The organism is Paenibacillus sp. FSL K6-2393, from assembly GCF_038002545.1.
GTDB lineage: Bacteria > Bacillota > Bacilli > Paenibacillales > Paenibacillaceae > Paenibacillus.
Map to the genome: position 1 here is coordinate 5075091 of NZ_JBBOCU010000001.1, position 57671 is coordinate 5132761.

Here is a 57671-nt window from a genome sequence, read left to right on the forward strand (position 1 = left end):
TTTATGACCACTGATCCGATCTTATTGCTAATATTGTTGCCTGTGGCCCTTATTGTCGGATTCTCTCGAATTTATCTGGGATTACACTATCCTTCCGATGTTCTGGCGGGTGCCACAATAGGTACTTTAGTCGCACTTGCAACAGTTGCATTCTGGTCTTAAAGCCGATATGTTAGACTCAGAAAAACCTAGCAGGAACAGGTGAAGCAAGCGTGGAGAAAAAAAGAGTATTACTATTATCTGAAGGCTTTGGTACGGGTCATACTCAAGCCGCTTATGCACTGTCCAGCAATTTGCGAAAGCTCTCGCCAGACGTGCAGACAAAAGTGCTTGAACTGGGAAGTTTCTTAAATCCCAAGGTTGCACCTCTGATTATAACAGCATACAAAAAAACGGTTACCAACCAACCCAAACTTGTCGGATACGTATACAGACACCAATATAAAAAATCATTGAACAGGCTGACAACACTGGCGCTTCATAAACTGTTCTATACACATACACGCAGCGTTGTGCGCCAGTTACGTCCCGATGCGATCGTCTGTACACATCCGATTCCAAGTGCTGTCATATCCAGACTGAAACGTCTGGGTGTACAGGTTCCCCTATGCACAGTCATCACCGACTATGATGCACATGGGACGTGGATTAACCGTGAAGTAGACCTTTATCTGGTTTCTTCAGATGAGGTTAAGTCCAAACTAATGCTACGCGGCGTACCTACAGACAACATTCGAGTCACGGGCATTCCGGTGCATCCAAATTTCTGGGAGCATCCCGGGCGAGAAGAGATTCGAAGCAGATTCAACCTCAAGAACATGCCTACTGTACTGGTGATGGGTGGCGGCTGGGGAATGCTCAGCGACAAGCTGGTCCATCCGCTGCTGACACGCTGGCATGAAGATATTCAGATCATTTTTTGTCTGGGTCGCAATGATAAAGCACGGATCAGCATGGAACAGAACCCCATGTATCGCAAAGAAAACATTCATATTATGGGGTACACCAACGAAGTAGACAAATTGATGGAAGTATCCGACCTGCTGATCACCAAACCTGGGGGAATGACATGCAGCGAAGGTTTGGCCAAAGGAATTCCAATGTTGTTCCACAACCCTATACCTGGTCAGGAAGAAGAAAACGTCCATTATTTTACGGCAAGAGGGTTGGGAGAACCCATAACTTCGCTCGACGTAGTGGTAAAATGGATGAACAAGCTGTTGCATCACTACCCGGATGTTGTACGTAAACGCAAACGTCATCTGGCGGAAATCGCCAAGGTTCATCCGATGCAGAGCGCTCAAAGTATTATCGATCTGCTGGAGGACGTCCGTCCTTCATCCGCAGAAGAGGCCCGTTTATGAATTTATCCAAATAAGGTGCTGCTTCCCGCATTCATCGTCAATCATGCCTCTAACCAACGGCTTCAAACAAGCCTGCAACCACATTGAAAAGGTGCCTTCGGATTTGAAGGCACCTTTTCTTTATGAAGGAAAGTACAAACTATTGAATGCCTGTTGACTTCAAGTACTCCTGCCACTGCTTGGTGTATTCTGCCTGAATTTTTTCCAATCCTGCTTGTTTAGCCTTCTCCATAAATGTGTTCAATCCAGCTTCTACGTCTGCCACCAAACCTACATTAAGCGGATACAAATATTGCTTTTCCACTTGCTCCAATGCAGCCTTCTCGGCTTGGTACGGAGTCCAATCTTCAGCAAATCCTGTAAAGATATCCGGCTTTTTGATTTTGTCTAGATCTTCAAACATGGTCAGGACATCATCAAAGGTTTTATCATAGAGCATGAATTCCGGATTACGCCAAGCCCAGCCATTCATGCCCTCACGTGGGAAGCCGTTTGTTTGTGCATCTCCCACCATTTTGTAGTATCCATTATCTACCTCAAAGTTTTTACCTTCAACGCCGTATTCAGTCAACCAGTTATATCGTTTGTCTGTAACCAGTTTCTCATAAAATGCCAAGGCTTTTTCCGGGTTTTTACTGCTACGCGGAATCGCAAATCCGTTGTGGATCGGGTGAACCGGTTGTGCAAACCCTTTTGCATTTGGGTAAGGGAAATAAGCCAGTTTCCAATCTGGATGCGTAGACTGCACCTTGATTACATCTGCATTAAATTTGTTAGGGTTTTCCCCGGACAGAACAACAGCTGCTTTTCCATTTTGCAACAACGAGTTGGATGTATCTTTTACATTCAGTACGTTTTTCGGGAAAAATCCTTTGTCCATCCAACGTTTGTATGTTTTCAGGTCTTCCAGGTGTTGCGCGGATCCCCAGTAGGACGTCACGCTTGATGGTGTGTCATACATAATATCCAGTCCATATGGAAGTTGACCTGCTGTATTAACCAGCTTGGATGTCAATTGACGAATACCATGGGTATGGTTGGCATTGCTATCCGCAATCGGAATCATATTGGGTTCGTTGGCTTTGATGCCCTCCAGATACGCTTCGAGCGTCTCCAAGGATTCCGGTTTTGGAAGATTGTACTTCTCGCGCAAGTCCTCGCGGTACGCAATTCCCTCGGTTACATACTCAATCCAAGTTGATGGAACAGTATAGATTTTGTCATTGATTTTGACAGCATTCCACATGTCATCAGGTACATGTGCTTTCAGTGCTGGCGCTGCTGTAGGCAGCATTTCATCCAGTGGCAGGAACGCGCCCTTCTTGGCATAGGACTGGTAGAATGTCCAATCCGCTGTGAAGATCAGATCGATCGGCTGTCCGGAAGACAGCAGCAGTTTATATTTTTGATCCCAGTCGGTCCATGAGGTGTAGTTGAATTTCACATTGACGTTCAGATCAGCCTCAGCCAACTTATTGATCTCGGATTCAATAACAGGCAGATCTTTTGGAGCATCCCCAAGCATGTAAAATTGAAGCGTGACTTTCTCGCCTTTGTTCCCGGATGTTCCTCCCTGCCCGCTTCCTTGCGTCGATCCCCCCGAACCGTTATTACATGCGGCAAGCACCCCGGCGAACAACATCAGGGCAAGTACCAGAGACAGGTGCCGAATTGTTTTGTTACGCATACGCATCCTCCCTTTTTGTGGTGAACCTTTATATGTTAGCGCAGACTCGCCATGTTTCAGACCGGAAATGATGTCAATGGCCTGACACCCACAGCGTGTTCACGTTCTAACCTTTCACTGCACCAATGGTGAGTCCTTTGACAAAATAACGTTGTACAAACGGATATAGAAACAAAATCGGTCCCGTTACAACGATCGCCATTGCCATCTTGGTTGATTCGGTAGGCACATCCTGACTGAGCGTGATCCCTGTGCCAATCGCCATCTGGTCAATGAATGTAATCGTGTTCATCGTGTTGTAGAGATAAAATTGCAGTTGGTACATATCCGGGTTGTTAATGAAGAGGGATGAGGTAAACCAGTCATTCCAGTAACCGAGTGCCAGGAACAGACCTACGGTGGCGATACCAGGCATCGCCAGTTTCAACACAATGCTGAAATAGATGCGAAAGTCATTCGCTCCATCAATTTTGGCGGACTCAATCAATTCATCCGGCACTGCCGAGCGAATGAAGTTTTTCATCAGGATAATGAGGAATGGCGTCATCAACCCCGGAAAAATAAGCACGGTGTACGTATCTGTGAGATTGAAGTAGTTCGCCAGCATAATGTACCAAGGCACAAGTCCCCCACCAAACAGGGTTGTGAAGTAGATAAAAAACGAGAACGTGTTCCGATATTTAAAATCCTTACGCTGGAGCACAAATCCGGCCATCGTGATGAGGAACAGCCCTAGCGTAGTCCCCACCACCGTTGTAAAAACCGTTACCCCATAAGCCTTAAGTACCTGAGTCGGGAATTTGAACACCATTTTGTAACCTTCCAGGGAAAAGTCCGTTGGAAAGAGGTGATAACCATCCCTCACAATGGACTCGTTGCTGCTGAATGAACCGGATAGAATCAGCAGAAAAGGTAGCAAGCACATGATTGATAAAATGATGATGAAGCTGTAGGAAATCAGTTGAAACATAAAAGTGAATTCCGAATCTCTGAGACGAGTATTCGTACGCGTGTGAGTATTCATTGGCGTGTTCATGATCGTTCTCCCTCCTGCCCTGCGGGCGTTCTAGAACAAGGCGTAGTCCTCATTTACTTTGCGGATAATATAGTTGACAGTCATGATCAAAATGAATCCGAATAACGACTGATACAAACCAGCTGCCGTTGCCATCCCGATATCAAACGTTACTTTCAGTGAACGATACACATACGTATCAATAATATCTGTAGCGTTGTACAGCACCCCGTTGTTACCTATCAGTTGATAGAACAGATCAAACTGCCCCTTCATAATGCTGCCGAGCGAGAACAACAACAATATGACAAAGGTTGGCTTCAGCATCGGTACCGTAATGTACCAGATCCGCTGAAATATATTGGCCCCGTCGATTCGGGCAGCTTCATAATACTCGTCACTGATACCCGTTATGGCGGCCAGATAAATGACCATGCTGTATCCAAGATTTTTCCACAGATAAAAGATGATGATCAGGAACACCCAGATCCAGGGTGTGTTATAAATGTCGACCGGGCCTGCCTCAAAACGTTTGAGCACCGTGTTCACAAAACCCGACTCGTAGTTAAACATGTTGTAAGCGATTACACTTAATAGTACAAATGAGATGAAATACGGCAAGAACATGACGGATTGCGTGATTTTTTTGAATAACCTGCCCCGGATTTCGCTAAGCATGATCGCACAGAAGATCGCCAGACCGTTTCCTAATATAATGAAGGCGAGATTGTAACCCACGGTATTGGTTGTGAGCTTCAACAGCATTCCGGATTGCCATAGGAACTTAAAGTTCTCCAGACCGACAAATGGACTACCAAATAATCCGCCTTCAAAATCATACCGGGTGAACGCATAATAGATGCCGACCATCGGAAAATACGAGTTAATGAGAAAAAAGATCAGCGTGGGCAACAGCATCAGAAACATGATTTTGTTTTTGTTCAATTCTTTGAGCATGGCTCGATCCCTCCCGAATTTCTTGCGGTGCTGCGTGGTGGAGCTCTCTTTTTATTGTAGATGCTCTCTTCACTCACGAATACTGAAGCTTCCCATCAGAAAATGAACGATTCTGCGAAATGAACTATGAACAAAATGAACGAACCATGAAATGAACAGACATCCACACACATCCGTTCACAAATGTTGATATCGTGCATAGGCTACACCTAGTGAACAATCCAGCGAAAGTTGAACTTTATGTAGAGAAACAGGCAAAATGGCCTGTCCAGCATTGATGTAAACGCATACATAATATATAATTCAAGTTACTCTTGCTCTTCTGCTCATCCATATATGAAGCCTCACTTATGTATATGAAATTCTATGCTGCTCACCCAAAACAGGAGGTTCGAGGGGGAAGAAGAATGCGTAAACGTTCAGAGGACAGTCAGAAGGTCTTCACACGGATTCTGATCGGCATTATTATCAGTACCGTCGCTACCTTACTTGTGGCTTCTACTATTTTGTACGTCAACTATAATCGGATTGCTCTTCGCCAGGTGTATCGTACAGATATGAACAGTCTTACACAAACCAGCCGTGAAGTGGCGAAAATGACCGAGACTGCGAAATCATTGTCATATCAGATCTATCAGGACTACACCATCTCTTCATTACTGCTTTATTCCAAACCAAATATCTATGAGATCACATCGGCGATGGAGCAGCTAGACAACTACCGTATGTCCCTTCCCTTTATCGAATCCATCTATGTATATAACTCCAAAAGTAATGAATTCTTCATCAGTTCCAACGTGCGCAATGGGCAGCAGTCCATCTCGGAGATCGATGATCAGGGGATTACAAGCATCCTCCAACGCTTCCATGACTATAAACCTTTTGTGCCCATCCCGCGTACATATCAGGTCGGGTCTACCGAAGCAACAGAGGTTAACAGCTACACCTATCTCTGTTATGACACGATTAATGATAACGCGAAGCTAAACTATGCTGTCATCGTTAATATCAAGGATGATTGGCTCAGTCCGAATATGAATGCTGTGGATCAACCAGGCAAAACCTTTATCGTGAATGAGAATGGAGACCTTTTATCTGACTTTGGCGACCGTGCATTGATGAAAAATCTCTCCAGCGAAGCTTTTATGAAGCCAATTATGCAGGATACGGAGCAGTCAGCTTACTTTACCGAGAAGGTCGACGGAGAAAAATCTCTCATCACCTATACCGCTCCCGATGACTTGGGTTGGCGTTATGTGAGAATAACACCTTATGATCTGATTACCTCAGATATACGGAGTATGCGCACACATACCGTTCTGTTTTGTGTTGGACTTCTCTTGGCAGGGTTACTGCTCTCTTACCTTGTGTCCCGAAAACTATATCACCCTATTGATAAGGTGCTTGTTCGTTTACGTGTGATGGAAGCAGAGCGACGTGGCAGTCTTCACTTGTTGCGGCAGGATTTTCTGCGGGGGGCGCTGCAGGGCCGTGAAACAGTAACTGGAGGTATGCTGGAAGAACGGATGAAGTTCTACGGCTCCTCCATTGATGTTCACCGTGCATCCAGACTGGTATTGCTGCGTATTGACCATTTTACCGAATTCTGCGAAACGTACCGTGATGAGACCCAGCTTGTAAAATACGCCATGATGAACATATGCACTGAGACAGCCGATCTCCACTACAACGCAGAAGCTGTGGACATGGGCGGTGATCTGATCACACTCATCTTCAATGAAAAAGCGGAAAGCCATGAACTTGAGCAACCTGCTCATAACCGGATCGAAGAGCTGCTACGAATGATGCAGGCAGCTGTAATGACCCATCTGAGATGCTCCATCTCCTGTACGATCGGCACGGAAGAAGATTCATTGGAAGACAGTATTGCATCCTACACCAGATCAGCCGAAGCCTCACTGCATCGTTTGTTCATGGGACCAGGCTGTCTGATCTATACCGCTGACATCATGGCTTATCACGCCAAGGAGTACGCATTTCCAGCAGGTAAGGAAAGACAACTTGTCGATCACTTAATGACAGGTAAGACACGAGAAGCAAAACAAGTCTATGCAGATATCGTCGGCGAAACAGCTGCATATCCGTTTACCGTCTTCCAGCTAGCCTTATCCCATCTGACGATGACACTGAACCATGTACGAAATACCCTCAAGAAGAATAATCAACTCACGCTTGATTCAGTCTCGGATGGTCTAATGCTGCCTGTCAAAGACGCGGAAGACATCAGTGAAGTACATGAACACTTCTATCGGATGTTTGATGAGCTTGGTTCCAAAGTTGAGGAGAAACGTACACTTAAGCACGAAGAGTTGATTCGTAAAATCAATGGCATTATTGAACGGGACTATGCGGACCCCAATCTATGTCTAACTTCTATCGCAGATGAGTTGGGCATGTCGCCCATTTATGTAAGCAGGCTCTACAAACAGCTCACCCTGAAAGGGCTCACGGACGTGATTAACGAAACCCGCATAGCCAAGGCTCAGCATCTGCTGGTGGAGACAGAAAACTCCGTTGCCGATATTGCCGAGAGAACCGGATTCTCCAACAGTTCATATTTCTATCGCATGTTCAAAAAGTTCAACGGTGTTACACCAAACGATTATCGCCGCAAAGAGTTTCATTCAGAGAACTTTTGAAATCAAATCAGACTTGAGTTTATGGAGTATTGCACATCGATTGTTAATGCAAAAAAAAGAGCGACCTATGAGAATGAATCATTCACCTCATGTGTCGCTCTTCTGTAATGAGTTTAAGTTAAATTTCGATTTATTCCTGTTCCTGATCTTCGCCGGACTCATCAGAAGCTTCACGAACTTTATACTTGTCCAGTCGTGTCTGCTGATACTCACGCAGGGCCTCTTCGCCCACGATCACTTCAACCCGGTGAATGTTCATACCTTTACCCATGAATTTCTGCTCGTACTCCGTCATCACATGTTCTTCATTCAAACCATCACGATGCAGATTCAAAGAAATATTGGTCATTTGCAGGCCGAAGTCGGCAATGGCATTGAGCGAGAAATCAAACAGCGTCTCCGAATCGGTTTTGAAATGAATCTGACCTTTGGGATTAAGCAATTCCGTGTATTTCTTCAGGAAGCGCGGGTGCGTCAACCGACGACGTGCATGCTTTGCTTTTGGCCAAGGGTCACTGAAGTTCAAATAAATGCGCTCCAGTTCTTCCGGTTCAAAAACTTCTTCGATCTGTTCGATATTTGCCAGCGCAAGCTTCAGGTTAGGGGGTGTCTCCACATCAGCCTGACTCCACGCATTACGAGCTTTCTCACTGGCACGACGCACCAGTTCATCATACATATCAATACCGATGAAATTAAATTCCGGATATTTAAAACTCATTTGGCTGATAAATTGACCTTTACCCATACCAAATTCCACGAAGATCGGGTGATCATTGCCAAACAGTTCAGACCATTTTCCTTTATGTTGCTTGGGGTCCAGTACAACAAGATCAACTTGTTGCTCCAGATTTTCTCTTATCCCTTTTCTGCCACGTAAACGCATTTTATTCCTCCGTTTGTCCCATACTTGTCTCAGACTTATTTTGCCGAAGAACTGGCAAATTGTAAAGAGCAATGAAAAGGGAATCTTCGGATCTGCCACTTTGGGCAAATCTCAAAGATTCCCTCTTCGATTTATTTGGAATTGGGGTCCAACTACTTTAGTAGTTCATAGTCTACCTTATCTTGGTGTGAAAAATCAAATGTCTTTTCGAAAGCATCGCGAACTTTTTGTCTTGCAGCCGCTTTCACTTTCGGATTTCCATTAAAACGAACACCTGTTAAAGCCAGTGCTTCTTCTGCTGTCAATTCAACAGACACATGATTCAATTCATTGTTTTTAACTTGGGAATTCATTCATATCACCTCACGGTATAGTATGGTCCATGACGTCAATCTTGATTCAAATGCTATGATGAATAATACCCACTAGATGGTGTCTGACGCTGATTTAAATATAACATAAGGTGTAAACTATAGCAAGGAGAAAACCTTGATTTTACGGCCTATTTTTGCGTTTCGATTCCCTTTTTTTTTAGTTTTTTGATACAATGATAAAAGTTCATGAAGACATCTATAATCGCTATCAATCGTCTATGACGGAAATCGCATAGCGCTTCTTCTTTTGTTCACGTATGATTACTGTAATTCGACAGCCAAAGGAGTACCCTGAAGATGAATGCACCTGCATTACAGTCCCCTCTGTTGTGGGGAGATAAACGATTCCATACTTGGAATTATGAGATGCGCGATCAATTTAACAATAAGGTTTTCAAAGTGATGCTGGATGCTGGATTCACCTGTCCCAACCGTGACGGTTCCATTGCCAAAGGTGGTTGCACCTTCTGCAGTGCGCGTGGATCAGGCGATTTTGCTGGCAGCAGACGTGAAGATCTGGTCACCCAATTCAATACAATTCGAGATAAACAGCACCTCAAGTGGCCTACAGCCCATTATATTGGCTACTTCCAAGCCTATACGAATACGTATGCTCCGGTTGAGGAGCTGCGCGAATATTTTGAAGAAATTCTTGAGCAACCCGGTGTTGTTGGTTTATCCATCGCCACTCGCCCGGACTGTTTGCCAGATGACGTTGTTGATTATTTGGCTGAACTGAACGAGCGCACCTACCTGTGGGTTGAGATGGGGCTTCAAACCATCCATGATTCCACATCAACATTGATCAATCGCGCGCACGACACGAAGTGTTACGAAGAAGCCGTTGAGAAACTGCGCAAACGGAATATACGTGTGTGCACACATATCATATATGGTCTGCCTCAAGAGACACATGAGATGATGCTGGACACTGGACGGGCAGTTGCCAATATGGATGTACAGGGAATCAAGATTCACCTGCTGCATCTGATGCGCAAAACGCCGATGGTGAAGCAATACGAAGCTGGTCTTTTACGTTTTCTGGATCAGGACGAGTATATCAAACTAATCGTAGATACACTGGAGATGCTTCCACCGGAAATGATCGTACACCGCCTTACAGGCGACGCACCGCGTGATCTGTTGATTGGACCGATGTGGTCCATGAACAAATGGGAAGTGTTGAACTCCATTGATCGTGAGCTGCGAGAGCGGGATTCATGGCAAGGTAAGTATTGGAGGCGAGCATAGATGGGCTTTCTTTCGGTTCTCAGCTGTGCACATCAGTGGATTGCTTCCCGTCTGCAGCCAGGTGATTTAGCCATAGATGCAACGGTTGGTACAGGAGCAGACACACTATTTTTGGCACAACAAGTAGGCAGGCGTGGTCAAGTCATTGGATTCGATATTCAAAGTGAAGCCCTCATGCTGGCACAGGCCCGGATTCGAAAACAAAACGACGAAGCCAAGCTTGGCTCCATCTCCATGCTTCAACTAAGCCATGATCGAATGGCAGAAGCCGTGCCTGAGTCATGGCTTGGTGCGGTTGGTGCAGTTATGTTCAATCTGGGGTACCTGCCTTCAGAAAGTGCAGATTCCTCCATCATCACCGAGACAGACAGCACGATCGCTGCACTTGAGGCTGCACTCGCTTTATTACGCCCTCGCGGAATTATTACGGTTGTGCTCTACCCCGGTCATGACGGAGGGGAACAGGAAGCAGCAGCCGTATTGGAATGGTCTTCTGCCCTTCCGGTGGAACAGGCACAGGTTGTGATGTATCGCCAATTGCAGCGAGAAACTTCTCCTTTTCTGATCGGAATCGAGAAAAAATAATTTCCTTTGTTCACCAAATACAATAAACTAGACACAATCGCAAGGCGAGCTTTTAACGGCTTTTTCTTACTGCGATCTGTGTTCTACATCTACATATGCAAACGTATTCACTTGTTTGCTCATGGCGACTACATGCCCATGACTGATTAAAGCGATCCACCATTTCATATACTAGAGGAGAGATTACTGATGTCTACGCCATACCCATTACAATTCCAACCTGAATTCAAAGAACGTGTATGGGGCGGTCGTGCGCTGGAGCAATTCGGCCTTACGCCCCCTGAAGGACATATCGGAGAAGGATGGATGATTGCGGATCATCCAAACGGTACAACCAAGGTATTAAATGGAGCACTTGCTGGCAAGGGTCTGGATGAAGTTCGTGAACAACTGGGCACCGAATGGCTTGGAACCAAAGGCGTTTCCGAAAAAGGCGGCCGTTTCCCCCTTCTGATTAAGCTGCTTGACTGCAACGATGACCTGTCCGTTCAGGTTCATCCAACAGACGAGTATGAGGCACTTCCTCCTGGCGAGCTTGGCAAAACAGAAATGTGGTATGTACTCGACGCAAAACCGGGCGCACATATCATCTATGGCTTGAATGAAGGCGTTGATCGGGCAACATTAAAAGAAGCATTGGAAAACGGCACGGTGATGGATACCCTTCGTCAGGTACCTGTTGAAGCTGGTGATACGTTCTTTATCCCTGCCGGAACAGTACATGCGCTCTGTGCAGGTGTCGTTGTTGCTGAGATTCAGCAAAACTCGGATACGACGTACCGGATATACGATTACAATCGTCCAGGGCTGGATGGAAAACCACGCGAGTTGCATGTTGAAGACTCCTTAAATGTCACCGCCTATGAGGGCGCAGGTGCCTCAACGATGAAAACAAATAACGCTACTCCTGGTGAATGGCTCAAGCTTGCGGAATGCCCTTATTTTGTGGTGGAAAAAGGGATTGTGACTGAACGGTGGGAACTCTCCACCAATCCTGACAGCTTCACGATTCTCGTTGTCTGTGAAGGAGAAGGAACTTTGGAGTGGGCACATGCTGAATCAGACAGTATTGAATTGAAAGCTGGACAATGTTATCTCTTGCCAGCCAATCTGGGTTCTTATACATTAGATGGAAATACCACTGTTCTTCGCTCTTATCTGCCATAAATCAAGCTTATATGTAACCTGTGAAGGAGGAATTACACGAGATGCAGGAATCTACCTTTGCCTTGGTCGCTAGTGAAGGTACCCGTATTCATGTGTACCGCTGGCTTCCCGATCCGGAATGCAACGTTAAAGGTGTAGTGCAAATTGCACATGGCATGGGCGAGACGGCAGCCCGATACGCAGAATTTGCCGGCATTCTTACCCAAAATGGCTATGCGGTTTATGCCAATGACCATCGGGGTCATGGCAAAACTGTGGAGAATGCCAAGTTGCTTGGTAATGCTGGTATCGATGCCTTCCGCTGGATGGCGAGTGATATGATTAATCTGGGCGAAGTAGCCGCCAAGGAGAATCCTGGGGTGCCTCTGTTTCTAATGGGACATAGCATGGGCTCATTCTTGGTACAACATCTCATGTACGCTGGTCATGAGCAGTACCATGCCTTTATTTTATCCGGGACAAACGGCAGACGTGGTCTGCTCCGGTTTGGAGAGAAGCTCGCCTTTTTGCAATGCGGCATTCAGGGGGCTACTCATCCCAGCATGTTGCTCAACGCGATTGTATTTGGTGGATTTAATCGCTCTTTCCGCCCTGCGGCGACACCGTTTGATTGGTTGTCCCGGGACTCACAAGAGGTTCAGCGATTCATTGATGATCCCCTGTGCGGAGCAGTCTGTACAGCAGGCTTTTTCCGCGACTTCTTCAAATTGCTGCTTGAAGTCCATCTTCCACACAATATGGAGCGCATACCCAAACACAAACCCGTATACCTGTTCTCAGGTGAGAAGGACCCTGTCGGACTTCATGGCAAAGGCGTTCTTAATCTGGTCTCCCAGTATAAGAAGCTTCAACTGGAGAATATTGAGTATCGCCTGTATCCGGATGGACGCCATGAAATGCTGCATGAGATCAACCGAACAGAAGTGGCTCAGCACGTTGTGAACTGGCTAGAGCGGAATACCCCTGACTCGAATACACCCCCTAGTCCGTTGAACCCTACTGAGACGGCTGACTCTATATAATAGAGTCGGAGGCAACATACCAAGAGCAACAGCAAAAGAAACCCCTGAATCGGATGTGCAGCTCACGCTGCGCTCCAGTTCAGGGGTATTCTTGTTATGCGATATGAATAATAGCTATAAACAAGCTTTATGGATTAACCTTCAATTAACAGGGATTCCGGGTCTTCAAGCAGTTCTTTCACGGTCACAAGGAAACGTACAGCTTCACTACCGTCGATAATCCGGTGATCGTAGGACAACGCGATGTACATCATTGGACGGTTCTCCATCCGCTCTGCATCAATCGCCACTGGACGAAGCTGGATCTTATGCATCCCCAGAATACCCACTTGAGGTGTATTCAGAATTGGCGTAGACAACAAGGAACCAAATGTTCCACCATTGGTGATGGTGAACGTTCCACCTTGCAGATCAGATAACGCCAGCGTGTTGGAACGAGCTTTGGATGCCAGGTCCGCAATGCTCTTCTCGATCTCGGCAAAGCCCAGACGATCGGCATCACGCACAACCGGTACAACCAGTCCTTCCTTCGCAGATACGGCAATGCCGATATCATAATACTTTTTGAGCACAACATCTTCGCCATCAATCTCTGCGTTAATTGTAGGGAATTTTTTCAAAGCTCCCACAACCGCCTTGGTGAAGAAGGACATGAAGCCCAGGTTGATCTCATGTTTCTCTTTGAACTTGTCCTTACGGCGTTTACGCACATCCATGATCGCAGTCATATCAACTTCATTAAACGTAGTCAACATGGCTGCTGTCTGCTGAGCCTCTACCAGACGTTTGGCAATGGTCGCACGGCGGCGAGACATCCGCTGACGCTCCACTGGTTTGGTATAGGTAGAACTTCCAGCTGCCGGAGCACTTGGTGCTGCTGGAGCTTTACTCGCAGGTGGAGCAGCAGGAGCAGACGCCTGATTGTTATGGCTCTTCACATCATCCTGGTATACCCGTCCAATCGGATCTTTGCTCTGAACCTGATCCAACTCGATACCACGTTCACGTGCAAGCTTACGAGCAGACGGTGAAGCCGTCTTGGCACTATCGGATGACTCCGGTGCTGCCGCAACAGGTGCTGGTGGTGGTGTTGGAGCTTCAGGTGCAGGAGTAACGGCCTTTTTCTCTTCAGCTGCTGGTTCGGAAGCGGGTGCACCGCTTCCTCCTCCTCCAGAACCAGCTGAGAGTGTACCGATCGTTTCACCGATCTCGACCGTCTCTCCTTCCTGACGAATGATCTTCTCCAGCACGCCACTTTCTTCTGCGCTGATCTCAATATTTACTTTATCCGTTTCCAGTTCGAGAAGCACATCACCCTGATTAACGGTATCCCCTTCTTTAACCATCCATCTGGATACAGTTCCCTCAGTTATTGACTCACCCATTGCAGGTACTTTAATTTCACTCACAGCTGTTACCTCCCCAGTGGAATATTATTCTTCGTCGTTTGTTTCAACGCAGATGTAATAATCTGTTGCTGTTCCATACTATGCACAAGCTGATAACCGCTGGAAGGACTTGCGTGTTCCGGGCGACCTTCGTATCTAACGGTTGTGCCTTCCGGGGCAACTTCACGAAGACGAGGCTCCATGTATGTCCAGGCACCCATGTTTTTGTTTTCTTCCTGTACCCATACCAGTTCTTTTACATTGCTGAAACGTGCGAGTATACGTTTGATCTCTTCTGCCGGGAACGGATATAGCTGTTCCACTCGAATGATGTGAAGCCATGACCAATCTGCTTTATCTTTTTCAAAAGCATCTTCCAGGTCAATGGCAATCTTGCCACTGCACAAAATAATGCGCTCTACGCGATCCGGCTGTGTACCCAGTCCAGCTTGCTCCAGCACAAGCTCAAACTTGCCTTCGCTGAATTCGACTGCCGGTGAAGCAACACGCGGATTCCGAATGAGACTTTTCGGTGACATCATCACAAGTGGACGAGCATCTTCGGTTTCAGTCAACGAAGCTTGTCGACGCAACAAGTGGAAGTACTGAGATGCACTCGACAAGTTGGCAACCGTCATGTTGTCTTCTGCACAAAGCTGCAGGAAGCGTTCAAGGCGAGCACTTGTATGCTCAGGTCCCTGACCCTCATTCGCATGTGGAAGCAACATGACCAGACTGGATTTTTGAGACCATTTGGCACGCCCCGCTGATACAAACTGGTCAAAGATAACTTGTGCACAGTTGGCAAAGTCACCGAATTGAGCTTCCCAGATGACCAATGTATCGGGTGAATATACGTTATATCCGTATTCGAATCCAACAACGGATTCTTCAGACAACGGACTGTTATAGATTGCAAAGGATGCTCTTGCCTGTGGCAAGTGATGTAATGGGCAGAACTTTGCTCCATTCTCCGAATCATGCAACACCAGATTCCGATGAGCGAATGTTGCACGCTCTGCATCCTGTCCACTAATCCGAATTGGCTTGCCATCTGCCAGAATGGTTGCAAATGCGAGTGTCTCCGCAAGGCTCCAATCCACTTTTTCCCCTTGGTTCAGGGAAGTGCTCCGGCGTTGCAAAATCCGCTGTAACTTCGGATACACGTTGAAGTTCTCAGGCCATTTCAGCAGATCGGCATTAATGCTGCGCAGATTCTCCAGTGGTACCGCAGTCGGAGTAATCGTAACAGCCTCCGGCTCACTGATTTTCCGTTGGTAATATTCATGTACTTCGTTTTTCTTCATCTGGTCATAAGCTTCTTTTAATTTGTTCGTTACTCCATCGCGAATGCTCGTAATGGACGCATCATCGATAACCGATTCCTGTTTCAACTGATCCTGATACAAGTGACTTACCGTTGGATGGTTTTTCACCTTGTCATACACGATAGGTTGAGTTGTTTCGGGATCATCGGTTTCATTATGGCCGTAACGACGGTAACCAATCAAGTCGATCAGGAAATCCTTTTTGAAACGATTGCGATACTCTGCTGCCATACGAATGGCTGCAATACAAGCCTCCGGATTGTCCGCATTCACGTGTACAATCGGAATTTCGTACCCTTTAGCAAGGTCACTTGCGTAGTACGTTGAACGGGAATCACCGCTATCTGTAGTGAAGCCCAGACGATTGTTGACGATAATATGGATGGTTCCGCCATTCTGATATCCTGGCAGAGCTTTGAAGTTAAGTGTCTCTGCAACGATCCCTTCTCCAGGGAATGCTGCATCACCGTGCATCAAAATGGTAGCTGCCTTCGTCACGTCCTGCTTCGGGTATCCAGGGTCACGACGGTCATCCTGAGCCGCACGAGCAAACCCTTGTACAACCGGATTGACGTATTCCAAATGGCTCGGGTTATTCGCCAGAGTAAGGCGTGCCTGTACAGTTTCCCCGTCTTTCACAAAACGGTTGGCACCCATATGATATTTGACATCCCCCGTCCAACCGTAGTTGATTCCAGTCGAACCTTCCGATGGAACCAAATCTTTGTTCGGAGCATGATGAAATTCAGAGAAAATTTTGCTGTACGGTTTGCCCAAAACATGAGCCAGTACATTTAACCGTCCACGGTGGGCCATACCCATCAGAATGTGGCTTGATCCGGCTTCTGCCATGATGCGAACAGCTTCATCCAGCATCGGTACAAGCACATCGTTACCTTCGATGGAGAAACGTTTCTGCCCAACAAATGTTTTGTGAAGATAATCTTCAAATTGCTCAACTTCAACCAAACGTTCCAGCAAAGCCTTACGTTCTTTCGGCGTAAGTGGAGCCGGTGATGTCCGAGATTCCGCACGACGATTCAGCCACTCACGCTCTTGAACTTCGTGCACATGACTGAATTCGTAGGCCATGGGTCCAGTGTAAATTTGACGCAAGCGTTGGATTGCATCCCATCCGGTTGCTGTCTGCCCATCTGCACCTTCCCAGATCAGGGAAGCAGGTAAAGCTTTCAGATCTTCTTCGTTTAATTCAAAATGCTGAGGTTCCAGCAAAGATGTGTCTGTATCTTCACTGATTCCAAGCGGATCTATATCTGCAGCAAGATGACCATAGGTACGGATGTTCCATACCAGTTTACCCGCTGTAACCGCTTTCTGTAATAGTTGAATATCTACGCTTCCGGAAGCCGATTGGGCGTTGCCGGAATTCAAGGTTGTGCGTGCATCCCTGCCAGACATCGGCGGTGCACCCCATTGTTCAAATAGTTCACGATAGGCTGGTGTAACCGAACCAGGGTCTTGAGTGAATAATTCATATTGTTCCTGTACGTATCCCATATTGGGGCCATAGTAACTTTCCCAGGGCTTCTTGTTGCCTTCCACGATCGTCATCGACGTTCCCTCCGTCTTGATTTAGTCATAAGTTTTTGACGGAAATCATTGACTAAGCCGTAATTTGCGTTCGTTCAACATTTTAAGCGAAATTTTTCATGAAGTCCAATAATCGTGCTGTTGGTGGTAGTAACGTTAGTCCGACGCTCCCGTCAAGGTTTGTCTGCGTTTTCAAAATCAAAGTAAAACAATGATTGTATATACCGTCGCACAGATGTCGAATACTGTCCTGATCCGTTCGAAGGTTACACTTTCTCCTCTTCTTCAAGTGAAGTCCATGTTCTAATATCTATTCTATAAACTTTTACGCTCAGGAGCATTTCCTATTTTTAGTTCAATTGATGCATAAATTAGATGAATCGAATAAATCGATCAATTTGAGCAGAACAACGAACGCTTAATTACAACAAAATAGGCATACGATCTCCCATTTTACCTCCTTAATTGAATTGTGGTCCATTATGTTCAAAAACAAACCGTCAAGTTAAACATTAACCATTTGACGTCACATTCAACAAATAATTGGGGTTTTCTTCAGGAGACCAACTGAAAAAGCTGGCCCAGACATAAATTATCCGAGCAGCTTCTTTGGATTCAGCAAATTTAAGTTAACAATAAAGTTGAGGATGCGCATCAAGATGTACTTTGGTTAATCATATACTCTGCAAACGGCGTTAAGGAAAGATCTCTAACCTGCTCCAGTGTAAACCAGTCCGCGCCCAGCGAATCTTCACCATCGGGTTCTTTTTTGATATGATCCGGCTGACTGGCTGTGGTCAAAACAACATCATACAACATCCCGATATGGTGCAGCTCTTCCGGCTCACCTTGATACACCCATTCCAGTACCGTAGACTCCGCAGAACGAATCATCACTTGTAGATGGGTCAGGCCCGTCTCTTCTTCAATCTCACGATGAAGAGCAGTCTCTGGCTGCTCGCCAAATTCCAGCCTTCCGCCTGGTAAATCCCATTGCCCCTGATATGCTCCGCGAGCCTTATGAATCAACAGGAATTGGTCCTCCCAAGCGACCAAGCCATATACCCCAATATGTGTATGCCGATTCACTTAAGGGCTCTTCCTTTCGTTTTCATCCTCTGTAACAGCATCCAGATCTATGGCCATACGGATCATATCCACACAGCGGATACCATCCTCTATAATCTCTTCCTCATAATGCCTCACAAAGAAGTCACGATCAACTCCGATAATGCGGAAACCGCAACGTTGGTATAACTTCAATTGATGAAAGCTGGAGTTGCCTGTCCCAATCTCTAGAATTCGACATCCCAGTCTACGTGCAGCTTCCATCGCTTCCTTAATCATGTGTTTGCCTACACCTTGACCCTGCAGTTCTTCCTGTACGGCAATATTAACAATCTCCGCAGTCTCCGGACGAGTCTTCAACAATACGAACTCCCCAACCATCTCTCCTTCATACTCGGCAATAAAACAAACACCCCGACTCAGGTACTCATCTACAATTGCTTTTGAAGGATCAGCCAACAATAAAAGTTCGTAGGGTCTCTCTTCTTCCCAGTCCAAAATCCGGAACGACAATTTCATGCCAATCTCCACCTTTTCATCGTACAATATTCATTTACGTCCTGTTTGCAGAAGCCTATGTATGGCAAATCCACAAATATATCATTCTTCATTTCGCCAAACTAGTTTACTCAATCTATTAATCACACACTATTACCCACAGACTAGTCATCTCCTATAAAAATAGTAAACTTCATTATATCATAATATTTGGATATAAATATATAGATATGGATGATACATTATGAGGCATTATTTTATATCCTAACCCAAACTTAAATGCTCATGGATTAATTTCCATTCCCCATCAAGCCCAGCAACAAATACATTCGTGGCCCGCCCCTTGCCATAAGCCGGCTCTCCCTGATAAATCCCCTTCCAGTGGTAGGTATAAATACAAACGGCCTGCTCTTTGCTAGTTGTAATCCACTTAACATCTTCTGCACGATACACTTCTTCCTTGACTGTCTCCCAAGCGTTCTCAAAATAAGCCCGAATTTCGTTAGGGGTAGTACAGGACGTTCCCGTAAACCAATATACGGCTTGTGGCGATAACCATTTACTGACTTCATCAAACTGATGTGTATTTGTCGCCGCAATGTATCCTTGCAGGGCATGCTGGTATCCCATGATTTTTCCTCCTTCTGACGTTTTAACTTATCGGGTCCCACTCTGTTCAAGTACCGAATCGCTATACACCATAAATGTCTCTTGCAACGTACGTCCGGATGACTTCTCCCAGATCACGCTCCGCTCAAAAGTGCCTTTTTGGAAAAAACGCGGGAAACGTTCAGCAAACCAATCCTGCATAGGCAGCTCAAAAACCCGCTTCATAGGCACCCATAACAGTTCGCCTTCGGGCGGATCTTGCAATAACTGACCCTCGAATGAAGTCGCCAAATAGTTAAATACCATGTACCGCAATCCTTGTTCGGGATCACAGAACTCATCAAGCCCTTTATACGTAATTTCATTAACTACTAGCCCCGTCTCCTCCAGAACCTCCCGCACGGCGCCATCCACGATACTCTCCGGAAAGTCTACCTTCCCCCCAGGAGCGATGTATCCCGGAAATCCTTTGCGATCCGGCCGATTCATTAGCAACACTTGATCATTCATTTTGTCCCATACCATACACATCGTTAATATCTCTATTCTAGTATCCATATTCGTCCTCCTGCTAACATGCGCTTCTCTGCTGTACACTAACATTTCTGGGAATAACCTGTGTTTTCCTTCTTTATTCCCACTCTGATTCATTGGTATTTTCACAGGTCTCACAGTATAGTCTATGATGATATATATGCATACGAAAGGCGGACGCCCTGTACACCTGTACATAGAAGCCCGCCTGTTTTGTGATATTCTATGCTGCTCTGTACTCAAGCTTGGAGTTTCCAGTTCTCAGTTCAATTCCGTAATCAACACCCGGCGTTCCTTCCATTCAGCCCGGCGATAAGCCTGTTGCATACCAAATTTGCGGATACTTGCCTTTGGCACCGATTTATAAGGCAAAACGACCGTAAAGTCCTCATCAAACGGGAAAAAAGACAGGCCTACTTTTTCATTGGATAACCACTCTGCCTGAATTGGTTGTCTGGAACAGGCATCAAACGTACAACTGAGCCCTTCTGCAAAAAAATCATAACGCGCAGCAGGTGTTCCAGGTTCCTCCATACAGAGAAACAAACTGAGCTGATCACAGAAAAGCATGATCTCCACATCACTTTGCAACCTCTGTTTCAGTGCTTCAGCATCACCACCAAGCTGTTTCTCCCAATCCAGCTGACGTTCGTGTTCTTGTTGCAGATAATCTCGGATGTCATCATCATCCTGAGCATTGGCCCCCAGATTTTTCTGAAACAGTTCCGTATACATCAAGCTACACAATAATCCGGCGTAGAGGTTTTTCTGACGGACTTCTTCAATCCCTTTATGGTAGAATACAAAACGCGGACGCAATGGAAAATCACGAAACGAATACGGCGATTGACTGTAATCATTCCAGAATGGAGATGAATCCAGTTCAATCCAGCCACGGTCATGTTCCTTGGCCGCTAGAATCAATTCATCCCGATGCGCAGCATCGGCTAATAATTCATTTTTCCAGTGGGAAGCCATCTCTCCGGCTACTAATCCATGCTCATGCTGTGCGGTCAAAACAAAATCATGCTCTCTCTCATATACGATCATGTGCTGTCACCCTTCCGCATGGTATACGTTGACTTTAACATAAATTGGGTTAAACTTTCCTATAAGTTGGTTTTCGCTCCATTTTGACGAAAGGCATTATGAAATGCACAATGTAAAGGTGTTGTCAGTTTCCTGAAATTTGATACACTAAAGGTTGTGTCCACAATTATATTACATACAGAAAGCGGGATCTCATGAATTTATACTCTCCTTACATCGAGTTTAACCGCAAGGAATGGGCTGAACTTAAAGAACATCAGACCACTCTTCCACTGACGGAAGCCGAATTAGAACAGTTAAAGGGATTGAATGAAGAGGTATCGATTCAAGAAGTCGAAGATATATATTTGCCTCTTACCCACTTTATTGACCTATATGCAAGAGTTTCACGAGAGCTGAATCGACTGACGGCCTCCTTTATGAAAAAAGAAGCTCTCCCCACCCCCTACATCATTGGAATCGGGGGAAGTGTTGCCGTGGGCAAAAGTACAGCGGCCCGCTTGCTCCAGGCACTGCTCGCCAGAGGTAAGAACAGCCCGAAGGTTGACCTTGTCACAACCGACGGTTTCTTATATCCCAATGCGGTGCTGCAAGAGAAGGGCATCATGAACCGCAAGGGATTCCCGGAAAGTTATGATATCAAATCCCTGATTCAGTTCATGGGTGATGTAAAATCAGGCAAACCCGAAGTGAAAGCACCCGTATACTCTCACCTCGCCTACGATGTCATTCAAGGGGAAGAGAAGCAGATCTGTCAACCGGATATTCTCATTATTGAAGGCATCAATGTACTTCAGATCAAAAAGGAAACGCCTTTGCTGGTTAGTGATTTCTTCGATTTTTCCATCTACATAGATGCAGAAGAAGAGCATATACGACACTGGTACGTTGAGCGTTTCAAGCTGCTCCGCAATACAGCGTTCCAGAACACGGATTCCTTTTTCCATCAACGATTCGCCAATATCGATGAAGAGGAAACCGTGCGTACGGCCAACCAGATCTGGCAGGATATCAATGCCAAAAACCTGCATGAAAACATTTTGCCAACCAAAGGGCGTGCCAGACTGATTCTGAAAAAGGAAGCCGATCACTCCATTGGACAGATTCAATTGCGCAAACTGTAGACAACACTCGTGCAGTACACTCTTATGTTATATCTAATTACCCTTAAAAGGAGAGAAAAACACATTGCAAACCCTGATTATACTCGGCAGTATTATGATGTTCCTGGCTGTTGCTTTGGGTGCTTTTGGCGCACACGCGCTCAAGCGCAAACTATCCGCTGACATGATCAAAATCTATGAAACCGGTGTTCAATATCACCTCATCCATGGACTTGGCATCATCCTGATCGGACTGCTGGCAGACCGTCTTGAATCCTCTTCACTTGTCATGCTTGCCGGGTGGCTGATGTTCGCCGGAATTATCCTGTTCTCTGGGAGCCTGTACGTTTTAAGTGTAACGGGGGTTCGCAAATTGGGAGCCATTACCCCACTTGGCGGAGTCGCATTTTTGGCTGGATGGGTTATGATCATGATTGCCGCATTGTAAATATGCCCCGTGGATAAACGAAAAGAGTGTTCTGGCTGATGTAATATCGCTGGAGCACTCTTTTGCTGTTTAATCTGTCCAGATTCTGCGAATGGTGGATAGCCCTGCATCTGGCCGTTGTCGCTCCAGCACATACACATCCGGGTTAGAAAGTTTCGACCACTCTTCATAGCCAAAGGATGGTTCATACTCACGAATAAGCAGTGATAACAAGTTCCCATGTGTAACCACGGCCCCGTGCTGTTCCGGTCTGCTCCACAACTCTTCCAGAAGTGCCAACCCCCTTGCAGCCGCGTTTCTCGAAGATTCCCCGCCCTCTTCCACCCAATCCACATCATCGTATGTACGTTTCAGTACATCCATCCAGTTAGGCAGATCAAGAGAGCTAAGTACCCTCTCCTGGAGACGTTCATCCGTATGTATATGTTGCAACGTTGCTATGCCCAGTGGCATAGCCGTCTGAACGGCCCTTTTCCATGGACTGGAGACAATATACGTTATGGAATGATGAGCCAAGATATCTGCAAGTTTTTCAGCCTGCCTGATCCCTTCATCTGTAAGCTCTGCATGGGGTTCCTGCCCTGTGGCCTTGGCGTGACGGATAAGATAAATGGACTGCATAGCTATCACCTCCTATGGTGTAACCTACTTGGAGTTCATCTCAAGATATTGAAGTGCACTGTACATCTTCTCCTGCTCTTCCGGTCGGCCTGATGAACTGAGGAAAGTGACCTGTTCCCCTGTTCTGTCTCCATGTTGAGCCACCAGTCCAAGCCGCTGCTTCAGATGGTTCACCGTACCTGTACTGCCATCAATAATCTGTATATGATCGGGCAAAACCGTGCGCAGAATGGACGTATAGTAAGGATAATGCGTGCAACCAAGCACCACTGTGCCATACATATGAAGATCGAGATCTGCCAGCTTGAACCGGAAATAATCAGCGATTTTGCCCGGATCAAAATCCAGCTGTTCACACCACTCCACTAGTTCCGGCAGCGCAATGGAATCCACACTGTGGTGATCATCAACACGCGATACCAGTTCGTTATACTTGGTTTGGCTCAAGGTGAGGGCCGTGGCAAATACAAGCACTCTCTTACCACTATCACGATTCATCTCCACGGCTGGTTTCACCGCAGGCTCCATGCCAATGATCGGGATATCGTACTTGGCGCGCAGATCCTTCACAGCCAGACTTGTTGCTGTATTACAAGCAATCACGATTGCCTGGACATCCTCCTGAACGATGGCTTCCACACAATCAAAAATATGTCCTCTAACCTCATCCGCAGACTTGGTTCCATACGGGACATGTAAAGTATCCGCATAATACAGAAATTTTTCTTCAGGAAACTGTTGTAATGCCTGATGCAAAACGGTTAAACCACCGATGCCTGAATCAAAAAAAGCAATTTTTTTAGTCAAGGATTTCACCTCTATAATGTATTCTTTCGGGTTCCAAGAACCTCTCAATGCTGCTCATGCTGACTGGAGGTGAGGTTTGTACTTCCGGCTCATCACACACTATGGATGATGAACCATTATTCTATGTTCATTTTATACTGCCTGAGCCAGTCCTTGCCACTATGCCACGTCTCTACGGGGTTATGCTCTCCAAGCAGTTCAGTACTTGCCTGAGCCATGATCCATTCCTTGAGACCGTTATCCGGACTGGATTCGAGCTGCCGTAACAGGAGAAGCCGTCCCGCCTCACCCGTATTCAGGATGTCCTCGTAAGCCTCCCGGTTGCCAGCAATATAATCATTGGGATTACTGCTGGTCAGGAGGACAGGGTCGCTAACCATCTGCTGCAACTTGCTTTCAATGGTTGCTGATAATACTTGTTCTTCCGTCTGAGTCGAACACGCGGCTACCGTCAGTGCAGTGCATACGGATAACAAACCCAGAATCAGTCTTCTGCGATTCACTGTACCACTCCTTTCAACAACGAGTTAACACTACAGATTCGGCTTTCATGCTCAAGCCCTCGGCCAACTACAGAACAAGTTCCCATTGTTCTTCGGTAAGCTCCTGACCGGACAACATCTGCTTGCGGACTTCCTTCACTTCAAAGCCCACAGATTGATATAATCTACGCGCGCCGATCAAAGATTCATTGGTCCACAGTATTACGGATGTGTAGCCTTTTTCTTTTGCAAAAAAAACTGCCTGTTCGATAAGCTTCCTGCCCCATCCTGCACCACGCGCTTCCGGTTCGATCAGAAACCAGCGCAGTTGAGCCGTATTTTCATTCACCTGAGTAAGACCTATGGAGCCGGAAGCTGACTGATTCAACTCAACAATCCATAACATCTCCCTCGGGTGATTGCCTGTAAGTCCAAATGAATTCACCTCATGGGTGATAAATTCAGCAAAGCTATGATCATAATTATACTCATTTCGATAGATTAGGATATGCGCTTCAATGACATACTGCAGATCCTTTTGTACGAAAGTGCGGATCATTAGACATCACAACCCTTCCTCAAATCCACAGTTGTGATACTGAAATCCACACCAAACTGAATTAATCCCAGTTTATGGGCAACTTGCTGTGAAGCGAGATTATCCCAAGATGTACTATAGATTGGCATGCGTCCACGCTCCTTGACATAATACTGCCAGCATTTTACCGTCTCTGCTGCATATCCATGTCCTCTAAAACCGGGTGCCGTATACAGACTCGCTTCCGCCCCATAATCGGAGAGCCTTGCGGAGCAGCACACTGCCACAGCAGAATCACCAATAACATAAGCGGCAACAGGCCATTTTTCATGCAAGTGGTCTGTTAATTCAGGGAAATGCTCTGCCAGCAAATAACGCTGCTCCTGACCAATCAACTGAACCTTCTGATTCCACTCGTGAGATAACTCAGGAAAAGCATAGGCGGGTCCCATCCACACACGGTTAACTGGCTCAAAGGTTTCCACCTTGCGAATCAGTTTCTGAATATCCAACGGAAGCTCGCAATCCTTATCCAACTCATTCATTAGATCCGGCGGTAACTGCTCATGGTAATAGATCAGTGAACCAGCAGAAGTCATGCCGATAAAAATGGATGGAGCTTGCCCACCACCTGGCTCGTTAATGCTTAATAAACGCTGCTGCTCATTGATTGTATACAACGTGCTCACCTGTATTTTCAACATTTCCATAGACGACAGGTTGGATTTTAGAACCATAACTATGAAGTTAACCTTTGCAATAATCGTTTGCCTTCACTGCCTTTACCTGCTTCCTGCTGCTCCAGAAAATCGGATAATTCACGTAAATCAGCTGGGCGATATCCAGCCCCGCAACCGCAATTATGAAAGGTATACCCATGGCGATACAGAATCATCACTTTGGTCCATTGTTTGGTATCGTTATGCTTGGGTGCCTGGAAATCCTGTCCCATGCTAACCATGGACGTGGCACATTGCGGGCATTTATATTCAAGTTGTGCCACCACTTCAGGGCTCAGGTCGTATCTGGAAACTTGTTTAAATGATTTGCGACAATTGAAGCATGCATAGATGTCTTTGTATGGTCCCGACATGGCATATCTGCACATCATCTGCACCCCCTTAATAATTTCCATTATACGGTATTTCTCACACACATACGAATGGATTTTGCGTATTTGCGAATATCCTCTTCACTCCACTCATTGATCTTGCATCGCAGCTTGTTTCCAAACCTCACCAAGTTCCGCAATCGATGCGTACCGCTGGGACCGCTCAGCCCTCACGGCGCGTATCACAACTTGATACAATGCTTCTCCAGCATCCCATCTGGCATAGGAACGATCTTTCTCCCCGCCCAGCAACCCAAACGCCATTGCCCCCATATTGAATACATTGGTAACCGCATCTATGGGTGCACCCAGCTCAAATTCCTCCGGAGACATAAAACGGGAAGATCCCCACATACGCCCCATGGTATTGGTAAAAGAGCCCTTCCGATACAAATCGATATCACAAATTTTCATAAAGTTTCTGTCAAAATCATAGATCAGACTGCCATCATACAGATCAACAGCCACATAACCTCTTCGTTCCACCTCGATATGAAAATCCAGAATCTGTTCCATCGCCCGAATGCGTGTCTCCACTGGAAGCTGTCTGAACCGATAATAGGGCGAACGCGGATCTTCATACTTGGCAGGAGGCGGAAAATACCAGTGGGAGTGCAGACACTCCCCATCCACCCAATCGAATACACAGGCATAACCCTCATCCGTTGCAAAATGATCCGTTAGTCGAATCAACGTGTCATGCGCCAAATCTTCGTAAACGGAAACAGATGATTTCAGATTACTAATGGCTTCCGGGGGACTTCCCGTATGATTCGCATGAATTGTATGTGCTCCCGCATACTTTACAAACAATCTCTTTCCATCCTTTTGCACAATACCGAAGGAGAGATTCCCTGAATCTTGCTGATCGAATACGCGAAAGACCGTACCCAAGGGCCGTAACCAATCGAAAGAATGAGACTCTTTTAAGACAAAGGAAACACCATCAATCTCAAGTTCAACATGATCTGTCATAGGACCCCTCCTGTGGTGATATCTTCATTCAATGTTGAATGCTCCGTATAAAAGTAATTCATATGCGCCTCATCATATCCCTGACCGTAGACTTCCAATGCGTTACGCTCGATTCCATAAACTTCAAATCCATATCGCTCATATAAACTTCGGGCTGATTCATTTGTTGTCACTACACTCAGATTAATCTGCTTGATACCTTCCAGATGTCTTCCCCGATCCAGCACCTCGCGGAGCAAGCGCGAAGCCAGCCCACTTCCCCGATATGGCGGAGCAACATAGACGCCCCAGATCATGCCTTTGTGCCTGAGTTTCAGGCCGTGTTCCCTTTTGAAACCCATCATTCCCGCCAAAGTTCCTTCTTCTGTATATGCGCCCAGAATATAATCATCCGGTTCATTATGTATGCGCTCCTGCACTTCACTCATGGGGAGTTGAATGGACAACTCGAACGAAGCCCCGAAGGCTTCAGGGTGTGTTTTCAGTGCTTCCAGTCGCAAAGTCCAGTAGATGTCTGCTTCATCCCGCTGAATATTGCGAATGATATATGTCTCTTGCTTTCGATCTTCGTTCATTCTTCGACCACTCCCTGCATTTCATAAGGATAATCGATCTGAAGTTTTACATTCGCTGCCGCTTCCTGTCCTGCAAGCAACCCAACAACATAAATCCCCAGATCAATGGACGTGGCTACTCCACCAGCCGTAATTACATTTCCATCTTTTACAATCCGCTTCTGAATCACCTCATCGACATACGGCTGAAGCAAATCATATGCATAGGGATGTGTTGTTGCTTTTTTACCGGATAAAAAACCAGCTGCACCCAGCAGCAGAGATCCTGTGCACACCGAAACCTTCAAAGGTACAGACGCAGCCTGTCTCAGCCAACCTACAAATGCCTCGTCATATCGAAGCTTGCGCGTTCCCATGCCCCCGGGGATAAACACGAGATCATATTCCGACAGGTCTGGCTTCACTCGATCCACTTTCAACGTTAGACCAGACTCATCCGTGACCTGATCTGTCATTGCACAGGTTTCCCACGTCGTTCCTTTGGTAGGTTCAAAGAAATTCAACCGATTGATCACATCATAAAACCCTGCAAAATCAAGGAAAGTCAGTCCATCAAACAAAACGAATGCAATTTTCATTGGTAACCTCCGCTTTTTAATTTGGAGCATCCTGATTATGTTTCTGATTCCGATCACGTTCCATTGCTTCCTTCACCCGGTCACGCGCTGGCAGCTTGCTATTGATATGAAAGAGCAGACCCACAATCGCAAGAAGTAAAATAATGACGATGAATTCGAATATGGCTAACCCCTCCCATTCGCAAACTGTACAATTTTGGCTCCTGCCTAATCTCTATTTTAAACCACGGGCGATAATCCGCTCCAGCCACTTCCACGGTAGCAGTGCTTTACCTATGATGAGCACACGCGAACCTTTTCCGAGCGCATATCGAAGTCTTGGTGCACGCATCTGCGCAATTCGGCCAATCAGATCTGCCACTTCCTGTGGATCAGGTGCCGTCTCGCTCGCATGTTTGGAATAACGAAGAACCGCATCCAGCTTATGCTTATATGGGGAGTTCTCGCTCCGGTGAATCTCACCCAAACCTTTATTCCAGATCGGCGTGCGATAAGCACCTGGTTCAACCAATACCACCCGAACGCCAAACGAAGACATCTCATGCCGCAGACTTTCCGTGAATCCCTCCACAGCGAATTTGGAGGCAGCATAGGGCGCATACCCTGGAAAACCGGACAACCCACTTACACTGGACAAGTTAATAATCAGCCCCTGCTTCTGTTCACGCATCACAGGCAGGACCGCACGTGTCACGGCGATTAATCCAAACAGATTCGTATCCATCTGGCGCCGCCAATCCTCCATTGACACTTCCTCAATGAACCCGCCAACCGCAAATCCTGCATTGTTCACCAGTATGTCGATTCGGCCACTATTAAGAAGTACGGACCCCACAGCTTTCTGCACGGATTCAGCATCGGTTACGTCCAGTTGCACATATTGCAAACGTTCGGATATCCCTGCCTGTTCAGCCAACCTCACCAATTCTTCTCTTCGACTCAGATCACGCATTGTAGCAACAACAAGATATCCCTGCTTGGCAAGGGTGATTGCCGTAAGCATACCAAAACCACTGGAGGTACCCGTAATTAAGGCCACCGGAGCGTTCGCTCTCTCCTTTGTCTTCTTCACTGCACCAAGACCCATGTTAATTCGTCCCTGCCCGTCCTTTGTTAAGTGTTCCTCTGCTGTCACGGTGTGTCCTTCTTTCCTCGGTAAATTACTTACTTCCGTTTCTACCTATACCGCACGGCCCCTGCTGCTTAATCCGCCACTCCGTTATCTTTTCTCTCCACCCTGCGCAGCTTCGTGATTCCCGGTTCGAACGTATACGGAATAAATCTGATCTCAGGTAAGGTGCATTCCAGACGCTCTCCCAGCTTCATCAGCTCACTCCGTACATCCGTCTCGACCTGCTCCAGCACTGCGCTCCCGCCAAGCCGAAGGGATACTTCCATTGTTCCGTCTCCTTGCTGCACCACACGATAATGTTCAATATCCGGCGAAGCCGCAATGACCGAACGGGTAACGAAATCCGGAAAGATCGGTACAGCCTCACCCGTATGTAGTTGTGTAAAATAAAGCGTGTCATCACAGCGGCCTTCAATCCGCTCAATGGCGGTAAACGGGGAACCACAGGCACATGGCAGCGCCGCCTCGGTCAGAATATCATTCAACCGATACCGGATGATCGGCTGTGATGTTCTGGAGAAGTCCGTAATAATGGGCACGAACCGCCGGGTGGCGGGATCAATGAACTCTTTTTCAATATGCACGATGTCTTCATTCAAATGCAGTGTGCCATAACGACAGGTCGCACCCAAGAACCCTTCTGTACACTGATAGACTTGATGAACGGTCTGTCCGAAGACCTGCTCCAGCACCTTGCGATCCAGGGGGTCCAGCACCTCGGCAACAGAGATGATTTTATCCGGTACAGCGGTCAGATGGCCTGCCACATAGGCGTCCGCCAACAGACGCAGCATGGATGGAGGAGCCACCCACACGGTAGGTTGGTAGGTTTCCAGCCGCTTCACCAAAGTCTCCACACGTTCCAACAGATCAAAGTACTGAAACTGCAATTTGCCACGTTGCACCGATTCATACAGATTACTGTTGGCCCGCAGGAAAAACGCAATCTTGGCAGGTTTCCACAGTCCACCAGGCAGCAACTTAGCCAGCACCGTGCCCGTCCACGCATCCTGCTCCCGATCACTCACCAGAAATATACCCCGGTTTCCTGACGTGCCAGAAGACAATCCAACGGTCACGCCTTGAATGGAAGGTTTGAAATCACGTGTTTCTTCACTTTCGCCTGCTAGAGCCAGCGCTTCGTCCTTGGTAATGCCCACCGTGTTCAGTGTATCGAAATGTTCCATCATGATCGATTTGTCAATCAACGGAAATCTTCTCCAGTCGGATGCGTTCACGCCGTCCCACCACTTCCGGTAAAAGGGGGATCGGGCACGGATCTGATGGACATGCCGAATAATCCGGCGCTCTTGCCAGCGCTCCAGTTGTTCTCGCGTTTTCCATGTTCGCAGCCCACGTGCGAGTGCATAATGAACCACAATACGAAAGGTATTACTCATCGTGCTGGCCCTCCTTCACCCCAAGCGTCCAGTGCATCTCGACAATGACTCGGCACAATCCGAATGTGGGGAAACTGCTGATGCAGCTGAACCAGTCGGTCAAAGTTCCGTCCATACTGCTGTCGATCCGACATAATGATTCCAGCAAGAATGTTCGGTCTGCGCTGTTCACGAAAAGCCCGACTCGACCATACCGCGTCCGCGCACAGGAAATAGTCATGTTCTTCCGTACGAAAAAGTAGTCCCATCATGCCTTCTGCATGACCGGATACATCCACCCCCAGCAGACTGCCATCACCAAAGATGTCGTAGACCTCATCAAAAGGGAACTCTTTCCCCGCTCTCGTCCATCGCTCAGGCTGACACATAACAGGCCATGATCTGGCCATAAAATCCTCGGGCAACAACCCGGCAAGAAAACCTGCCTTTACAGCCGCAATTGGACCGAGTGAGCGCACAGCATCATAGGCTCTTGGCAGATAGACGAATTGTGCCTCCGGGAAATCACGTACACCCGCGATGTGATCGCCGTGAAAATGCGAGAGGATAATATACCGAATATCCGAAGCTTTCAGTCCAATTTGAGCCAAAAAATGAACGGCACTATTCTCTTCACGATAGACCACAGGTGTAATATGACGATACAGTGCGTTAGGCAGATGAGCCGTTTCCTCAAAAAAGCGGGAACTATATCCCGTATCCAGCAGGATCGGTCCATGTACGGGATGAATGATGCAGGCAAATCCTGCCGGGAAAGGCACCGGGCTCAACCGACCACCGCGCAACGTCAGAAACTCTGGATGTGTACAGTAACCCGCCGCACCCAAATATAGTTTCACCGGAGTTGTTGTCAGCATGATTCAGACCTCCACCAGTCTGCAAATTGTTGCAATCCCTCTTCAATGGACACCCGAGGGACGTACCCCAATTGCTCCTGTGCATCCGTAATATCCAATGTCTGTGGGATGGATAAGGAGCCGACTGTATACCGTGTCAACGCAGGTTCACCCAACCCAGGAATATAGCCATGAACTTGCTCCAGCAACGCTGCCACACCATATGCCATCCGATAAGGAATGTTTCGACGACGCAAGGGCATATCCAGCATACCAAACAGGCTGCTCACCAACTCACTGAACGCCCTTGGATCACCATTGGAGATATTGTAAGCTCTGCCGAGCGCTTCATCAGAGGCATCGCGACACAATAATAGGGCATCCACCACATTATCCACACAGGTCAGATCGATTAAAGCCTGTCCACCACCGATCATGGGCACGCCCGATTTTGCGTTTGCTGCGACAATTCTGGGAAATAACGTCTGATCATACGGACCAAAGATCGCTCGCGGTCGAATCATGATCGACGGAAGTCCCTTCGCATGCCCCTCCATTACAACCTGCTCAGCGAGAAGCTTCGTGGCTGCATAATGATTGGCTGGTTTGGATGGCAACGGGTCATTCTCATGTACGTTATATCGCGGTATGTAGTTAAAATATATACTTGGAGTCGAGACATGTATGAATCGCTGCACCTCATGATGTAGGCAGCCATCAATGAGGTTTTGTGTCCCTTCTACATTGCTGCTGTAAAAGTCACGATATCTGCCCCATGGCGATGATAGTGCCGCACAGTGAAAGACCATATCCTGCCCCGCACATGCTTCGTTTACTGAAGCCTCATCCCGTATATCTCCATTCAGGAATCGGATTCCTGCCAACTCAAGTTCTGCCCCAACTTTGGGCTGTCGGCCCATGCCAGTTACTTCCCATCCCTCTTGTGCAAGCCGTATCGCGAGATGCCTGCCCAGACATCCCGTAGCTCCTGTAACCAGTGCTCTATTCATTGTTGTTCACCGTTCCATTCTATGTCGTGAGTCAAAGCTTCAGTCAGCGAGAACTTCTGCGATCTTGACAGACGCCATGCGGCTAGCACCACTGCAAATTGTTCAAATACAGGCTGGATATCCTGCCCTCCATAGACCACATCCCTGGCTCCACGCCACGCAGCTATCCATGCACGGAGTTTCCCTTTGCCAAAGATCTGCTGTACTCCACTTCCCAACATGGGAAGCATGAGCATGGCTTTGCTGTCCCGTGCGGGCGTGATCATTTTTCTTTCTTTGACCAACGTCTCCGGTTCAGTCAATGCACGCACCAAGTCATCTCCGGGGTGAAACAGATGAATCCCACTCGTTGCCCTCGGATTACACTCAATCGCGTACACTCGCCTGTCCTGACCTTCTATAAAATCAAACCCAATCTGTCCACTAAAACCCGTTGCCTCAACAAATTGTCTCACCCACGCAAGAGCACCTTCATGTTCCACCTGTTCAAAAAAAACACTGGCTCCCACGCTTCCTGTACGATAGCGGCTGTCGTAAGTGGCATGCGCAACCAGTTTCCCTTCATGCGCTATGCTGTATGTACATAACATCTGACCAGGAATGTAGGCCTGTGCAACCCAAGGTGAAATAGAGGATAATTCCCCTTCTTCCGGTGGGTCGTTACGGATATGTCGACGCTTCTTTTCACTTACGTTTCCTTCCTGATCCGTCCCTGCCCTAGCCTCATCGTTCATGAGTGTTGGCATGCGAACTTTGGCTGCGAAGCGGGAATACACCGGTTTCCACACCCAATCTCCTACTTTTTCTAGAACACACTGAGCTTCCATCCATTCCTGCCGACTGTGGATCAGGTGTGTATCCGGAACAGAAAGACCGAGTGACCCTGCAAGCTGGATAAAATCATATTTATGATGCAGCTCATGCAGCTGCTCCAGAGTTGTAACCAGAACACGGCAATATGCACGCAGTCTGTCTGCCCCTTGAGCAACATAGAATACTTCTTCACACATCGGAATCAACAGGTCGATCTGCCAATCCTGAACCAACCGTTCCAGCTCCGCCAGATACGCACGTGTGTCATGACGTGGCGACGGGACCACAGCGCACTGTTCCACTGCACTGGATAATCTGGTCAGATGCCGTGCAGCACTCTCCGCAACATAAACCCGATGGCCTGCCCGATGAAGCATGCGTGCCAGATCAAGCGTTACGGGAGCCCTTCCGCCTGTAAGCAGCACACGGAGAGAAGCAGCTGTACGATGTCTGGTTTCCCCAGATCTAGTAGTCAAAAATGAGTCCTCCCAATGATAATCCGGCAGCCGTGCCAATCATCAACACCCGATCTCCACGCTGAATACGCTGTTGTCTAATCGCTTCATGCAGACCCATTGGGATCGATGCCGCAATTGTATTGCCGTGATTTCGTGTGATGTCCATAAACCGATCTTCAGGAATGCCAAGCTTCTTGCGAATCAGTCTCATCGCCATGGCACTTCCCTGATGAGGAATGACCAATTGGAAATCCTCCATTCGATTCCCGGTCGCTTGCAGCATATCGCCGATGAATCCAGGCAAAAGTCTGGAAGCCATGCGGAAGATCGCCTGTCCATCCATATGAAATAGGTAGGGTTCAGGCTGATCTGCCTTATAATTCGAAGCATGCATCCGTGTACCTCCACCTGCAATTTCCGAGAAGCGAGCACCTCGGCTGTAGGTTTGAAGGGAAGCATGTACAATCTGAGAGGATGACCCTTCAGGCGAACGCTCAATAATAACAGCGGCCGCTCCATCTCCGAACAGGGCCGCACTTTCTTTATCCGACCAATTTAGTCCCGCTGAGGCAATCTCGGTGGCTACAAGCAGTACTCGCTGGTAACGTCCGGCATCTACCATATAGGAGATCACATCGAGTCCGTTCAGGAAACTCAGGCAGGTTGCATCCATATCAAAAGCAGGTACGCCTGAATCTTGCTGCCCCATGGCCTGCTGGATAAATACCGCCGTACTTGGCAACGGTTGTTCCTTCGTGCCACTGGTACACACCAGACAGTCGATATCACTGAATTGCAATCCTGCATCCGCCAGTGCAGATTCGGCAGCTCTCGCGCCCATGAAAGAGGAGGTTTCTTCACCCGAAGCATAATAGCGTACACCTACGCCTGTGGCTTTACTGACCCAGCCCGCAGGCACGTCCAAGCGGCGATCCAGTTCCTCATCGGTGACTTCCTGTTCAGGCAGGTACTTCCCTGTTCCTGCGATCCTTACTCTTCTAAGTTGCATTTCCCCAACCTCTTTCTGTTCATCTGACTGATAATAAAATGAATCCTCCAGCTCCAATGGCGAAACGCCATGAAGCAGAAGCTTTGAAATATATAATAGAAGGGCAGATGCCTCTGCCCTCCCTGTTGTGTTTTATTATTTATACTGTGTTGTCATTTCTTCTTATTCAAAATCTCGGCAAGAGCGGTATCTAGTGTACCGTATGTGAAAGTGAATCCTTCCCTCTCCATTCGTTCGGGAATCACCCAACGACTCTTGAGAACAAGTTCCGTCTCGGTCTGAATGAAACGTGCGCCCAGTTCAAGCATCCAGCGAGGAGAAGGTAGTCCGATCCGAACACCCATCTTTTCTCTCAGACGCGCCATTAGCTCCCGATTCGTCACCGGATGCGGAGAGGACGCATTGAACACACCATTCAAGTGTGGATGCTCTTGCAGATAAATTACCATGCGGAAGAGATCCTCGATATGAATCCAGCTGAACTGCTGTGTTCCTGCGCCTTGCGATCCTCCCAGTCCAAAACGAACGAGGTTCGTCATGGGCACCATCACACCACCCTCGCCCAGCACAATCGCAATCCGCAGTGCAATCTGACGCGTAGACGGCAGACTGAATTCAAAAAAAGCCTGTTCCCATGCCTTGGCAACGTCGACCGAGAATCCGGAGCCAATCTCGCCCTCTTTTTCCGTCATGGGACGATCTTCAGCATGTCTGTATATGGTTGCTGTACTCGAATTAATCCATAGTTCGGGAGGATGATTACAAGCCAGGACGGCTTCGCCCAGAATGCGCGTTGTACGGGTTCTGGATTCCAGAATGACTTTGCGATTCTCCTCCGTATAACGGCAGTTCACCGATTTACCTGCCAGGTTAATTAACGTCTCTGCTTCTTCCAGTGCCTCTATGATTCCTGCACGATCCTCCCAAGCAATATGACCGGGCTGACGCGAGATGATCAACACCTCATAACCCTGCTTCTTGAATCTTTGGGCAAAATCCTGTCCGACAAATCCCGTTCCACCAGCCAATACAACCTTCTTCACGGTATCCCCTCATTTCCCATACTGGGTAAAGAATTCGTAAGATATAGATTGGAATGTTTCTATGCATGCAAAATGCAGATATTAGATTAACACCGCCGGTGAGCCGTTAGTTTGATTTATTTCGCACCCAGGGAGGCGTACAAGCGATCCCGCTCGTCGATAGCCCATGCGTGTGCAGGGTTTTGTTCCAGCTGATATCGGAGTTCATCATAAAAATCATGGATCATGAATCCGTCTGGCAGATTGCCAAGCATGGCTGTAAAGTTGTACTCGGGCAGTGTTCTCTTCCCTTCACTGATCTGCTTCAGCCAATCCATCCACTTTGCAAGAGTAAGCACTTCCTCCTGCCATAATTCAGCCTGTAACCCAAGCGCATCCTGAAGTTGCTCGTACGCCAATGGATCGACGAAGGCGCGGCAAGCCTGAACAGCCAGTTCATACAACTCGGTCACTGCACGGCGTACCTCATGCTCAAGTTCGACCTCCAAGCCTCCCATGTAATCCTGAACCTGAATGCTCTGTCCATCATCGTATAATAGCGGTGTCTGGGACAACAGGCGTACAATCTCTTCCATCTCGTGCATTGAAACTCGCTTCTGCTCATAGAGAGCAGGTAATTGATATGCTGTAATGATCATTCACTCCTACATCGTTCTTCTATTAATGACCTATATTATAACATGGTTTGGCAATCATCTATCAGGATAACTTGACTATCCACTACAAGTTGTAGTAGTTTATACGTACTACGTAGTGTAGTAATACGATCGTTATGGACGCATAACGATGTTAAGGAGTGTTCACGGTGAACCAGATTCAAAAATTATCCGAAACAGAAATGGAGTTAATGGTCGTTATATGGTCATGCGATCCACCCGTCACTTCAACAGAACTATTAGACATATTCGCTGAGAAGGGGAAAGCGTGGAAAGCGCAGACTATGTCTACTTTTTTGTCACGCTTGGTGGATAAAGGCGCACTTACCGTCACGAGACGTGGACGAACCAATGATTATGTACCTCTTCTACAGCCCGAAGATTACAAACTACAGGAAACGCAGCATGTTCTTGATGGACTCTATCAAGGTTCAGTCAAGAATTTGGTTTCGGCCATGTATGACGGTGACAAGCTTTCAGACGATGACATTTCAGAACTGAAAAAATGGCTTTCGGAAAAGTAGGTGCAGATGATGAACATCTTTTTTGAAATTCTGTGCAGCCTGACCGTGGCGGGAAGTATCGTTTCTGTTTGTATTTTGGCACTACGACTTATACCCGTATCTGTTTTTCCGACCAAGTGGCTCTACAGACTCGGTAAACTGGCTATCTTGTTTTATCTGTTCCCGGTGTCTCTTGGCCTTTCATGGCTTTTGGATATTGCATTCCAAACGACATCAACTATACCGGGTACGGAGAATGCAACAGCTTCGCGCTTACTTGCAGGAACGTTTATCCCGGAACAAACCATTTCGGTAACCACAGCTTGGTTCTTGTTATGTGTATGGGGCATTGGCGTCATAGGTTTTTCTGCATGGCAGGTGTACTGTTATCGAAGATTTTTGAATGAATTATCTCGTACACGTACCCCAGTCCTCTGTCATAGCGAGGCAGCTATACAGCTACCATTAATCAAAGAGGCTTTGGGTCTCAAACGCAATATCACGCTTGCTCACAGCACTCTAGTACGAAGCCCTGTACTGGTTGGCTTGTTTAAACCAACGATATATCTGCCACCCGAGAATACGGTGAAAATGGACATCAGCATGGTAATTCATCATGAGTTGGTACATCTAAAACATAAAGATCTGTGGGTCAAAGCTGTGACCTTGGGGGTTAGTGCACTGCACTGGTTCAATCCCCTGATTCATATGATTCGCCGGGACATTCATACCTGGAGCGAGTTGGCCTGTGATGAAGATGTGGTCAAAGAGATGTCCCATGAAGAGCGAAGACGATATGGTGAAACGATTTTAAATGTGATGGCGGGAACCAAGAAAATGCCTGCTCAATTCTGTTCGTCCCTATCGGGTGAAGGCAAACAATTAAAAAGGAGATTGATGATTATGTTTAATGTAAATAAACTGAAAAAGAAACATTGGATGATAAGTATGGGAGCCCTCCTGCTTATTACAGGAGTAAGTACGTCCACCGCCGTATGGGCATCAAACCATACGGTTAAAGTAGAGGCTGAAGCTTCTGAAGCTATGCCTGTTCCTTCTACTGATGGATCTTCTGAAATCGTAGCTTCTCCCAACAAGGTCGGAATTTCCGAAGCTGTAACTGCTCCTTCCACTTCCGAAACTCCTGAAATCGTGGCTCTCCCTGAGGATGAAGTTTCCGAAGCTGTGCCAGTCCCGTCTGCTACTGTACCTTCTACTACTAAACCTTCTGAGGCTAAAGTTGTAGAAGCAGCAACTGTTCCTTCTACGGGTGGATCTCCTGAAATCGTATCCGTCCCTTCCGAGGCCCAGGTCACCAAAGCTGTACCTGTTCCTTCAGAAAAATAACCTATCTTTAAGAAGCAATAGCCACCTTATATGCAAACAGGACGAAGCATAGATCATAGATCTCCGCTTCGTCCTGTTTCCGTTTTTCTGTCATGTGCATTAGATAAATGTTTTGATCGTAGCAAAATATTCACGGATCATGTTGATGGGCTTCAGATATCCCGGTGACGGGGCCGATATGCCGTATTCTGCCGCATAACCGTTCTTGGCGGCGATGTATTTGGAACGGAACATATGATAGTCACTGGTGACTATCATGATCTCAGGGTGCTCTAACCCGGATTCAAGAATGATTTTTTTGGAAAAGGCCAAATTCTCCTGTGTACTTGTGGAGCGATCTTCCATAATGACTTGGGCGGGGGGAATCCCCTGTTCAATTAGATAGTTTTTCATGGCGAGCGCTTCGGGAATCGATTCCCCGGGTCCCTGTCCACCCGATACAATGACCGGTGTCTGAGGGTGACTGCGAATGTAGTCCAGACTTGCATCTAACCTTTGTTTTAGGGTCAATGACAATTCCGTTCCACGGATGCCTGAACCCAGAATAATGACATAGTCCGCTTCTTCCGGATCATTCGCACCAAGCTGTGTGAATACAAGTGCTTCAATAATGACAAAAGAGACGGCAACCACGCCAAATCCGGTAAGGATAATCCGTTTCAAAATAACATGCTTCTGATAGTCAATCCGTCTTAGTACGATAAAAGCCACCGTGATCATTCCAAAAAACATGACTGCAAACCTTTGGCCCCAGAAGGCCAGAAATGCCACAAAACATGCCAACAGGACAAGATCAATGATCAGTCCATTTTTTTGTAAGAACTTTTTTATCAAATCCGTAGACACTCCTTCTTGTACCCACTATTGCGCAAATCACTTATTATTCAAGCTGTTATTATCGTTAGTTTCGGCCATTGTTCCTGCCAGCGCTTCTTCTGTACTCTCTGATTATAATAGTCAGCATCCGTGAAGAACGGACTTTTGCGGACTACGAGTTGATACAGATCATGCAAACCATGCGGAGCACAGATGTTCACCTGATCCTCTTCATCCAACTGTACTCCTATGGCAGTCACAACTTCTGGCCAATAGCGAAGCGCATCTTCAGTAGAATGATAAGGAACTGTGCCATTGCGCAGATGCATTCTCGCCTGATTTTTGACCGACCACTTGGCATTACCTGTCAACTCACGAAGCTGACGCTCCAACTCGATGTCTCGTTCCTCACGCAGGTCTGACGCATCATAATAAACAACATCAATATCGCTATGAAGTTCACGAAGATCATATCCATGCAGAACATCCCAGATATAATTACGAATATATCCTGCACCTATGTAACATTGTGGCAAATGGAGACTACGAACTCTCCGCAGGTCATGCATTAATTGCTCGTGTTTGATGATCGTCTGAATGAATGGGGCCTCATATAACATATCTGCCTCCTGCGGTTTACCTCATTGTCCTCTTATAGCTGTTAACCTTCATTCCAATATATCATGTTTACCTGGCTGCAATAAAATGAACAACGCTTGAACATCCTCTGTACAACTTCGAATCTCGGATTAATCACAACCAAATAACCCATAAACAGCTTCGGTTATCCGAGTGTTTACGGGCTACAATGATCGAGTTTGAAACGGTTAAAATTTATTTAATCGGTATCCAGATTTGCGGTGGTTGGTTCGGCCCAGGGTATACTTCCAGCTCTGGCATATACGCGTGCTCATAAGGATTGGATGGAAACCATTCCGAAATAATCTGTTTCCACAGAAGCTGCATGCTCTCCGGCATCGGGCCTTCTACTTCAAATATACTCCATTTGGAAGCAGGCATGGTGAAGCTTGATAATCCTTCCGGCACTTCACCGTCGTAAGCCGTAGCAATCCAGTATTCCATCTGCTTTTCCTTGATTTCGCTCTGATCCACAACGACGCCAAGTAACCCTTGAATATCCCCGTTGTTCAGTTCAAATAAACGCTCCTCTGTACCGCTCTTCCATGCTTCCTGCCACATCTTCCCGATCCCTTGCAAATGTTCTCCATCTACATATGAGAAAGCCTGCTTCACCCCAACTAATGTAAATTCGGGATGTTCAACAATTTTATATTTCATCGGTTCTGCTCCTTTTAGACTTACTTGAATAACCAGACGATTATAAGATTGGACAGAGCTACTATTCTTGCGTGCCTCGCTTGGTGCGATGTCGTGTTGTCTCCGGAATGCTTTGGAGAAAGATTCGGGTGTGTCGTAACCATACTTGTGCGCCAGATCAATGATTTTGTGATCACTTTGCAGAAGTTCATGTGCCGCCAGTGTCAATCGTCTGCGTTTTATGTACTCAGCTACAGTAACATCTGTTAACAGAGCAAAGGTACGTTGAAAATGAAAAGGAGAGATATGAGCCTGCGCTGCAATCTGCTCCATCGTCATATTTTCGAGCAAGTGGTCTTCCATATATTGAATAGCGACCTGTAATGCGTTGATCCAGTTCATGTAATAATCACTCCTTGATGTCTAATATAACGGATAAACCACCCAAAAACCTGTCATGTTGTGCTCTCATATGTCCGGTTAATGTGCAAAGACGTTGTTCATATAACGCCCTGCCCAGGCTTTGAACTAACCAAAGACAAGGGAAGTCACAAAATTTGACAATGTAAACGATTTATTATAGCCTACGAGTATAATGATCGTTCTATCTTATTTTGAAGGGAGAGTATCATTGAATATGAGCAGCAAAAAAGAAATGCTTTTGAACGTGGCTGAAGAATTATTCTACCTTCACGGCTTCCATTCCATCGGCTTGAAGCGGATTATATCAGATGCCGGGATCGCCATCATGACGTTATATAACCATTTTGAGTCCAAGGATGATCTCATCGTCCAGGTGCTTCTGCGGCGCGAACAGCGTTATTTAGAACAGCTCAGGCAATATGCAAACAATACAACTCAACCCATGTTCCTCAATCTGGCTGAAGGACATGCAACCTGGCTGAAAGAACACGAATCAAGAGGGTGCTTATTTTTGCGCGCCAAAGAAGAATTCGGTGGTCATGCAGACCATATCATCGTGCAGACAGTGAATGCGCATAAAAGACATATGAGAACGTTAATCCAAACATTGGCGCCTGCTGCAAGTGATCGAGATCTATTGCAATTCTCCCTGCTGCTGGAGGGTTCCACTGCACTCGCCGAGACAGAAAATGTAAATAACGTCTGCCGCGAACTGATCCATATGACGAAGAATAGTTTCAAGTAATGCCATTAAGGGTGAGTTAGTAGTTCAACTCACTTTTTTATTTAATGAGAAATATAATGATCGTTCTATCTAAAAGGCGGTGGATTTAATGAAAAAAATTATCTTTCCAGGCATTGCACTAATCGCTGTCTGTTATGCATTCGGGCGATTCAGTTATGGATTGTTTATGCCGGAAATTTCAGAAGCTTTACAACTGAACGATGCAGCGTCAGGTGCGATTAACTCCGGAACCTACATTGCTTATTGCTTGTCCCTTCTAAGTGCACCGCTGTTAATTAATCGCAAAGGGCATCATTATGTCATCCAATTGGCCGGGATCAGCGCTGTGCTCGGATTAATCGGGATTGCTCTTGCTCAGAATGCATGGGTCCTTGCATTCAGCGTATTTCTCGCCGGTTTGAGTACAGGATGGGCCTCTCCAGCACTCGGTAACACGGTTAACGCCGAGCTTGCACCCGATCTGCAAGCAAGAGGCAACAGCTGGATTAACACTGGAACCAGTTTCGGAATTATTATATCCGGTCCACTCTACTGGCTGTTCACGGATTACTGGCGTCTAACCTACATCCTGTTTGCTGTAATCGGTGTTGTGGTTCTGATGTGGAACAGACGTGTTATTCCACCTACAAAGACACTGCCTTGTACCAAATCCATCTGGACATGTATGAAACCAACCAGAGCGGGTTCTGCTTTGCTGATGGCTTGTCTGTTAACTGGTGTTAGTTCAGCGATCTACTGGACCTTTGCCCGAAACTTCCTCACAGACGAGAAAGGGGCCTCCGATTCGGAAGCCGTGTTGTTCTGGATTGTGATGGGGGTTATGGGGATACTCGGTGGATGTGCTGGTCGCATTATTGAACGTATTGAGATTGGGTGGTCCTACCGAATAGGCATACTGTTATTGGCAATCTCGCTGGGGGTAATCCTTCTTCCATCCATGACTGCCAGTCTCATCTCTGCGATCATATTTGGCAGCACATATATTTTCCTGACCAGTGTATTTATCGTTTGGGCAACGAGACTATTCAGGCCGAATGTATCCATCGGAATTAGTCTTGCCTTTCTTGCTCTGGGTGTTGGACAATTCCTTGGCTCATCCATGGCAGGTTACACGATTGAAATGTTCTCCAATACAACAGCATTTCTGGCCTTTGCTGTACTCGGCCTGTTCGGATTGCTAATTCGGGTGAAATAAATGACAGAACAACCTTACGGTCACTGTTATTCTACCCGGCGAACACTTCCGGTCACCCCATGTTGAAGCTGTACATCTGTAAAAATAACCGTGGTCCCTTGCCCAATGGGGGATTGGGCCACAATGCCAACTTTGATCTCTTCCGGGCAGTCGAGGCCGAAATAACGAACCAGCTTCCACTTCTCTCCATCCTGAGAATAATGGAAAGCAAAGCTGTTGCCTGCCCGGGCTACACGTAAATAAGGCTTGTTAACGTCTACAGGTGCTGATACACAATCATCCGAGTTACCTCGAGTAACAACACTAAGAATAGACGGCTGTTCTTCAAAATACTCAAAGCAAACTTTAGCCCAATTCGTATCGTCCACCCTCACCATCAGGCAGCCCGAATCATACTGTTCTTTCATGTCCACCTGTACTCGAGTGACGATGCTGAAATCTCCCTTGACTATCGTATGTAAAAATGGAGCTGAAGCTTTCACCGGCTCACCTCCCGGATCAATGAAAAAGTCACTGATTGGCGAAACGGTTATCGTTACTTTGCCGTCTTCAATGTACCAATCTGCTGGCTCGTTCAGCCATCCCAGGTTGGCAGATAATGTTTGACCTGAACAATGTTCGAATAGATTCGTCATATGGCACACCCTTTGTCTGTGATTTTGAATTCGCTGAGTTCTCTGTTGTATTCGTGAAATAACGGAATTATCCTTTCGGATCAGTAAAAGGAAAAAAGCGACTCACATGAGTCGCTTGTAATCCTTTCACATATACATAATCGTATTCGGTATGTCATATCAATAGCACGCTATACCGGCAATACATCAAATGCACATCTGAAACCGATATGTCCGGTGGATGTGTCCGGCGTATTTGGAATCCTTGCTGCCACTCTGTACCGATTGCAATAAGAACGGTGGCACAGGTATGAACCGCCTTTTAACACCTTGCGAACTTCATTGGAAGTAATAACAGTCTTAGCAAGTATAGACTTCTCATGATCCGTAACATAGTTGTCAGCGCACCATTCCCATACATTACCTGACATGTTGTACAATCCATATCCGTTGGCAGGAAAGGATCGGGATGGAGCTGTACCCGCATAACCATCTGCGGCATTATTTTGAGTCGGAAAGGTCCCTTGCCAGATGTTGCACTGGTGTTGTCCATCCGGCCGAAGAACGTCGCCCCAGGGATATTTCTTCTGGATTAATCCTCCTCGGGCCGCATATTCCCACTCTGCTTCTGTGGGCAGGCGCGTACCTGCCCAGCCACAATACGCGTTGGCATCGTTCCAGGAGATATGAATAGCGGGATGGTCAGCCCTCTCTTTCACATCGGAGTCAGGCCCTTCAGGATGAGCCCAGTCCGCACCTTCGACAACCCACCACCATGGCGTTGACTGCACCACGGTACGAACATGTGCAGACGTTTGCGGAGAAACGAACAGATGAAAAACGAAGGACCAGCCGAATCGCTCGGCCTCTGTTCGGTATCCTGTCTCCCTTACAAACTGTCCAAACTGTGCATTGGTCACCGTGCATTCATCCAGATAAAAGGAGTCTACCTGTGTTTCCCTGACAGGACCTTCCCCATCTCCTGCAAAAGCTTCAGGATCATTGGTACCCATAAGGAACCTTCCACCGTCAATTAATATGCTGTTCCTGTCGTTTCGCCCGGAGATGTATCTATCGTCCCCCGCCAGCGCACTAGGTGGTAGACGTTCAACGGAAAGTGAAAGTGCATGGTCGGACGCTGCACTCCTCTCACGGGAAGCCGTCGATTCAGGCGTATCCTCTGATTGAATTTTCACTTCCATCGTGCCGCTCCGACTTGCAGAACAACAGCAGGAAGTTTCCTTTTCAGGTATCTGACCATGCATCTGAAGCATCCCCTTCCCTTGGTTTAAGATTCCTGATCCCCATTGTACACGACAGGAAGAATGTCCGGAACGGTTGGTGTTGTCATTCCTTCACCCAGATAATAATCCGTCAACAAGGATTGCATATATCCTTTTACCGCTAGCCCATTGCGGTAGGCCGGGTTATGCGGCAACGTGTAGATGCGAACATCGGATGGTATCGTTGTTGTATACAGACGCAATGCTGTGAAATCACTCGTTTCATAGAGAATTTCCTCTCTCCAATCCCCCAGCAGATCGCCATAGAGCACAGGAGCATTTCTGGAATTCACGCGAACATCATCGGCTGTAAACAGACGTGCCGTCGTGTTCTGCTGCCAGTCCCACTTTTCCACAAAGTTCTTATCCAGCAGCTCGCCGAGCACATCACCATCCCACCAAATTCTGAAATTGGTTGAGGGCTGAACTGAACTAATCACTTCGCCATCCACATTGTAGATATTGCCTGAACTGGACCACATCTCAAGCCCATTGTGCGTTGGATCAATATCCGCCAGTGTTCCCCGTGCGACGTCCTGCGGGATTTCCCCTGTACGAATGATCTCGCCCGTCGCCGCATCGGCATAAAACCAAGGAAATTGATTAAAGTTGCCGTTCTCCGCCTGCTGAATTCCGAACTGCTCCAGCCCCGGCCGATCCGGATCAATGTCTGTAATGTGGAAACGATCGCCATGAACTACACCCGGCAGACTGTACAAGGTCTCTCCGTTATCATCCAGTGCCCAGCCTCCGAATGACACCTCATCCTTCCCATCCCCATTGAGATCCAATATGCGAATCTGGTGGAAAAACTCACCGTCCGCTCCAGCATGTCTCCAACGCTCGGTCAGGGCTCCACCAGCATAGTCATAAGCTGAGGTCACATACTGAAAGTTGCGGCTAAGCGCACGATTCTTGAGCGCCGTAATCAGGCTTGGATGTTCACCATCCAGATAAGCAATGCCAAAGTGCCCACTGAGCGGACCATCGGCTGCATAATCATTGGTTATCGCTGTGCGTGCCGCCTCTGTTCCGGTCCTTCCATCCACGACGGAGACATATTGAGCACGCTCCGTTGTCGCAGGAACGACCTGACCATCTGCAAACGTTACCCCTTCAAAGGTACGTAGCAGTACTTCAGCCTTCCCGTCACTATCCAGATCAAATACCGTTATATTGTCGTTGTCCCGCCAGCCCCCAAGTCCAGCCACTCCAAATTCACTGACAGAAGCAGGCGGCGCATTATATGTATCTATCGTTGTGACACTGTATGGACCCAGATCAATCCGCCACAGGAAACCTTCGGTCAGACTGTAGGCTTCCACATATTTATTGCCTCCGTTCACCGGAATGCGGGTGACCACGTATTCATATTCCCCATCACCGTCCAGATCCCCAGGCCAGCCATGCTGCACAAAATAATCCGACGGATTGGATGTTATATTTTGCAATGGAATACTGAAGTAATTGCGGATCTCGGGATTGGCTGCCAATACAACCTCGGCACTCTCATCCTGTAATCTACCGTCTACATAAGACTTCACGATATACGTATGACTCTGGGTTACATCTACATTCGTGTCCGTATAATTGGTTCCCTGCGTCAAAGGCTGGTCATTCAGCTTCACCTCTTCTGTACCCGTCCTACGATAGATATCAAATGTAACCTGCTGCGATTCGGTCCCAAGCAGACGCCAGCTCAAATATACCTTGTTTTCTCCCAGATATACGGCAGTAAGACCTCGTCCCAGATTTTCAACCAGACGTGGTGCAGACCCTTCTGCGGCATCTGCCTGAAGTACTTCCCCTCCCGGTGAAACAATGCCTGTCCATCCAATAACTCCACTTAACAGCAATGTGAATAGTACTTTTGTTCCTCTGGCCACAGTCGTTTTGGTTTTCATTTACAATTCCCCTCCATCGATTGGTTAGTATATGCGTACAAAAAAAGCAAAGCCTGTTATCTCTGTCCCTACGAGCCAGTCTAATGAGATCGACTGATCTGGTTCAGCAATAACTGCTTTGCCTCCGGTTGCCCGGTCAACATGGTCTATCTACCGCTCTAACGGCTTGGTTCCTCCACGATCATAGAAAAAGGGGCCTTTCGCCCAACTGACAGCCAGATGCATCAGCAGTTCGGTCTTTAATTGCTCCCGAATTACAGCATGCTGCTCCTCATCATACAGGTTCTTCCACTCATGAGGGTCAACCGTCAGGTGATACAATTCCCCCTTCGTTTCATGCACTCTGGATGCGGATTCCGCGACAGAGCCTTCCATGTACAGAATGAGCTTCCACTCCGCAGTCCGCCACATATAGGCTGGAGCCGAATGAGGTGCGGTTACCCCCTTCCCATGGAATTCACAGAACGTTCCGCGATGCCGGAGATCGCCCAGCAGATCGACACCAGGAAGCATCGGATTCGCTTCGAGTCCGGCTGCACGCGTCAATGTGGGCACCAGATCCACCAATTCCGCAGGCTCCTGATCAATCGTTCCGCGCTTCTGCTCCTGAATGTGGGTACCGGACAATATGAGCGGCACCCTCACACTGCTGTCATACAGATTATATTTGGTGAAGCGAAACTGTCGTTCCCCCAGCATCTCTCCATGATCCGAGACAAATACAATCAGCGCGTTCTCCAGCCTCCCATGGTTCTCCAACTTCTCCAAAGCGAGTCCAAAGTAATGATCGAGCCAGGAGCAATTCGCCCAGTATCTTAACGTGGTCCTCCTCCGCTCCTCCGAACTGCGCTGGTCCCATACCTTCTTCTTATCGAGGTACGACTGGCGACTACTCGAATTCAGTTCATCGGAAGCTGCCAGGTGAGTCTGCACTTCATCCTCCCACGGAGGTTGCGGGATATCCGGAATATCTTCCAGCCTGTACAGGTCTTCGAATGCTTTGGGCACATTGAACCCGGCATGTGGCTTCAGGAAAGACAGATAAAAAAATAACGGCCGCTCCGGGTCTACCCCTTCATCCAAAAATTGCAGCGCCTGTTCGGCTACCCAGCCATCCCGATGCTGATTCATCGGAATCTGACTCGTAAGCCCTGTATAACCATTGACATTTTCCTCACCGCCGCCAAAATCCTTCGTCTCCTGATGATAGGCTTCCAACGCTTCGGGATGGGAGTCACCCATCATTGTCGCTCCCTGTTCATAATGACCACTTTGACGAGAAAGTCCGATGGATCTTACTTCGAACCCTCGCGTGGAAGGCTCATCTACGCCCTCGCTATGGTTCCAATGCGTTTTTCCGAATCCGGCTGTCTGATACCCTGCCCGATGCATCAACTCCGGCAAAGGTTCAGAGGGCAGCTTGTCTTCCTCGAACAATCCGCCATAATTCGTTCGAACCCCAAGCTGTGACGGATAATATCCCATCATCATGGAGCTTCGGCTTGGCGCACACATTGGCGATTGGCAGACCGCATCTCGGAAAGTGATTCCCTCGGCTGCAAGTTTATCGAGATTCGGTGTATGAATATGTTCATTGAACGTTCCAATACAGTCCCATCGCTGCTGATCCGTCATGAGAAAAATAATATTTGGCTTGTCCTTTGACACGTCACATTCCACTCTCCTTTGGGCTGAAAACTAAGGTGTGTCTTAAACGGAGCGGTTACCCCGATTGTGCCCGGTATGCTTGTGAATGTCTTCCCGGTAACGACTTGGCGTCGTTCCCTCACTTTTCTTGAACAATCGATTAAAGTAACTGGGTTGATAGCCTACCTGTTCCGCAATTTCACTGATCTTGACGTCTGTCGATCCAAGCAGCTCTTTGGCCCGGTGGAGCCTTACCTCAGTCAGATAGTCCACAAAGTTCTGCCCAAATGCCTGCTTGAATGCCCGGCTTAATGTGTAGGAATGAATTCCGTGAAGATCTGCCAATTCATCCAGCGATAACGCTTCTGCATACTGCTGCTCCGCATGCTCCTTCATCTGATGAACAGCCATCTGTATCTGCTTCTCTTCCTTGCCTGTGAATTCCTCTACGCATACGTGCACAATACGTTCTCTGAACCACAGGAACAGTTCATCCAGATCATGCAGTTGCAGCACCTCTTCATACATCCCTACACCAAACAGTTCAACGGGATCTTCCCCTAATTGCAAAAGGGTATGTTGTATGCGTGCCAGCAGTTGGAATAAAGCCTGACGAACATGCTTCTCCGGCGCTTCAGATCGGGCATACGTGCCTATAAATATGCTGAACTGTTCCAGAGCAGTGTCCTGTTCACCACTCCGTAATGCCGAGATGATGGCCTGCTCCAGCTCAAGCAGATAAGCTCCATGTTCATTCACATCCTGCTCTGCCTCCTCATTCATATCAATGATGGCCACATTGGAAGAGAACTGTCTTTTCCTCAATACAGCCCTCGATTCTCTGACCAGCTGTGGGATATGGGAAGCATCTGATGTGAGTTTGCTGATCGAGACTGTCATGCGAACGTTCCATTCCGACTGCACGGATTCCAGCCAATGCTGGGCCATACGAGATAATTCTTGCCTGAATCCAGGTGTCTCTGGCTGGACCTCTGGAGGGACAGCGAGCAACAGCGCAATGGACATGTCATGGTAATTGATTGTTTCGGCACGGTAAGGAAGTTCCTCCAACTGCCTGTTCAGAATATCGGTTGCGGCAAAACTGATCCACTCCTGAGACTCGCTCCGATTTCGCTCCTTAGCCCCATATAGAAGAACTGCACTCGGACGAATATGAGCAAAAAGGATGATGAACTGTTCATCCCGAAGAACCCATCCTAGCTGTGCAAGGCGTTCCTTCCATTCATGGTCGGATGACAGTAACAGATGACCTAGAGTAAGCTGAACCAGCAAGCTTTCCCGAGCGAGTGGAAGTTGCTCTTCCAACCGTTGCTGCAACGATTCTCTCTCCTGATTAACGCCAATCCAGCGCTGTTCAATATGTTTGATTTCATCCAGTTGTACAGACCCATTCGAGCGGACAGAAGCCGCAGACAACACTTTAGGAGTGGATGACACTTCTGGCGCTATAGCGTCGACCGATGCTCCAGCCAGGGTAAACATTTGCAGTAATCTCGTAAACGGTTTATAGAGCTGGAGCGAACCGACCCACGACAGGATCAGAGCTAGTATTAATCCTGATCCGTTGACGAGAAGGACGATTCGGGGTACAGACACAATCGGAGCTACAATTTCATTGAGGGGAACCGCAGACACATAAGTCCAATCGGTACCCAATCTGCGGAAGGTGCCCGATTGAACCGAGTAGGTCAATCCCTCATATTCCATCAGGAATGAAGACAGATTCCCTTTCAGGTTCAACATATGTTCACGGACAGCATGCTGTAATCCACCAAGTTCTTGCGCTTGTGGAAGCATGGGCTTGCCCTGCTCATCCAGCAAAAAAGTCGTCCCTCCATTATACGGAGACAAGGTCTGAAGCATGTTGCTCAATTGTTTGTTATCCAGCGTGACTGTTAGTGCCCCCAGACCATCGTCGCTTCCACCCGGAAGTCGATTCACCATCATCATGGATGTGCCCTCCATGGAGCGTGACCAATATGTTGTCTGGGGCTGATGAGTCAACCGTTCATACTTCTCGATCTCCCCAGCGTCTTTGATAAAATCATATCGTTCAGAATCCATCTTCACGGCCCGGGGTTCCCCCAGATACAATTGAACTTTGCCGATCAATGTATTGGAATTCTGAATCATCAGCAGCAATCGGTACAGTTCATGCACCTGTTTATACTTGAATACAAAATCGAGCTCTTTCAGACGGTTATCGAAAACCGGATCGAAGGCCCACTGCGAGAAGGTCAATTCAAGCGCATCCAATTGATCGCCAACCCACACGGTACGTTGTTCAAACTGATGCAGATGGGTTTGCTGCAAAATCTTTTCCATTTTGACGGTAACCCAGCCATACAGCAACACCCCTGTAATGACTCCCGGAATGCAGGCGATAAACAGCATCATCATCAGGCTACGCCTGAAATAACGCCCTTTGGGTAATGGGTCTGCTGTGCGCTTGAATATCATCTGTATGGCCCTCCTTTCCGGGAATACCAGCCTGAATGCAGATTTACCCTTTGACCGAGCCGATCAGGGCTCCTTTGGCAAAATGCTTTTGTATAAACGGATACACTACCAGCACTGGCAAAATGGCTACAATGATCGCGGCCATCTTCAACATTTCTGTCGGCGGTGTCTCCACCTGCTGTCCAGGCGCAACCAGATCAATGTTGGATGCATTCAGCAGCATATTTTGCAGTAATACTTGAATGGGCCATTTCGCAGAATCGTTCAGATATAACAGTGCCGCGAAGAATTGATTCCAGTACCCTACAGCGAAAAACAATCCAAAGGCAGCAAGCGCAGGCATCGATAAGGGCAACACAATCATGTACCAGGTTCGGATGGCACTACAGCCATCAATGGATGCCGCTTCGCTGATCTCTGCGGGCAGGCTGTCGAAGAAATTTTTCATCAGCAACACCGTCCAGCCATTGGCAAGCGCAGGCAGGATCAGTGCCCAGATATTATTGATCAGCCCCAGTTCCCGTACCAGCAGGTAATTTGGAATGATGCCCGGGCTAAACAAGATGGTTAGTACAATCAGGAACATCAGTATTTTTCTGAATTGGAATCGCTTCTGGGACAGCGCATAAGCCAGAGAGGATGATACAGCCAGGCTGCACACCGTGCCGACGGTTGCCAGAAATGCACTGTTTCCCAGTGAGCGTGCAAAGGCAGGCGTGGATAACAAATACGTATAGGCTTCAACAGACCAGCGTTCCGGGAAGAGTACGATTTTCTTTTGCAAATACTCTCCGGGGTCCGTGAATGAAACGACGAAAACATAATATAGCGGGAAAAACATAACCACAGCCAATAGTCCAAGCGTAACCACATTCAGGAACTGTCCAATCCGCTCACTCCATTTCATGCGATGCATTCGAAACCTCCTCTCCATTGATTAATGGCTGGCCGGGTATGGGTAGGTACCGTAATGAACTAGTAGACGCCTTCCTGACCCATGCGCTTAACCACACGATTTGCGACAACGACCAGCACCAGGCCAATTACGGATTTGAACAGTCCAACCGCTGTACTGTAGCTGAAATCGCCCTGCTCGATCCCTGTGCGGTACACATAGGTGTCGAACACTTCGGCCACTTCAGATACAGCACCGTTGTACATAAGGAAGATTTGCTCAAACCCCACCTCCATGATGTCTCCGAGTCTTAAAATCAAAAGCACGATGATGACACTGCGGATGGCAGGCAACGTAATATGCCAGATCTGACGCAATCGTCCCGCTCCATCCATTCGTGCCGCCTCATACAGCTGAGTATCCACACTCGCCATGGCAGCCAGGAACACAATCGTGCCCCAACCAGCTTCCTTCCACATCGCTTGCAAAGTGACCATGATCCAGAAGCTGTCCGGGTTCGTCAATATATCCACGCGGGGCCAACCCCATAAAGCGAATAACTCATTAATCAGTCCCGTTCCTTTGGCGAACAGTAGCAGTGTTAACCCGGCAATGATCACCCAGGAGAGGAAATGCGGCATGTAAATAATCGTTTGAATCAGTCTCTTATACGCCACACTTCGCAGTTCATTAAGTCCCAGGGAGATCAGGATTGGAAAAGGAAAGAACAAAATCAGATTAAGCAGGCTGATCGCCAGCGTATTTCGGAACAACAAGGCGAAGTCCGGATTATCAAAGAGTGCTGTAAAGTGTTGCAAGCCCACCCACTCACTGCCCTGAATCCCCCGAAAGGGCGAGTAATCCTGAAACGCAATAATGATGCCCCACATCGGGATGTATTTGAAAACGAGGAAGAACAATATGCCTGGCAGTGCAAGCACATATAACGACCGGTCACGCCGAAGTGCAGACAGCAAGTTTAACCCTTTCTTTTTGGTTGAAGTCTGCTTCCCCTTAACCGTACTCATTCGTTGCTCATGGGTGCTCATGGTGTGCAGCTCCTTCCCTCAGATCACTGTCCATTTCTTTTCTTGTAGGCTTCGGTCATCTCATCACTCATGGCCTGGAAATTCGGATCATTCCGCAAGGTTTCCACAAAGGCATCCCAAGCTTCAATTGGCTCCCGGCCCAGAATAATCTTTGCTTTCAGATCCTGGATCTTCTTGTTAAGTTCAGGCAGCACTTTCTGCCCGGTCTCCGATTGAAGGCCGGCGGCCAGATCCGCCACGCTCGTTTTGTCTCGCTCTGCCTCCACTTTTTTGAACAGTTCATTGGCCTGTGTCTCTTCGTCTGTTTCACCCGTGGTATCCCAAGGCAGGTCGATGACGTTAACGATATGATTGAAATCCGACGCGTTATCCGCCGTCAACTTTTCACTACTTGCTACCTTTTTGCCATCGACCACTTCATAATGCGTACCTTCAATTCCGAACTGCTGGATTTCAAATACTTCCGGATTCATCCAGGTATCGACGAGTTGGAGAATTCGTTTCATCTTCTCTTCCGGCACACTGGCAGGGATCGCCAGAATACCGTTGTATCCCGAACCCTTCGGATTATATCCATTCAGATTGGTCAAAGGATAGAAATCTGTATATTTAAAAGAAGGATCGACCTTCTTCAGGTCATCGGCATAGATTTTGCGCATCGTGCCTGTCTTGTCTACGATAATACCCGCCTGATTGCGCTTGAACAGTTCTCTGGCCTGCGTCAGCTTGAGCGAAAGCAGATCTTCCGGCATCATGCCGCTGCTATAGGCTTTGGTTAGATATTGAAGGGATTCTTTCACCTCAGGCAACAGCTCCCTGTAGACCAGCTTCCCCTGAGACTCATCCCATTTCCAACTGCTATTGGTGCCGATAAAAGAACTCTCAATGGCACCCAGAACGGGGCCTAGATTACCTCCCCAACCGAGATCATCAGGACTGATATAAGCGGCAAGTGCGGTAGTATCTTTGGTTCCGTTACCATCGGGGTCCTGCTCCACAAAAGCCTCCATCACGTTGAACAACTCATCCGTGGTCTCTGGCACCTGCAAATTCAATCGGTCAAGCCAATCCTTGCGGATGATAAAAAAAGAATCTCCAGTGACCGGGCGAGGCCGCGGGATCCCATAATTGTTGCCATCTGCTGCCTTGGTTGTATCCCAAGCAATATCGGGAATGCCTCCGCTGAGGTTCGAATAGTCCTTGATATAAGGGGTGATATCCCAGAAAGCACCTTGTTTGACCATCTTGGTGAAGGTACTTCCAAATGGATCATTAATCATGATGAGATCAGGTATATCCCCGGAAGCCAGGGTCAGATTGAGCTTGTCACCGTAGATATTGTTGGAGACCCATTGGATATTCATTTTGGAGTTAGTCGCTTCTTCAATGGCGCGTTTGATTACATTATCATCAGCAGCAGGGACGGCACTCGGCGTGATGGTCATAATGCTGACTTCCAACGGATCGTCGGCATTGCCGCTGTTGCCACTTACCTGTCCTTCTTCTTTATTTCCGCATGCACTAAGCACCACGGACATGACCATGACAACCGATATGATCCAGGCTAGATTACGGGTGTTGCGTCTCCCCACTTTTTGCATAGGCTTTCCCATCCTCCTTAGTCTCTTAAACCTATAGTCTTAATCGGATTAACGATTAAAAAAGGGGCTTTGACAGGACTTTGAAGAAGATTCTTCTTGACCGGTCAAAGCTTTCACTCACTATAACGAACACCCGTATTTCCTGCAATTGCACTTTTTTGCACCTGTTAGAAACGTTAGAAAATGCGCCCTAAACGCCTTCGCTTCAACGATAAGGTCTGATAATGCGCTCGTCCCACACTTGTACTTCAATATATCGTTCGGTATCCAGATTCGTTAGTCATAGTGTACATCATGCCAACATTTATGGAAATATCTGTAGCGAAATATTACCCGTAGATAAAGTTACACTTGAGCACTTCAATTGCTCGGGGGAATTTACTATTATTAAGGAAATATTACCCAATAAGTGGTAGACTAATAAAAAGTATTTATCTTCAGCGGGCTTAAAGGGAGGTTGTATTATGTTTGGTGTTAACGTGAAAAAAATAGGAGATCAACTGGTCATCCGTTGGCAGTTTTCCAAAATTGAAATTCCTATCGCACATATCACATCGGTCACCCTGGATGATACGTACGGTGGCAGCGAACCATCCGCCATTCGGATCGGTCCAGTCAATGGCACAAGCGAAAGGATTCTGATCCGCACGGTTAATCAATCGTATATTTTATTCACTTCCAGCGTGACTTTACATACCAATATCCAAGCTATGTTGCACCCGTCAAACTAGATTGTTGTTCAACTTCTCATGTTTCAGGGATGAGGCGTTCCATTGACATATGTGCGCTACCAACAAATGAAGCGTTAATATTCGCATGAATTCTTACAGCGAATACTAACGCTTCATTGATTCCAATTCAAGTTGGAAGCGAGATGCTTATAGCCAACTCCACTTCGGTAACTGATCGAGCGTAATAACCTCTGCGCTATGGTACACTTCCTTCAAAAATGCCACATCATTATGTGTCCCGTCTCTCAGGAATCCACCTGTCCAGGTACAGAACCAACTCCAGTGTACATCCTGCTCCTTCATCAACTTAGGGTCCGGGATGGAGCCGTTCTCGGCGAGTGCAATGATTTTGCTATCCTTCACAAGCTCACTCAGGTTGGTGTAACGCGCAGCCAACGGGCTGTGATCTCCTGCTTCAGGGTATACATCCACACTGACAATATCCACGACATCATCACCGGGATACCATTCCGGTTTTTCCGAGTTCCAGACCCAGATAAGATTGTGCAGCTGATGTTCTTGAACCAATCGATCATACAACAAACGATATAACTGTTTGGCAGGTTCAGGACCTTTCGCTCCCCACCAGAACCAGCCACCCTCCGCTTCATGAAGTGGTCGGAATAATACAGGTACACCCGCATCCTTCAACTCTTGCAAGTGGGCTGCAATCGCATCGATATCCCGAATCAATAACCGATATGCTTCCGATTCAGTATCAGCTAGCGCGGAGGCAATATCATAGGTTGTCGCATCCGTATAGAACCCCCGCCACCACTCTTTACCTGGTTCATCGATCAGATCCGTTGGTGCGTTCCAGTGCCAGCATAGCGTCACGATCCCGCCTTGTTTGTGCCAGTCTATCGCATCCCGAATCTCCTGGGAGACCGCACCACGCTCTGTTCTTGATGGCGAATATTCCATGAGATCAAAGCCAATCACAGCTGGCTTCTGGCCTGTATTTTCATTAATCCAGTTCAGATTGCTGTAGTCCTGCTGACCTGACAACATCCCTTTTCCATAACGCTCAACCAGAAACGTCATTAGTTCTCTCGCTTCAGGTGTCGCTGCTTCATTCACCGGAACACTGCTGATCTCACGCACTGTCATCTCTACACCTCCAATTGGATTTACCATGTTAACCCACTACACCAGAACGTTCAATACTCTCCACAAAATAACGCTGCACGAATAAGTACAAAATAATCAGCGGTGCAATCGCCAGTAAAATGCCTGTGTCCACGATCATGGCCACGTAATTCGGATCAGCCTTGATACCCGAGTTCGAGCCAAAGCCCATCAGTTGCGGAATTAATTGGTTCGCCTGAGCAGGCAAGGAAGCCACCTTCAGCGAGATCAGTGGACTTTCACTCATGAATAATGCCGAATAGAATGTATCATTGTACTGCCAGACAAATGAAAACAGAATAACCGTAATCAACGGTGAGATTGCATTGGGCAACATGATTCGGGCAAACGTTTTGAATCCGCCTGCGCCGTCAATCAGAGCAGCCTCCTCGATTTCCTTCGGCATTCCCTTGAAGAACTGACGGAAAATATAGATGAACAATCCCGCCTTCAGCCCTCCCGCTGTAGCGGCCGTAATCATAGAAGGCCAATACGTATTCAGCAGATTGATGCCATTCTTTCCCGTGAACAACTGGATGATGCCCATAAAGTCAAAGCTGCGGAAATGCAGATACATCGGCACCATAAGTGTGCTTGTCGGTACCAGAATCGTGAGAATCACCAGCACAAAGAGCACATTGCTACCCGGAAATGAAAACCGGGCGAAGCCGTAGCCGGCAAGCGCACAGGACATGGCTGTCAGAAGCGTTGTAATCGTAACGAACAATAACGTGTTCGCGAGCAAAGGCAGATAATCCATCACTTGCGCCGCAAGCCGGATATTATCCAATGTAACGTGCTGAGGAATCATATAGATCGTTGGATTATAGATATCCTGCTTATCCTTGAACGCAACTGACACTTTGAGAAATAAAGGGTACAAAATAATAAATGAAATGCCGATGACCAAAGCATATCTGAATATGGAATAGAGAAGGTCCGATGTTTTGTTTCGCACCCGATGCATGTGATAATTCTGCTTCGGAACTACCACCATGCGATCTGTCCCTGATGCAGCCATAATCTGAAGCCTCCCTTAATGTTAACCGTCAGTTGTAGTGAACTCTCCGTGACAATACCCAGCCCACTACGATCAGTACAAGACCAATCACAAGTGTGTACAGCCAGGACATCGCCGAGCTTAAACCAAAGTTCTGGGTTTTGAATGCAGTTTGGTAGATAGCCTGTGTGACCGGACTCCCGGCAAATGAATCAATGATCGTATAGATGACATTTGTCAGAATCAACGGACTAACCATGGGAAATGTAATTTTCCAGAATGATTCATAGGCTGTTGCCCCTTCGATCTTCGCAACCTCATACATCGATCCCGGCACCGATTGCAGAGCGGCGAGGAAGATCAGAATCTGAACGCCAGAGCTGCTAATGATCTCATAGATCCGCATGATGGCTTCTACAATGTAATCCACATAGGCCATCGG

57 protein-coding genes (2 of these 57 cut by a window edge) are annotated in these 57671 nt (G+C 47.3%); 14 read left to right on the forward strand and 43 right to left on the reverse strand.

Annotated features, from left to right (window positions below):
• Positions 1-162 carry the 3' portion of a phosphatase PAP2 family protein gene (locus tag MHI14_RS22335; RefSeq protein WP_017689668.1) on the forward strand. The gene continues 366 nt to the left of window position 1, outside the view, so only the last 162 of its 528 coding nucleotides appear in the window; its start codon lies beyond the left edge, outside the window; its stop codon occupies positions 160-162.
• A 50-nt stretch (positions 163-212) separates the two neighbouring features.
• Positions 213-1364, forward strand: coding sequence for an MGDG synthase family glycosyltransferase (locus MHI14_RS22340; protein WP_091032863.1), 1152 nt, complete (start codon positions 213-215; stop codon positions 1362-1364).
• A 139-nt stretch (positions 1365-1503) separates the two neighbouring features.
• On the opposite strand, the gene MHI14_RS22345 is transcribed toward MHI14_RS22340, so the two are convergent.
• The 3 genes from MHI14_RS22345 to MHI14_RS22355 form a co-directional block, all read right to left on the reverse strand.
• Positions 1504-3057, reverse strand: coding sequence for an ABC transporter substrate-binding protein (locus MHI14_RS22345; protein WP_371129048.1), 1554 nt, complete (start codon positions 3055-3057; stop codon positions 1504-1506).
• Between the two features lie 100 nt (positions 3058-3157).
• Positions 3158-4021 carry a carbohydrate ABC transporter permease gene (locus MHI14_RS22350; RefSeq protein WP_370511436.1) on the reverse strand — a complete coding sequence of 288 codons (864 nt, stop codon included), beginning with the start codon at positions 4019-4021 and terminating at the stop codon, positions 3158-3160.
• Positions 4022-4117: 96 nt separating this feature from the next.
• Positions 4118-5023, reverse strand: coding sequence for an ABC transporter permease (locus tag MHI14_RS22355; RefSeq protein WP_017689672.1), 906 nt, complete (start codon positions 5021-5023; stop codon positions 4118-4120).
• A 407-nt stretch (positions 5024-5430) separates the two neighbouring features.
• Here MHI14_RS22355 and MHI14_RS22360 point away from each other — a divergent pair, with 407 nt between their 5' ends.
• Positions 5431-7683 (forward strand): AraC family transcriptional regulator, encoded by a 2253-nt coding sequence (locus tag MHI14_RS22360; RefSeq protein ID WP_341131212.1) that lies wholly within the window; start codon positions 5431-5433, stop codon positions 7681-7683.
• Between the two features lie 130 nt (positions 7684-7813).
• Here the strand turns inward: MHI14_RS22360 and trmB are convergent, their stop codons facing one another.
• Positions 7814-8569 carry a tRNA (guanosine(46)-N7)-methyltransferase TrmB gene (trmB, locus tag MHI14_RS22365; RefSeq protein WP_091032872.1) on the reverse strand — a complete coding sequence of 252 codons (756 nt, stop codon included), beginning with the start codon at positions 8567-8569 and terminating at the stop codon, positions 7814-7816.
• 152 nt (positions 8570-8721) lie between these two features.
• A complete protein-coding gene (locus MHI14_RS22370; RefSeq protein WP_036610190.1) occupies positions 8722-8922 on the reverse strand; it encodes a hypothetical protein in 201 nt (66 codons plus the stop codon).
• 318 nt (positions 8923-9240) lie between these two features.
• Between MHI14_RS22370 and MHI14_RS22375 the strand changes: the two genes are divergently transcribed.
• From MHI14_RS22375 to MHI14_RS22390, 4 genes are all read left to right on the forward strand, one after another.
• Positions 9241-10194 (forward strand): TIGR01212 family radical SAM protein, encoded by a 954-nt coding sequence (locus MHI14_RS22375; RefSeq protein ID WP_036610193.1) that lies wholly within the window; start codon positions 9241-9243, stop codon positions 10192-10194.
• A complete protein-coding gene (locus tag MHI14_RS22380) occupies positions 10195-10779 on the forward strand; it encodes a class I SAM-dependent methyltransferase (RefSeq protein WP_341131213.1) in 585 nt (194 codons plus the stop codon).
• A 189-nt stretch (positions 10780-10968) separates the two neighbouring features.
• Positions 10969-11946 carry a type I phosphomannose isomerase catalytic subunit gene (locus MHI14_RS22385; protein WP_289391826.1) on the forward strand — a complete coding sequence of 326 codons (978 nt, stop codon included), beginning with the start codon at positions 10969-10971 and terminating at the stop codon, positions 11944-11946.
• Positions 11947-11987: 41 nt separating this feature from the next.
• Positions 11988-12968: an alpha/beta fold hydrolase gene (locus MHI14_RS22390; protein ID WP_341131214.1), complete on the forward strand. Its 981-nt coding sequence runs from the start codon at positions 11988-11990 to the stop codon at positions 12966-12968.
• 134 nt (positions 12969-13102) lie between these two features.
• On the opposite strand, the gene odhB is transcribed toward MHI14_RS22390, so the two are convergent.
• The 7 genes from odhB to MHI14_RS22425 all read right to left on the reverse strand — a co-directional run bounded on the left by odhB (position 13103) and on the right by MHI14_RS22425 (position 20994).
• Positions 13103-14377, reverse strand: coding sequence for a 2-oxoglutarate dehydrogenase complex dihydrolipoyllysine-residue succinyltransferase (odhB, locus tag MHI14_RS22395; RefSeq protein ID WP_341131215.1), 1275 nt, complete (start codon positions 14375-14377; stop codon positions 13103-13105).
• Between the two features lie 5 nt (positions 14378-14382).
• On the reverse strand, positions 14383-17256 hold the full coding sequence (locus MHI14_RS22400; protein WP_341131216.1) for a 2-oxoglutarate dehydrogenase E1 component: 2874 nt from the start codon (positions 17254-17256) through the stop codon (positions 14383-14385).
• Between the two features lie 633 nt (positions 17257-17889).
• On the reverse strand, positions 17890-18324 hold the full coding sequence (locus MHI14_RS22405) for an NUDIX domain-containing protein (protein ID WP_133384113.1): 435 nt from the start codon (positions 18322-18324) through the stop codon (positions 17890-17892).
• Positions 18325-18822, reverse strand: a complete 498-nt coding sequence (locus tag MHI14_RS22410) for a GNAT family N-acetyltransferase (RefSeq protein WP_133384112.1) — start codon at positions 18820-18822, stop codon at positions 18325-18327. It abuts the gene before it with no gap.
• A 243-nt stretch (positions 18823-19065) separates the two neighbouring features.
• A complete protein-coding gene (locus tag MHI14_RS22415) occupies positions 19066-19431 on the reverse strand; it encodes a YybH family protein (protein WP_340908775.1) in 366 nt (121 codons plus the stop codon).
• 27 nt (positions 19432-19458) lie between these two features.
• On the reverse strand, positions 19459-19968 hold the full coding sequence (locus MHI14_RS22420; protein WP_133384110.1) for an 8-oxo-dGTP diphosphatase: 510 nt from the start codon (positions 19966-19968) through the stop codon (positions 19459-19461).
• Positions 19969-20205: 237 nt separating this feature from the next.
• Entirely contained in the window at positions 20206-20994 is a 789-nt protein-coding gene (locus tag MHI14_RS22425; RefSeq protein ID WP_133384109.1) for a DUF3891 family protein, read from the reverse strand.
• A gap of 194 nt (positions 20995-21188) precedes the next feature.
• On the opposite strand from MHI14_RS22425, the gene coaA reads away from it, so the two are divergent.
• On the forward strand, positions 21189-22118 hold the full coding sequence (gene coaA / locus MHI14_RS22430) for a type I pantothenate kinase (protein ID WP_062833405.1): 930 nt from the start codon (positions 21189-21191) through the stop codon (positions 22116-22118).
• Between the two features lie 64 nt (positions 22119-22182).
• Positions 22183-22545 (forward strand): DUF423 domain-containing protein, encoded by a 363-nt coding sequence (locus MHI14_RS22435; protein ID WP_076252477.1) that lies wholly within the window; start codon positions 22183-22185, stop codon positions 22543-22545.
• A 69-nt stretch (positions 22546-22614) separates the two neighbouring features.
• Here MHI14_RS22435 and MHI14_RS22440 read toward each other — a convergent pair whose 3' ends face one another.
• From MHI14_RS22440 to MHI14_RS22520, 17 genes are all read right to left on the reverse strand, one after another.
• A complete protein-coding gene (locus MHI14_RS22440) occupies positions 22615-23166 on the reverse strand; it encodes a histidine phosphatase family protein (RefSeq protein ID WP_047842232.1) in 552 nt (183 codons plus the stop codon).
• 24 nt (positions 23167-23190) lie between these two features.
• Positions 23191-23973: a glutamate racemase gene (gene murI, locus MHI14_RS22445; RefSeq protein WP_133384108.1), complete on the reverse strand. Its 783-nt coding sequence runs from the start codon at positions 23971-23973 to the stop codon at positions 23191-23193.
• Positions 23974-24089: 116 nt separating this feature from the next.
• On the reverse strand, positions 24090-24476 hold the full coding sequence (locus MHI14_RS22450) for a hypothetical protein (RefSeq protein ID WP_341131217.1): 387 nt from the start codon (positions 24474-24476) through the stop codon (positions 24090-24092).
• Positions 24477-24543: 67 nt separating this feature from the next.
• Entirely contained in the window at positions 24544-25014 is a 471-nt protein-coding gene (locus MHI14_RS22455; RefSeq protein ID WP_341131218.1) for a GNAT family N-acetyltransferase, read from the reverse strand.
• Positions 25014-25673 carry a GNAT family N-acetyltransferase gene (locus MHI14_RS22460; RefSeq protein WP_341131219.1) on the reverse strand — a complete coding sequence of 220 codons (660 nt, stop codon included), beginning with the start codon at positions 25671-25673 and terminating at the stop codon, positions 25014-25016. The genes MHI14_RS22455 and MHI14_RS22460 overlap by 1 nt, the downstream gene beginning before the upstream one ends.
• A gap of 59 nt (positions 25674-25732) precedes the next feature.
• Positions 25733-26128: a hypothetical protein gene (locus MHI14_RS22465; protein WP_341131220.1), complete on the reverse strand. Its 396-nt coding sequence runs from the start codon at positions 26126-26128 to the stop codon at positions 25733-25735.
• 66 nt (positions 26129-26194) lie between these two features.
• Entirely contained in the window at positions 26195-27079 is an 885-nt protein-coding gene (locus MHI14_RS22470; RefSeq protein ID WP_341131221.1) for a serine/threonine-protein kinase, read from the reverse strand.
• Positions 27076-27654, reverse strand: a complete 579-nt coding sequence (locus MHI14_RS22475; protein ID WP_091032914.1) for a GNAT family N-acetyltransferase — start codon at positions 27652-27654, stop codon at positions 27076-27078. The genes MHI14_RS22470 and MHI14_RS22475 overlap by 4 nt, the downstream gene beginning before the upstream one ends.
• A complete protein-coding gene (locus MHI14_RS22480; protein ID WP_341131222.1) occupies positions 27651-28232 on the reverse strand; it encodes a DJ-1/PfpI family protein in 582 nt (193 codons plus the stop codon). Before MHI14_RS22480 ends, MHI14_RS22475 begins: the two co-directional genes overlap by 4 nt.
• A gap of 214 nt (positions 28233-28446) precedes the next feature.
• Entirely contained in the window at positions 28447-29367 is a 921-nt protein-coding gene (locus tag MHI14_RS22485; RefSeq protein WP_445260310.1) for an SDR family oxidoreductase, read from the reverse strand.
• A gap of 68 nt (positions 29368-29435) precedes the next feature.
• Positions 29436-30764: a F390 synthetase-related protein gene (locus MHI14_RS22490; RefSeq protein ID WP_341131223.1), complete on the reverse strand. Its 1329-nt coding sequence runs from the start codon at positions 30762-30764 to the stop codon at positions 29436-29438.
• Positions 30761-31621, reverse strand: coding sequence for an MBL fold metallo-hydrolase (locus tag MHI14_RS22495; RefSeq protein WP_341131224.1), 861 nt, complete (start codon positions 31619-31621; stop codon positions 30761-30763). The genes MHI14_RS22490 and MHI14_RS22495 overlap by 4 nt, the downstream gene beginning before the upstream one ends.
• Positions 31615-32610, reverse strand: a complete 996-nt coding sequence (locus tag MHI14_RS22500) for an NAD-dependent epimerase/dehydratase family protein (protein ID WP_341131225.1) — start codon at positions 32608-32610, stop codon at positions 31615-31617. The genes MHI14_RS22495 and MHI14_RS22500 overlap by 7 nt, the downstream gene beginning before the upstream one ends.
• Complete coding sequence (locus MHI14_RS22505) at positions 32607-33899, reverse strand: ATP-grasp domain-containing protein (protein WP_341131226.1); 1293 nt, start codon at positions 33897-33899, stop codon at positions 32607-32609. The genes MHI14_RS22500 and MHI14_RS22505 overlap by 4 nt, the downstream gene beginning before the upstream one ends.
• Positions 33889-34890 (reverse strand): beta-ketoacyl-ACP synthase III, encoded by a 1002-nt coding sequence (locus MHI14_RS22510; protein WP_341131227.1) that lies wholly within the window; start codon positions 34888-34890, stop codon positions 33889-33891. Before MHI14_RS22510 ends, MHI14_RS22505 begins: the two co-directional genes overlap by 11 nt.
• Positions 34891-35042: 152 nt before the next feature.
• Positions 35043-35933, reverse strand: coding sequence for a TIGR01777 family oxidoreductase (locus MHI14_RS22515; protein WP_341131228.1), 891 nt, complete (start codon positions 35931-35933; stop codon positions 35043-35045).
• Between the two features lie 116 nt (positions 35934-36049).
• The gene (locus MHI14_RS22520) at positions 36050-36571 is read right to left on the reverse strand and encodes a hypothetical protein (protein ID WP_091032932.1); all 522 of its coding nucleotides are present in this window, start codon (positions 36569-36571) and stop codon (positions 36050-36052) included.
• A 167-nt stretch (positions 36572-36738) separates the two neighbouring features.
• Here MHI14_RS22520 and MHI14_RS22525 point away from each other — a divergent pair, with 167 nt between their 5' ends.
• On the forward strand, positions 36739-37113 hold the full coding sequence (locus MHI14_RS22525) for a BlaI/MecI/CopY family transcriptional regulator (protein WP_076209251.1): 375 nt from the start codon (positions 36739-36741) through the stop codon (positions 37111-37113).
• Between the two features lie 6 nt (positions 37114-37119).
• The gene (locus MHI14_RS22530; RefSeq protein WP_341131229.1) at positions 37120-38439 is read left to right on the forward strand and encodes a M56 family metallopeptidase; all 1320 of its coding nucleotides are present in this window, start codon (positions 37120-37122) and stop codon (positions 38437-38439) included.
• Positions 38440-38538: 99 nt separating this feature from the next.
• Here the strand turns inward: MHI14_RS22530 and MHI14_RS22535 are convergent, their stop codons facing one another.
• The 3 genes from MHI14_RS22535 to MHI14_RS22545 all read right to left on the reverse strand — a co-directional run bounded on the left by MHI14_RS22535 (position 38539) and on the right by MHI14_RS22545 (position 40935).
• Entirely contained in the window at positions 38539-39273 is a 735-nt protein-coding gene (locus MHI14_RS22535) for a YdcF family protein (protein WP_133384092.1), read from the reverse strand.
• 50 nt (positions 39274-39323) lie between these two features.
• The gene (locus MHI14_RS22540) at positions 39324-39875 is read right to left on the reverse strand and encodes a nucleotidyltransferase family protein (protein WP_341131230.1); all 552 of its coding nucleotides are present in this window, start codon (positions 39873-39875) and stop codon (positions 39324-39326) included.
• Positions 39876-40089: 214 nt separating this feature from the next.
• A complete protein-coding gene (locus MHI14_RS22545; protein WP_341131231.1) occupies positions 40090-40935 on the reverse strand; it encodes an AraC family transcriptional regulator in 846 nt (281 codons plus the stop codon).
• 235 nt (positions 40936-41170) lie between these two features.
• Between MHI14_RS22545 and MHI14_RS22550 the strand changes: the two genes are divergently transcribed.
• The gene (locus MHI14_RS22550; protein ID WP_091032943.1) at positions 41171-41701 is read left to right on the forward strand and encodes a TetR/AcrR family transcriptional regulator; all 531 of its coding nucleotides are present in this window, start codon (positions 41171-41173) and stop codon (positions 41699-41701) included.
• An 88-nt stretch (positions 41702-41789) separates the two neighbouring features.
• Positions 41790-42896, forward strand: coding sequence for an MFS transporter (locus MHI14_RS22555; protein WP_289391799.1), 1107 nt, complete (start codon positions 41790-41792; stop codon positions 42894-42896).
• 26 nt (positions 42897-42922) lie between these two features.
• On the opposite strand, the gene MHI14_RS22560 is transcribed toward MHI14_RS22555, so the two are convergent.
• The 8 genes from MHI14_RS22560 to MHI14_RS22595 form a co-directional block, all read right to left on the reverse strand.
• A complete protein-coding gene (locus tag MHI14_RS22560) occupies positions 42923-43531 on the reverse strand; it encodes a DUF1349 domain-containing protein (RefSeq protein WP_091032948.1) in 609 nt (202 codons plus the stop codon).
• Positions 43532-43701: 170 nt separating this feature from the next.
• Positions 43702-44712, reverse strand: a complete 1011-nt coding sequence (locus MHI14_RS22565; RefSeq protein ID WP_341131232.1) for a formylglycine-generating enzyme family protein — start codon at positions 44710-44712, stop codon at positions 43702-43704.
• An 86-nt stretch (positions 44713-44798) separates the two neighbouring features.
• Entirely contained in the window at positions 44799-46697 is a 1899-nt protein-coding gene (locus tag MHI14_RS22570) for a rhamnogalacturonan lyase family protein (RefSeq protein ID WP_341131233.1), read from the reverse strand.
• 150 nt (positions 46698-46847) lie between these two features.
• Positions 46848-48365, reverse strand: a complete 1518-nt coding sequence (locus MHI14_RS22575) for a sulfatase family protein (protein ID WP_091032953.1) — start codon at positions 48363-48365, stop codon at positions 46848-46850.
• Positions 48366-48407: 42 nt separating this feature from the next.
• On the reverse strand, positions 48408-50825 hold the full coding sequence (locus MHI14_RS22580; protein WP_341131234.1) for an AraC family transcriptional regulator: 2418 nt from the start codon (positions 50823-50825) through the stop codon (positions 48408-48410).
• Positions 50826-50868: 43 nt separating this feature from the next.
• The gene (locus MHI14_RS22585) at positions 50869-51741 is read right to left on the reverse strand and encodes a carbohydrate ABC transporter permease (protein ID WP_445670350.1); all 873 of its coding nucleotides are present in this window, start codon (positions 51739-51741) and stop codon (positions 50869-50871) included.
• Between the two features lie 59 nt (positions 51742-51800).
• Positions 51801-52748 carry an ABC transporter permease gene (locus MHI14_RS22590; protein ID WP_211081351.1) on the reverse strand — a complete coding sequence of 316 codons (948 nt, stop codon included), beginning with the start codon at positions 52746-52748 and terminating at the stop codon, positions 51801-51803.
• A gap of 44 nt (positions 52749-52792) precedes the next feature.
• On the reverse strand, positions 52793-54370 hold the full coding sequence (locus tag MHI14_RS22595) for an extracellular solute-binding protein (protein ID WP_341131235.1): 1578 nt from the start codon (positions 54368-54370) through the stop codon (positions 52793-52795).
• A gap of 464 nt (positions 54371-54834) precedes the next feature.
• On the opposite strand from MHI14_RS22595, the gene MHI14_RS22600 reads away from it, so the two are divergent.
• Positions 54835-55101 carry a SunI/YnzG family protein gene (locus tag MHI14_RS22600; protein ID WP_341131236.1) on the forward strand — a complete coding sequence of 89 codons (267 nt, stop codon included), beginning with the start codon at positions 54835-54837 and terminating at the stop codon, positions 55099-55101.
• 147 nt (positions 55102-55248) lie between these two features.
• Here MHI14_RS22600 and MHI14_RS22605 read toward each other — a convergent pair whose 3' ends face one another.
• The 3 genes in view from MHI14_RS22605 to MHI14_RS22615 are tightly spaced (at most 28 nt apart) and all read right to left on the reverse strand, a layout consistent with a single transcriptional unit that may run on beyond the window.
• Positions 55249-56211, reverse strand: a complete 963-nt coding sequence (locus MHI14_RS22605) for a glycosyl hydrolase (protein WP_339309000.1) — start codon at positions 56209-56211, stop codon at positions 55249-55251.
• Positions 56212-56239: 28 nt separating this feature from the next.
• Positions 56240-57250, reverse strand: a complete 1011-nt coding sequence (locus MHI14_RS22610) for a carbohydrate ABC transporter permease (RefSeq protein ID WP_341131237.1) — start codon at positions 57248-57250, stop codon at positions 56240-56242.
• 28 nt (positions 57251-57278) lie between these two features.
• A protein-coding gene (locus MHI14_RS22615; protein ID WP_076327086.1) for a carbohydrate ABC transporter permease crosses the window boundary here: on the reverse strand, positions 57279-57671 show its 3' end. The gene runs 507 nt beyond the window's last position; the window shows 393 of its 900 coding nt (coding positions 508-900); its start codon lies beyond the right edge, outside the window; its stop codon occupies positions 57279-57281.

Bases quoted from the DNA above. Each gene is read 5' to 3' on its own strand.
- MHI14_RS22345 (WP_371129048.1), bottom strand. From the start codon at position 3,057: ATGCGTATGCGTAACAAAACAATTCGGCACCTGTCTCTGGTACTTGCC.
- MHI14_RS22350 (WP_370511436.1), bottom strand. From the start codon at position 4,021: ATGTTTCAACTGATTTCCTACAGCTTCATCATCATTTTATCAATCATG.
- MHI14_RS22355 (WP_017689672.1), bottom strand. From the start codon at position 5,023: ATGCTCAAAGAATTGAACAAAAACAAAATCATGTTTCTGATGCTGTTG.
- MHI14_RS22360 (WP_341131212.1), top strand. From the start codon at position 5,431: ATGCGTAAACGTTCAGAGGACAGTCAGAAGGTCTTCACACGGATTCTG.
- trmB (WP_091032872.1), bottom strand. From the start codon at position 8,569: ATGCGTTTACGTGGCAGAAAAGGGATAAGAGAAAATCTGGAGCAACAA.
- MHI14_RS22370 (WP_036610190.1), bottom strand. From the start codon at position 8,922: ATGAATTCCCAAGTTAAAAACAATGAATTGAATCATGTGTCTGTTGAA.
- MHI14_RS22375 (WP_036610193.1), top strand. From the start codon at position 9,241: ATGAATGCACCTGCATTACAGTCCCCTCTGTTGTGGGGAGATAAACGA.
- MHI14_RS22380 (WP_341131213.1), top strand. From the start codon at position 10,195: ATGGGCTTTCTTTCGGTTCTCAGCTGTGCACATCAGTGGATTGCTTCC.
- MHI14_RS22385 (WP_289391826.1), top strand. From the start codon at position 10,969: ATGTCTACGCCATACCCATTACAATTCCAACCTGAATTCAAAGAACGT.
- MHI14_RS22390 (WP_341131214.1), top strand. From the start codon at position 11,988: ATGCAGGAATCTACCTTTGCCTTGGTCGCTAGTGAAGGTACCCGTATT.
- MHI14_RS22400 (WP_341131216.1), bottom strand. From the start codon at position 17,256: ATGACGATCGTGGAAGGCAACAAGAAGCCCTGGGAAAGTTACTATGGC.
- MHI14_RS22410 (WP_133384112.1), bottom strand. From the start codon at position 18,822: ATGAAATTGTCGTTCCGGATTTTGGACTGGGAAGAAGAGAGACCCTAC.
- MHI14_RS22415 (WP_340908775.1), bottom strand. From the start codon at position 19,431: ATGGGATACCAGCATGCCCTGCAAGGATACATTGCGGCGACAAATACA.
- MHI14_RS22420 (WP_133384110.1), bottom strand. From the start codon at position 19,968: ATGGATACTAGAATAGAGATATTAACGATGTGTATGGTATGGGACAAA.
- MHI14_RS22425 (WP_133384109.1), bottom strand. From the start codon at position 20,994: ATGATCGTATATGAGAGAGAGCATGATTTTGTTTTGACCGCACAGCAT.
- coaA (WP_062833405.1), top strand. From the start codon at position 21,189: ATGAATTTATACTCTCCTTACATCGAGTTTAACCGCAAGGAATGGGCT.
- MHI14_RS22440 (WP_047842232.1), bottom strand. From the start codon at position 23,166: ATGCAGTCCATTTATCTTATCCGTCACGCCAAGGCCACAGGGCAGGAA.
- MHI14_RS22455 (WP_341131218.1), bottom strand. From the start codon at position 25,014: ATGATCCGCACTTTCGTACAAAAGGATCTGCAGTATGTCATTGAAGCG.
- MHI14_RS22465 (WP_341131220.1), bottom strand. From the start codon at position 26,128: ATGGAAATTATTAAGGGGGTGCAGATGATGTGCAGATATGCCATGTCG.
- MHI14_RS22470 (WP_341131221.1), bottom strand. From the start codon at position 27,079: ATGACAGATCATGTTGAACTTGAGATTGATGGTGTTTCCTTTGTCTTA.
- MHI14_RS22475 (WP_091032914.1), bottom strand. From the start codon at position 27,654: ATGAACGAAGATCGAAAGCAAGAGACATATATCATTCGCAATATTCAG.
- MHI14_RS22480 (WP_341131222.1), bottom strand. From the start codon at position 28,232: ATGAAAATTGCATTCGTTTTGTTTGATGGACTGACTTTCCTTGATTTT.
- MHI14_RS22490 (WP_341131223.1), bottom strand. From the start codon at position 30,764: ATGAGTAATACCTTTCGTATTGTGGTTCATTATGCACTCGCACGTGGG.
- MHI14_RS22495 (WP_341131224.1), bottom strand. From the start codon at position 31,621: ATGCTGACAACAACTCCGGTGAAACTATATTTGGGTGCGGCGGGTTAC.
- MHI14_RS22500 (WP_341131225.1), bottom strand. From the start codon at position 32,610: ATGAATAGAGCACTGGTTACAGGAGCTACGGGATGTCTGGGCAGGCAT.
- MHI14_RS22510 (WP_341131227.1), bottom strand. From the start codon at position 34,890: ATGCAACTTAGAAGAGTAAGGATCGCAGGAACAGGGAAGTACCTGCCT.
- MHI14_RS22520 (WP_091032932.1), bottom strand. From the start codon at position 36,571: ATGATCATTACAGCATATCAATTACCTGCTCTCTATGAGCAGAAGCGA.
- MHI14_RS22530 (WP_341131229.1), top strand. From the start codon at position 37,120: ATGATGAACATCTTTTTTGAAATTCTGTGCAGCCTGACCGTGGCGGGA.
- MHI14_RS22540 (WP_341131230.1), bottom strand. From the start codon at position 39,875: ATGTTATATGAGGCCCCATTCATTCAGACGATCATCAAACACGAGCAA.
- MHI14_RS22545 (WP_341131231.1), bottom strand. From the start codon at position 40,935: ATGAACTGGATCAACGCATTACAGGTCGCTATTCAATATATGGAAGAC.
- MHI14_RS22550 (WP_091032943.1), top strand. From the start codon at position 41,171: ATGAGCAGCAAAAAAGAAATGCTTTTGAACGTGGCTGAAGAATTATTC.
- MHI14_RS22555 (WP_289391799.1), top strand. From the start codon at position 41,790: ATGAAAAAAATTATCTTTCCAGGCATTGCACTAATCGCTGTCTGTTAT.
- MHI14_RS22560 (WP_091032948.1), bottom strand. From the start codon at position 43,531: ATGACGAATCTATTCGAACATTGTTCAGGTCAAACATTATCTGCCAAC.
- MHI14_RS22565 (WP_341131232.1), bottom strand. From the start codon at position 44,712: ATGGAAGTGAAAATTCAATCAGAGGATACGCCTGAATCGACGGCTTCC.
- MHI14_RS22570 (WP_341131233.1), bottom strand. From the start codon at position 46,697: ATGAAAACCAAAACGACTGTGGCCAGAGGAACAAAAGTACTATTCACA.
- MHI14_RS22580 (WP_341131234.1), bottom strand. From the start codon at position 50,825: ATGATATTCAAGCGCACAGCAGACCCATTACCCAAAGGGCGTTATTTC.
- MHI14_RS22585 (WP_445670350.1), bottom strand. From the start codon at position 51,741: ATGCATCGCATGAAATGGAGTGAGCGGATTGGACAGTTCCTGAATGTG.
- MHI14_RS22590 (WP_211081351.1), bottom strand. From the start codon at position 52,748: ATGAGTACGGTTAAGGGGAAGCAGACTTCAACCAAAAAGAAAGGGTTA.
- MHI14_RS22595 (WP_341131235.1), bottom strand. From the start codon at position 54,370: ATGCAAAAAGTGGGGAGACGCAACACCCGTAATCTAGCCTGGATCATA.
- MHI14_RS22600 (WP_341131236.1), top strand. From the start codon at position 54,835: ATGTTTGGTGTTAACGTGAAAAAAATAGGAGATCAACTGGTCATCCGT.
- MHI14_RS22605 (WP_339309000.1), bottom strand. From the start codon at position 56,211: ATGACAGTGCGTGAGATCAGCAGTGTTCCGGTGAATGAAGCAGCGACA.
- MHI14_RS22610 (WP_341131237.1), bottom strand. From the start codon at position 57,250: ATGGCTGCATCAGGGACAGATCGCATGGTGGTAGTTCCGAAGCAGAAT.